We start from the raw sequence: 57,671 nt of genomic DNA on the forward strand, positions 1-57,671 counted from the left end.
CACCTGGGGCATTGTAGGTATAAGCGTTTCGCCCGTTAACTCCAACCGCGTTTACGCCATTATTGAAAATGAAAATGGTGGTGTTTACCGCAGCGATGATGCCGGCAAAACCTGGCGCAAAATGAACGACTCACGCGATCTGCGCCAGCGTGCCTGGTATTATACCCGCATTTATGCCGATACCAAAGATGAAGACATGGTGTACGTGGTGAATGTGTCCTACCACCGATCCAAAGATGGCGGCCGCACTTTTCAATCATTTAATGCTCCTCATGGCGACCACCACGATTTGTGGATTGCACCCGAAGACAACCAACGCATGATCATTGCCGATGATGGCGGTGCACAGGTAAGCTTTGACGGTGGCGAAAACTGGACCACCTACATGAACCAGCCTACGGCCCAGGTCTATCGGGTAACTACCGATAATGCATTTCCTTATCGTATTTACGGGGCCCAGCAGGATAACACCACCGTTCGGATTTATCACCGCACCGATGGGTTTGCCATTACCGAAAGCGATTGGGAAATAACAGCCGGCAGCGAAAGCGGCCACCTGGCACCCGACCCGACCGATCTTGACGTTGTTTATGGCGGAAACTATGGTGGGCTGCTTGAAATGGAAAACCACCGAACCAAAGAAAACCGTGCCGTTAACGTGTGGCCGAACAACCCCATGGGTCACGGAGCCGAAGACATGAAGTACCGCTTCCAGTGGAACTTCCCGATCTTCTTCTCACCCCACAACCCTAAAAAACTATACACCACCTCCAACCACGTACACGTAACCTACAATGGCGGGCAATCGTGGGAAACCATCAGCCCCGACCTGACCCGGAACGACAAGTCAAAACTTGGCCCTTCGGGCGGACCCATTACCAAAGACAATACCAGCGTAGAATATTATTGCACCATCTTCGCTGCCGGTGAGTCGCCTTATGAAAAAGATTTTATCGTTACCGGTTCGGATGACGGCCTCATTCATGTTACTACCGATGGCGGCAAAGAGTGGAAAAATGTTACTCCCAAAGACATGCCCGAATGGATGATGATTAACAGCGTAGAATTTGATGCTCACCAGAAAGGCGGCATTTACATTGCCGGCACCCGCTACAAACTGGGCGACTACCAACCCTACCTGTATAAATCGAAAGACTACGGCAAAACCTGGACGAAGATTACAGCCGGCATTGACCCCGGCCACTTTACCCGCGTGCTGCGCGCTGACCCGAAACGCAAAGGGTTACTCTATGCCGGCACCGAATCGGGGATGTATATATCATTTGATGATGGCACAAGTTGGAAACCCTTCCAACTCAACCTGCCCATCGTGCCGATTACTGATCTGACCATCAAAAATGATAATTTGATTGCCGCTACGCAGGGAAGAAGTTTCTGGCTGATTGATGATTTAACCCCGCTGCACCAGTTAACCGACCAGGTAGCTGCTTCCGATTCATATTTGTTTAAACCGATGCCCAGCTACCGCATGGGCCCGGCCTTCAGTTTCGGTCGTGCCCCCAGAACTGCAGGCCAGAACCATCCCGGAGGTGTTATGGTGCATTACTACCTGAAGGATACCACGAAGGCGCAGGTTAGCCTGGAATTTTTAGAATCAAGTGGAAAGCTGATCAAGAAATTTTCCACAAAGCCCGACCTGAAAGCCAAAGAAGAAAAACTAACACTGAAACAACCGGGCATGAACCGGTTTAACTGGAACATGCGCTACCCCAATGCCGAATCGTTTGACGGCATGATTCTGTGGGCCGCTTCCCTCAACGGCCCCCGTGCACTGCCGGGTACCTATAAAGTAAGGCTAACGGTAAATGGAAAATCGATGGAAACGGATTTTGAAATTCTTAAAGATCCGCGTTCAACCGCTACCGATGCCGACCTGAAAGCCCAGTTTGACTTTGTGCAGGAGGTACTGGCCAAGGTAAGCGAAACCCACGGGGCCATAAAAAAGATACGCCAGGCCCGCGAGCAGATTAACCGTGCCATCGACCCGATTAAAGATCAGAAAGAAGCCATGAAGGATGTGCTCGATAAAGCCAAGGCTATTCAGGACAACATGAAAGCCATTGAGGAAACGTTGTATCAAACCAAAAACCGCAGCGGACAGGACCCGCTCAACTTTCCGATACGGCTGAATAACAAACTGGCACATTTAAACTCTCTGGCCGGTAACGGCAACAGCCGCCCTACCGACCAAATGGTGGAGTTTAAAAAGGAAATTACAGCCGAGATTGATAAGCACCTGAATGCCCTTAACAAAATCTTCAAAGAAGACATACCGGCATTCAATGCACTGGTTAAACAGAAAAATATCGATGCAGTAGTACTAAAAGATTAACTACCTGGTTTTTAGAATAAAGGCCCGGACAAGTCCGGGTCTTTATTTTTATAGCTTGATGATCTTGCGGCTCACCAGGTACCACGCCAATGGACCCAGCAGGGGGAAGACAAGGATAATTACAATCCAAAGCACCCGCTTTTCCATTGATGATTCCTGTTTCCACACATCCAGTATGGCCAGTACATCAATAACAATGATGAGTATATAAAATAATCTGCTCATAAAAATTTAGTTGGTTTCGAGTATCCGGAATAATTCGTCTAGGTTGGGAGTTATGATAATTTCCGTTCGCCTGTTTTTCTGCTTGTTCTGTGGAGTATCATTAACCGCCAGCGGAGTAAATTCTCCCTTGCCTGCGGCTGTAATTTGTTTTGGCGATACACCCGCTTTGGTCAGGATCTTGGTGATTGCCGTAGCGCGCATCACGCTTAAATCCCAGTTATCCTGCATGTACTGCGATTTTTTGGAAATCGGAACATTATCGGTGTGCCCTTCAACCATAATGTTTATGTCGCGCTGATCTTTAATAGCTTTGGCCAGTTGTTGCAAAGCAGTAACTCCTTTGGCATCCACCTCGGTACTTCCGGAAGCAAACAGCAGTTGCTCGGCAAGAGAAACATATACCTTTCCGTTTTTAACATTAACAGTCAAATCGTTTTCTTTAAAATTCAGCAGCGCATTCGAAATTTTATTCTTTAGGTCATTAACGGCTTTATCCTTTGCGGCCAGCACTGCCTCAAGTTCGCGTACTTTCTTCTCGCGTTCCGAAAGACTGGTACTCAGCGAGTCGTTCATTCTGCGGGTTCGTTCCAGGCTGTTTTGTATAGCCAGCAATTGCTCCTGCTGCTGGGCCATATCGCGGTTCAGTTTGCCGCTGCTGGTAAGCAGGTTTTTGTAATAGGCGTTCAGTTTATCGTACTCCTGGTTTAACTCGGCCAGCCTGGCAGTTTTTGCCTTCAGATCTGCGCCAAGGCTTGAGGTATCAGCGGCCAGGCTTTTCACTTTTTCATCCAGGGCGGCTAATTCCTGGTTAGCTTTTTCCAGTTGCTGGTTACGTTCAGCCAAATCGGCCTCCAGTTTAACTTTTTGTGCCAGCATGTCGTCATACTTCTTCTTGGTAACTACACATGATGAAAACAAAAAAGGTAAGGCAAGTACCAGTGTGATTGTACGCTTCATAAGTTTAAAAAATGGTTTGGTAAATATCGAAAGAATCATTGGAAATAAAAGCTCAAACCACGGAACAACCAGAAACGGATTCTACTAACTTAAAGCAAAACTTTAATTACTATGGAAGGAATGCTCAAACCCGGCTCGCTTAAAAACAAAACCATTATCATTACCGGTGGGGGCACCGGCCTTGGCCGCTCCATGGGCAAATACATGCTTGAGCTTGGCGCTAACCTGGTTATCACCAGCCGTAAAACTGAAGTACTCACTAAAGCGGCCGATGAGTTAATGAAAGAAACAGGTGGTAACGTACTGGCTGTGACTTGTGATGTTAGGAAGTACGATGAAATTGAAAATGTACTCAAGCAAACGGAGGCGTCCTTCGGGCAGATTCATGGTGTGCTGAACAACGCAGCCGGAAATTTCATCAGTCCAACTGAACGGTTATCGCACCGGGCATTTGATATTGTGGTCGACATTGTTTTGAAAGGAACCTACTACACTACCCTGGCCGCTGGTAAAAACTGGATTACCAAAAAGCAACCGGGAGTATTTCTGAACATTGTTACAACGTATGCCTGGACCGGCTCCGGTTATGTTGTTCCTTCGGCCTGCGGCAAGGCCGGTGTGCTTGCGCTAACCCGTTCATTGGCTGTAGAGTGGGCCAAATACAACATTCGCAGCAATGCCATTGCGCCAGGTCCTTTTCCTACGGAAGGGGCCTGGAGCCGGTTGCTCCCCGGTGATTTGGTGAAGAAATTTGACCCGGCTGAACGCATTCCGTTAAAGCGCGTTGGCCACCACCAGGAACTGGCCAACCTGGCGGCCTACCTCATGTCGGATTACTCGGCCTACATTAATGGCGAAGTGATAACTATTGATGGTGGCGAGTGGCTGCGCAACGGTGGGGAATTCAGCCACCTGGAGGCCATTCCGGAAGCCTTGTGGAATGAGTTGGAAAAAATGCGGGGTAAATAAATCTGCTATAACAAATCAATAACGAGTATTCTCTCATCCGCATAGTACAATTTTGCAGTACCATCCCAACTCATAGTGCTAACTCCGGCATTAACCGGTGCAGAAAGGAGGGCATTGCCGCTGCCATCATACACGTATGTGAGGTTTTGCTCTGCATCGGTAAGAGCAATAAAAACCCTGCCAGAACCAAAATCGTAATAGTGTAGCTCCACCGGGTTCATTCCAACATAATCGTTGGCAACAAGTTCACGGCCGTCATCATCAAATACCGTTAAGCGTTTTGCGCTCTGGCGAACGATGATGTATCCATTGCCGGATTTTTCTTCAACCAGTGAAAACTGATCGGTTACCGTTGACTTCACCAGAGGCTCGCGGGTAAGAATTTTTCCTTCGGCTGTGAATCGGGTTTTTATTCCATCTTTCGAAATACAGGTAAATACCGAACCTGCAAGATTACGCCCGGCCTCAAAACCAAAAGCACCTGATGGCCTGAAATCCAATGACAGAGGAAAACCTTTAATTGGTTCGCCTTTTCGGTTCATCACCAGCACCTGCCCGTCTTCGCGAAACACTACGATATAATCTTTGCCTTGTATGCGGTAATGACGGGGTGGTGCGGTCGTCCTCCCTTCAATGGATTTCGGCTTCCATCCATCCAGTAGCTGCCCCTGCTTATCAACCATCCATAACTTTCCGGTCCGATCGGAAATTATAAACCGGTAACGCTTGCTGTTGTCGTAGTCGATAACATTAATAAACTCAGGTTGCTGTATGGGAATCGACACGGGAAACGGGCTTACGTAATTCCCCAGTCGGTCAACAACATGAAGTTTTCCCGGTGTAACAAAAAGAAGCTGGAGTTTTCCGTTGTTGAAATAGTCAATCTGCTTTATTTCTCCGGCAATCATGCCGCCAGGCGAAAGGCTCCATTGAGTTTTACCTTCCGGTGATAAGTAATGCAACACACCCAGTGAATCCTGAAATACCAAATCATTTTGTTTTGTTGTGTGGTTGCGCACGCTGTACAAGGATGACTTAACCGGAGCATTTAAAACAACCTGGATGCGTTTATTAATTGCTTGATCCGGCAAGGCTGCCGAACCGGAAGGCATTACAATGGCATGGGTATAAACCATTCCGCTCAGGTTGCTGAACTGAATAGCCCCCATGCCCAGTCGGTTAAGTACAGGTAGATTTCCGGTAAAAAATGCCTTCCAGGAAGGCGCCAACCGCTGTACCAATGCACTTTTAAGCAGCGGCATATTAAAATAAAAACTCACATTGGATTCTAGCAGGGTTGACTCAAGGAATTGATTGGTAGCTACGGATTTACCCCAAACTTCTTCCTGATCAATGTCGTCCAGAAAACGTTTCAGATCACTCAGATTGTCGGAAAGAATTAAGGTTTTGCCTGAAACGGTATAATAGGTCAGGTCGGAGCCTGCTACCAACGGATGAAAAAGTTTTTGAGCTAAGTTCTTAATTTCAATTTTGCGAAGCTGGTACGAACCATACTGCTCTGCGTATAAGGAATCACCGCTCTCGGTTGCTTTCGATAGCTGATTGAATATGGTTATCCAACTCTCTTTATCCAATAAATCAACCAACACAACCCGCGTCTGTTCGCTCTTTCTCCGTTCGAATAGGCATACTGAAAGTTCTTTACCCAATCCGGAAAACAGGTTTTCAAAATTAATAGGTGCCAGCGAGCGCAATGAATCCTGAAGTTTACTGTTGCCGGCCAAAGGTAAATTTTTATAGAAACCTGTTCCATCGGTAATACCGTAGTTGGTAACGGCCAGTGCCCTGTTTGAAATAAGTTGCTTATGTGAAAAGGCAACGGGGTTCTGACCGGCAAAGTAGGATAACAACGAACCGGTTGCCGACTGATCGGTAAGTGAAAAACCACTCAGGGTTAGCGAAGTATTTTCCTTAATGTCAAGCACCGCAGTTTGACCAATCACGGGCTTTAACACGGCACCCTCCGGCAGGAAACTGCTAATAAATGCGTTTAAGCCTTCGTAACGGATAAACAGGTTGCCCACATCATTTTTCACAACCGGTAGTTTTTTAACCTGTTGAAGCTGGTTTTCAAATCCACGGGTTCCGTTTGCTTTGTGGGTTCGTATAACATCTTCTACCAAAAAGGGAGTGAAACTGCCAATCCAGAAATTTTCGATAACCACCCACGATAAAACCTGTTCATTTTGCTTTAATTCATAAATGGTGAAGCCTGCATACTCTCTTCTGGCTGGTTGTGTTACTGGCTTTATCCACCGATCAGTTGCCTTGCCCAAATCATCGGTTGTATAGAAAACAAAGTCAAAATTGTTTCGCTGGGTTACATGAAGCGAAGCCAGCCAGGCTGAGGCCCCTGTGATATCGTTTAGAAAGTTGGTAAATAAATCACCGGTTTTATTATTTACTGCAACCTGGCTAACCGACAGCCAAAGGGGATTATTCTGCAGTTGTGCAAAGCACGCTTTACAGTTGCCCGATTCATACACCAGCACGGCCTGTTCAGGAATAAGGCTCCAAACGGATAATGCTTTCTTTTGCGAAAAATTGAAGTACCCTACAATGCCCGCGATTACAAGCAGAATAAACACAACTGATAAAAAAAGGGCATTTCTTTTCACGCCACCGTCATTCAATTTTATTGAAATATAGAACCTCTTTTGTAAGGTAAAAAACAGGGTACGAAGGCCGGTTAAAATTAAGCCGCTACCTGCTTCCGGAAAATAGTTTGCAGCCGATCGGGGCCGGTTGACACCAGCGTTATAGGCACATTTAATTCCTGTTCAATAAACTGAATATACTTTTCAAGTTCAACGGGTAGTGAATCTCCGGTTTTATGAGTTAAGGGTACGTTCCATCCTTTAAACTCCTCGTACACGGGAAGGATTTTCTCATTAACCAGCTCATAAGGCAACATGTCGGTAGTGGTGCCGTTTTTAAGCTGGTATTTTACACATACTTTTATGGTGGGGAATATGCTCAACACATCCGCCTTCATCAGCAGCAGCCGGGTTACTCCGTTTATCATAATGGAGTATTTTAATGCCGGTATGTCAATCCAGCCGCATCGCCTGGGCCGGCCGGTGGTTGAACCGTATTCATTGCCCTCCTTTCTCATCCGTTCACCTTCTTCATCAAAAAGTTCAGTAGGAAAAGGCCCGCTGCCAACACGGGTGCTGTAAGCCTTAAAGATACCATATACTTCACCAATATGTTTTGGCGCCACACCCAGGCCGGTACACGCACCGGCTGCAATGGTGTTGGAACTGGTTACGAACGGATAACTCCCGAAGTCAATATCCAGCAGCGAACCCTGCGCCCCTTCGGCAAGTATACTGGCCCCGTCTTTCAGTTCATGATTAATCATGTATTCGCTTTCAACCAGATTAAACTGGCGAAGGAATTTTACCGCATCAAAAAACTGGTCGCACAATTCGCTCCAGTTAAAGGTTACCGGGTAGTTTTTAAGGATGGCCAGGTGACTTTCGGCCAGTTTATTGAACTTGGCATTAAAGTTATCAGAAAGTATATCACCTACGCGCAGGCCCTGTCTGCCTATTTTATCCTGGTACGATGGGCCGATGCCTTTAAGGGTTGAGCCTATCTTGTCCTCGCCTTTGGCTGTTTCGAAGGCCTGATCGAGCAGGCGGTGCGAAGGAATGATCAGGGTTGCCTTCTTGGAGATAAACAAATTAGCCTTAAGGTTAAGGTTGAATTTGATGAGCGATTCAATTTCTTTTTTGAAGATAATGGGATCAAGTACAACTCCGTTGCCGATAATGTTTTTTGTCCTTTCGCGGAAGATGCCGGACGGAATCTGGTGTAAAACGTGCTTTATACCTTCAAACTCCAGGGTATGGCCGGCATTGGGGCCTCCCTGAAAGCGTGCAACCACATCATATTTTGGAGCCAGCACATCAACAATTTTTCCTTTTCCTTCATCACCCCACTGAAGGCCTAACAATACATCAACTTTAGCCATAGCCGGTTACATATAAAGGATTTGGTTAAACTGCTTCGGTTTCGGATTGAACTACCTGAAAAATAGAGTTCAACTTAGTGATAACCAGTAATTTCTTCACGCTCTCAGAAGGCTTTAACAGAAACACTTCTCCGCCCTTGTTTCTGAACTTGGTTAAAATGGTAATCAGCACACCAATGCCGCTGCTGTTAATGTAACGCAGGTTGGAGATATCAATAATGCATTTACTTACCTGGCTGTTCAGCGCATCCGTTACAACCCCGATGATTCCGGCCCCGTCATGCTCACCAATTAAGTCGCCCGATAAACGAAGCACCAGGCTTCCGTTTTTATGTTCACTCAAAAAAGTCATTTTTTTAAATCGTTACGTTTTTTATTCTGACAAGTGGGTTGTGTACATGATCCGTACAGGATGAGGGAATGGTGAACAACATCAAAATGCAATACTTCACCTACGGTTTTCTGAATAGTGTGGATGCGGGGATCGCAGAATTCAACCACCTTATGGCAGTCGGTGCAGATTAAATGATCATGCTGCCTGTACCCATACGATTTTTCGTACTGCGCCAGGTTCTTACCAAACTGGTGTTTACTTACCAGGTCGCACTCCACAAGTAAATCCAGGGTGTTATAAACTGTGGCCCGGCTAACCTGGTATTCTTTGCGCTTCATGCTTTGGTAGAGTGATTCTACATCAAAGTGACCGTTGTGGGAGTAGATCTCTTCCAGGATAGCATACCGTTCGGGGGTTTTCCGCAACTCCCGGCTTTCCAGGTAGGCAGTAAAAATCTTCTTTACTTCTTCAAAAACCGTCAGATTAGCCACCATGGCACAAAGATACAGGAGAATGGCAGAATTAACAGTTATTCTTTTGAATCGAACCGGCTCACTTTAACTACCCCCTCAACCTTTTCTAATTTCTGTATGAGTTGTTCCAGGTGGCGGGTATCGTTTACATACAGCATAATTTCGCCTTCAAAGATGCCGGAATCAGTATGGAACGACATCGAACTCATATTCACTTTCAGTTCCTCCGAAATGATTTTGGATACGTCATTAATAAGCCCTACCCTATCCGTTCCTCTGACTTTCAGACCCGTAAGGAAAGCCACTTCATGCTGCGATGTCCATTTTGCTTTAACTACACGGTTGCCGTGGCTGGCCAGCAATTCGGTGGCATTGGGGCAGGTAGTGCGGTGTATTTTTATTCCTTCATTAACGGTAACAAAACCGAAAACATCATCACCCGGTATGGGCGTACAACATTTGGCCAGCTTGTAATCAACCACATCCATATCTTCGCCAATCAGCAGGATGTCTTCGTAACGCCCCTTTATGCGGGTAATTTCCTGCTCAATTACCTTGGCATCGGCCACGCGTACATTAGGTTTCGTTTTGAGGGGTGAGGCCGGTTTATACTCTTTAAACCGCTTGATGTCGGCCGTATTGATAATACCTTTACCCACCCGGTAGTACAACTCGAAATGACTGGCCAGGCCAAAGTATTCGCGCATCTGCTCCAGTATAATGTGGGTGGGTTCAACTTTTAGCTGCTTTAGCTTACGCTGAATGATCTCCTTCCCTTCTTCGGCAATCCGCTTCTTATCTTCTTTAAGGTTGTCTTTAATTTTTGAGCGGGCCTTAGAGGTTACCACAAACCGCAGCCAGTCTTCATGCGGTTTTTGCTTTTGCGAAGTGAGTATTTCAATCTGGTCGCCATTTTTGAGTACATAATTAATGGGTACCAGTTTGTTGTTAACCTTTGCACCAATGCATTTTGAGCCCACCTGGGTGTGAATTTCAAACGCAAAGTCTAAGGCAGTGGCCCCGTAGGGCAAGGTTTTTAATTCACCACGAGGTGTAAACACAAATACTTCATCGCTAAACAGGTTACCACGAAAGTCATTTACAAAGTCGAGTGCAGAGTGATCGTTCTGTTCCAATGTATCGCGCACTTTGGCAAGCCATTTCTCAAGGTTCGATTCGTGCGCAGCCGATGATTCTTTGTACTTCCAGTGGGCAGCATATCCCTTCTCCGCAATTTCATCCATGCGCTGCGTGCGTATTTGCACCTCCACCCACTGGCCGTTCTTGGCCATTACGGTGGTGTGCAGCGATTCGTACCCGTTGGCTTTGGGGGTGCTTATCCAATCGCGCAGCCTGTCGGGATTGGGGGTGTAAAAATCAGTTACAATAGAATATACCTGCCAGCACAACGCTTTTTCCTGCTCAAGGGGTGCATCCAGTATAATGCGTATTGCAAACAGATCATACACTTCTTCGAAGGGTATGTTTTGCTTACGCATTTTGTTGCATATGGAATAAATTGATTTTGGCCGGCCTTTGATTTCGTATTTGATTTTAAGCCTGTCCAACTCTTCCTTAATCGGCTGCATAAACTGCTTAATAAATTTATTACGTGCAGCCCTTGTATCGTCAATGTTACGCGCAATGGAGTCGTACATCGGGCGGTCGGTAAACCTGAGGTACAAATCTTCCAATTCACTTTTTATGGCATTCAGGCCAAGCCGGTGAGCCAGTGGCGCATATAAATAAATAGTCTCGGAGGCGATTTTGAGTTGTTTGTTGCGCGGCATGCTGTCGAGTGTGCGCATGTTGTGCAGCCGATCAGCCAGCTTTATGAGGATTACCCGCACATCCTCCGAAAGGGTAAACAGCATTTTCCGGAAGTTTTCAGCTTGCTGCGATGTGCCATACTCAAATACGCCCGATACTTTTGTTAACCCGTCAATAATACGGGCTACCTTTTTGCCGAACATCCGTTCAATGTCGGTCAGTTCAAGGTCGGTATCTTCAACCACATCGTGAAGCAAAGCAGAAATTATGGAGGTGGTTCCCAGGCCGATTTCCTCAACGCAAATCTGGGCTACCGCCAGGGGATGAAAAATATAGGGCTCACCGGATTTCCTGCGCATTTCCTTATGCGCCTCAAGCGCCATTGTAAAGGCTTTCTTTATTAACCGGGCATCACCTTCCTTTAAAACAGGTTTGGCTTTCCGCAGCAGTTTCCGATACCTGCTGATAATTTCCCTTTTCTCCTGCTCTACATCAATAACCATCCGGAAAGTGGTTTACTTATGGTTTACCGAACCTACCCAAGATAACAAATTATTGGTGTTCCTAATTTCTTAATTATCTATAAATTTGCGCTCCTTTTACCGAAGCCGGTTCACTAAATATACCAGCGGATGTGGCGTAATTGGCAGCCGCGCCAGACTTAGGATCTGGTGCCGAAAGGCGTGGGGGTTCGAGTCCCTCCATCCGCACCATGTTGTAAACCTCACCAACAGCCGATGAGGGTACATATTGCTAATTCAAAACTGAGAAACCTTTGGAAATAACTCTTGACAAACAAAGTAAAACGGAAGGCCTGATTAAGATCCGGTTAGGACAATCTGATTACCAACCCGGTGTGGAAGAAAAAGTACGCACTTACGCCCGTAAAGCCAATCTAAAGGGTTTCAGGCAAGGCAAAGTACCAACAGGTGTCATTAAACAAATGTTTGGCAAGTCCATCCTTGTTGAAGAAGTAAACCAACTGCTTTCCAATAAACTCTCCGATTACATCAAAGAAAACAAGCTGCGTATTATAGGCGAACCCCTGCCCAACCTTGAAAAGGCCAATGCATTAGACTGGGAAAGTGCCAACGACCTGGAGTTTGAATACCAGGTTGGTTTGGTAGAGGACTTCACCTACGACCTGTCGCCCAAAGTAAAAGTAAAAGTGTACCCGATTGAAGTGACCAATCAGGTAGTGGAAGAAACCCTGACCGACATTCGCCAACGATTCGGTAAGATAACCCATCCGGAAATCAGTGAACCCGGTGACAGCCTGATTGGCGACCTGCGTTCGGCCGATGGCTCCTTCCAGCGCGAAAACGTGATCATCAAAACCGAAACCCTCTCAAAAAAATACCAGGATTTTTTCCTTAACCGGAAACCGGAGGAGGAAATTACACTGGCTATTGAGGAGGTGTTTGATGCCGGCACCCTTTCAAAAATGCTGGGCGTTTCCGAAGAAGAAGCAAAACAACTGAACGGAGAGTTCACCTTCAAGGTAATCTCCCTCGGGCGCCTTGAACCCGCTGAATTAAACACAGCCCTGTTTGACCGGGTATTTGGAAAAGACAGCGTTACTACCGAAGAAGAATTTTTAAACAAGATAAAAGAAACTATTCAGCAGAATTATCAGCGCGAAACAGATCATTTTCTTGACCACGAAATTGAAGATTACTTCATTACCAATACAAAAATAAACCTGCCCGAAACTTTTCTTAAAACCTGGCTGATGCAAACCAGCAAAGGAGAACTAACCCGGGAAACAATTGAAAAGGAGTTTGATGCCTACCTCCGTTCGTTGAAATGGGATCTGATAAAAAACCGCATAGCCGAAGACAATAACATTACCGTTGAATCCGATGAGGTACGAGCCCGCGCCAAAGAACTGATCATCTCCCAATTCGGTGGCCCCTCGGTAGCCGGACAGCTAATGGATAAACTGGATGCCATTGCCGACAACTACCTGGCTCACGAAAACGGCCAGCATTTTATGCGCCTGTACAACCAACTGCGTCATGAGAAAATACTAAAACTCATTAAAGAAAAAATTACGCTCACCGAAAAAAAGGTGAGCCTGGATGAATTCCGGAAAATGGCAGAGGAACATAAACATTAAAACATAGTATAACCCACAAAAAAATGGTTTTGCACAACAGCAAAGCCATTTTTATTTTTTATCCACCGGAATTCGCTGTTTTATTCTAATTTACTGCACATTTAAAAAACAATTTTGCTATGAACGAATTCAGAAAATATGCCGTACACCACCTGGGCATGAGCGGCAATACCGTTGACAGCTACGCCCAGAAAATTGAAAACATGACTCAGTATGTTATTGAAGAACGGCCGGGCAACTTCAGGGCTATTGATGTATTTACCCGCCTTATTTCCGACCGCATCATCTTTTTAGGCATGGGCGTTGACGACCAGATTGCCAACCTGATTATCGCCCAACTGCTTTTTCTGGAATCGGCTGACCCGAAAAAGGACATTATCATGTACATAAACAGCCCGGGCGGCTCGGTATATGCCGGCCTCGGCATTTACGACACCATGCAGTACATTAATCCTGATGTAGCCACCATATGTATTGGCCTGGCCGCTTCGATGGGAGCTGTATTGCTGGCGGCCGGGGCACCCAAAAAGCGATCGGGGCTTACTCACAGCCGCATTATGATCCACCAGCCGTCATCGGGCATGCAGGGCACCTCAAAGGATATGGAAATCTCTCTGAAGCAAACCCTCGAAATCCGCGAAGACCTGTATAAAATCCTGGCTAAACATACCGGCAAGGATTTCAATACCATTGAAAAAGATTCCGACCGCGACTATTGGATGCGGGCAACCGAAGCAAAGGATTATGGCATGATTGACGAGGTGCTGGAGCGCAAAAAACAGCGTAATTAATCGGCTTTAAAAACTACCAAATTTTAGTGGTACCTTTGCACCAGAACTGATTTCGGTTATGGCTGAAGTTACCTGCTCATTTTGCGGACGCAATAAAAAAGACGTTGATCTGATGATATCGGGCATTCATGCCCACATTTGCGATAAATGCGTTACGCAAGCCAGTCAGATTTTACAGGAGGAAAAGAAAAGCAAAACCGATGGCGGCCTGGCTCCCAATTTTAAGCTGATTAAACCGCGCGACATCAAGAAATTTCTTGACGAATATGTTATCGGCCAGGATGAAGCAAAAAAAGTGATGGCGGTAGCCGTTTACAATCACTACAAACGGTTGATGCAGCGTAAAGCCGAATCGGATATTACTATAGAGAAGTCGAACATCATTATGGTAGGCGAAACCGGAACCGGAAAAACCTACCTGGCCCGTACGCTGGCCCGCCTGCTGCAGGTGCCGTTTTGCATTGCCGATGCCACCGTACTGACCGAAGCCGGTTATGTTGGCGAGGATGTGGAGAGTATTTTAACCCGCCTGCTGCAAGCTGCCGATTACAATGTGGAGGCAGCCGAACGCGGCATTGTGTACATTGACGAAATTGATAAAATCGCCCGCAAATCGGATAACCCCTCCATTACCCGCGATGTGAGCGGTGAAGGTGTGCAACAGGCGTTGTTAAAATTATTGGAAGGTACTGCAGTTAACGTGCCACCACAAGGCGGCCGTAAGCACCCCGACCAAAAGATGATAACGGTTAATACCGAGAACATCCTTTTTATCTGCGGAGGAGCATTTGAGGGCATCAGCCGGTTTATTGCTAACCGCTTGAATACAAGGCCTTTGGGCTTTACTTCGGCCAGCGGGTTACACCCTGCTGATATCGATAAAGACAACCTGATTCAGTTTGTATCCGCCCAGGATTTGAAAAGTTTCGGCCTCATTCCGGAGTTGATCGGTCGCTTGCCGGTTATATCCTTCCTTCATCCGTTGGATAAAGCAGCCCTTCGAAAGATATTAACCGAGCCGAAAAATGCCCTGGTTAAGCAATACAAAAAACTGTTCGAGATGGAGGGCATTCAACTGGAATTTAAAGACGGTGCCCTTGACTTTATCGTTGAGAAGGCCGTTGAATTTAAACTGGGCGCCCGCGGCCTGCGCAGCATTTGCGAGGCCATCATCAACGATGCCATGTTCGATTTGCCTTCGGAGAAAAACACCGAACGGCTAACCATTACCCGGGCCTATGCCGAAGACAAGTTCAGCCGGTCGCAATACAGTAAACTAAAAGTAGCCTGATTTATTTCTTCAGGTAATTGAGCATTAAACGGGCTGTTTGCTCCGATGCCGAACCGGTATCGAGCAAGTTTATTACCTGCTGATAGCCTTCAATTATTTGATTGCGATAAATCGTATCCTGAAGAATCCGGCTCAGTTCCAGAATAATTTCTTCGGCATTCGCATGGGTTTGAATCAGTTCTTTTACTACTTCACGTCCTGCAATAAGATTAACCAGCGAGATAAAGGGCACCCGGATAAGCCGTTTACCGATTTGGTAACTAACCGGACTCGTCTTATACACCACCACCTGGGGAACTCTAAACAAACACGTCTCCAAGGTAGCCGTACCCGAAGTTACCACTGCCGCTTTTGCATAGGCGAGCAAATCGTACGTTGACCCGGTAAGCAACTTTACGTTTGGTAATTGCCTGAGCGGGCTGTACAGAACTTCATCCAGGTTATCGACACGGGCAGTAATAAATTGATAATCAGGAAATTTAATAGCTACTTCGGCCAAAACCGGCACCAACCGGCTTACCTCCTGCTTTCGGCTGCCTGGCAATAACGCAATAACATTGGAGGATGACCGGTTGTAGTTACGTAAAAAATCAGGATCAGTCCGATGTGCTTTTACAGCATCAAGCACCGGGTTTCCCACATAATCAACGTCCCAATGGAATTTTTTAAAAAAATCTTTTTCAAAAGGCAGGATAACAAACATCTTATCGACTACTGCTTTTAATTTCGTGGCCCTACTTTGGTTCCATGCCCATACTTTTGGTGAAATATACCAGAACACCCGAAAGCCCTTTGCCCTGGCAAAGCGGGCAATGCGCAGGTTAAACCCGGCATAGTCAATTAACACAACAGCATCGGGGTTAAATGTAAGTATGTCCCGTTTACACTGCTTCAGTTTATCATAAATGGTTTTCAGGTTTGCAAGTACCTCGGCAAAACCCATAAATGCCAGTTGACGGTAATGAACGGTTAACGCCATGCCGGCCTGTTCCATGGCGTCACCGCCAAAGCCCCGGCATTTCAGGTTGGGATTAAGTTTTCGTAAAGAAAAAATCAGGTTGCTGCCGTGTAAATCGCCCGACCGTTCACCTGCAACAAAATAGAATTTCACAATGCCAAGGTAAGGCTATTCGCCAAAGTACTCAACATAATTGCGGGGCGTTTCATAAAGCCGTATGGCGTGCAGAGTTCCATACGATGTAATTTTAGGAATCTCCAGGTTTAGTATATCCCAAATACCTTTTACCAGGTTTTCGCAACTGGCAAGTTTGCCCTGCATAAAATCAACATCAAGATTTAGATTCTTATGATCCAGTTTCTCAATGACTTTCCCGCGGATTAGCGTGCTTAGCTTTTTCAAATCAACTACAAAACCGGTTTCAGGGTCAGGCAGGCCTTTTACGGTAACAATCAATTCAAAGTTATGGCCGTGCCAGTTTTCATTAGCACAAGGGCCGAAAACGGCCAGGTTCGTTTCTTTAGACCAGGCCGGGTTGTAAAGCTTATGGGCAGCGTTAAAATGTTCTTTGCGTGAAACGTAAAACATGCCCAAATATAGACACAAAAAAAGAGGCTGCCTGCGGGCAGCCTCTTCAAAGATAAAGTCGAATTAGATTAAGGAAGTTTCTCCAGTCTTAAGTAAACCCTGCGGAACCAGGTACAATATCCGTTGCGTCTGCCGTATTCATCGGCATCGTCATCCACGGCTATGGTAAACACCTGGCCAGGGGTTAAACCATCCTGGTCAATGCGGTAGTAACCGCGGTTCGGAATGGTATAGCGCGGAAGACCAAAACGCAAGGTGTTATTTCCGGCAAATGTACCGGCCAACGGAGTAACCATATAGAACTCGCGTTGCGAAGTACAATCCACACCGCTGTTAATCAACGGTACGAAAACTGTCCCAAGGTTAGCGTTCGTAGCACCAGCCATGCCCATACCATTACCCGGGCCCGGAGGGCCAAAGGCACTGGTCAGGGTTGTTAAGGCGGCAGCCGGCAAACCCGGGTTCGGACCACCTTCCAGGTTAATACGCATGGTTATAGTCTGCCCCCTGTAGGTACAGGTAAACTGACGCTCAGTGGGCAACCCACCGGGAACAGTAGCCAGGGTAACCGTTTGGGTAGAATCAGTGGCTGATGAACCAAATATAAACGGCTTAACCATGTAATTAGGAATGCTCTGGTGGAGTTCCAGGTTATGGTTAGGCGACCACACCGCCATTTGGGTCATCCGGTATGTACCCGTATAAGCTGTTGCGCTGAACGGGTTAGTAGCCTGACGAACCGTAATGGTGTAAAAGTAAGGCGCATTGTAAAACTGCCCTGCCGTTACGTTAGGTGTCATGTTGGCTTCCTCAGGATTCCCCAGGCTGGGAGAGGTAACTGTTTGCGCATTGGCCACAGTAAAGGTACGGCCATCCGTTAAGCGAGCCTTCCAGCGAAGCAAAATCTGGTCACCAAGAGCCAAGCTGCCCGGGTAAGCAACACACGGACAAACATCCGGATAGATGTTTGAACAATCCACTCCCGGTATTCCATCAGGATCAGTTGTAAGGGTGGCCAGTGCAGTCTGAATCTGAGCGGCCGTAATGCGAACAGCTCCTGAACGGAGGTATTCCGAATAGGTAGGCTGGGGAACAGCAGCCAGGTTCATAGCGGATGCCGGAATTGTGGTTACCAGCACTTCATCCGTAATTAAACCGGTACCTCCGTTACGATGCGTGGCATAAAATTCCACTTCTTCCAACAAGGCGCCTTTTTCCTCATCAACGGATTCGAAAACAAACTCAACAGCCGAATTGGCCAGATCATTAAATTCCAATACGTTCGATGTGACCTTGTAAATCCGCAAATAATGACCACTTGTACGATCATCATACGGTAGCGGGTACAGGCTCTCGTCACGGCAGGCTATTGTAACCATGCCGGCCACCAGCACCACACCTAAAATATATTTCTTCAAGTTCATAGTCATGTCTATTAAAGGTTAAAAATCAAGGTTGGTGGTATTCGTATCCCAGAAAATTTTACCCTCCAAATCAGTCTTTTGCTGAATCTGGTTATTCAGGTTAGCTGCATTGGCAGGATACCAGAACGAACGCGGAAACGCACCCGGTACCGGATTTTGCGTGGGCTGCATACCAGTCGGACGGCCAGTTCTGCGGTAGAGGTTATAGGCCTCAACACCGTTACCGTATAGTGCAATCCAGTACTCACGGGCCAGGTAGTTCAACGCATTGGCTGCTGAAGAATTAAATGCAAATACGGCAGCGGTTACATAATTGTTTACATCCGTAGTATAGGTTGCAGCAGGGTAAAATCCATTAATGGTACCTGCTTCAGTAGGAGCCGCTGCAACGGGGGTTGTACCATACGTACCGTTTACAGCCCAGTCGCGCACATCAGCCATCGAAGCACGAATACCTTCCTCAAAATGCTGTACAGCCGTTAAAGGCGTAGTAGCACCTAAACGAAGGTTCGCCTCAGAAAGCATAAACTGTACGAAGGAGCGCATCATAATGGGCTGGAAGCCCGCACCGCGCATACCTACACCCGCGCTAACACCTGTATTCACGTTAGCATCAAAACGTCCTCCTGAAGGATACGCCCCCCAGGCTGTACGCAATAAGCCGTCCGGAGGGATCCCCTGGTTATCCTGATGATCACGACCCCAATAGCCGCGGTCAGTCGGGTAACAAAAGGTTCGTCCCCAGGCCGGATCAGTCGGATCAACGGAAGGCTGACCTGCCTGTTCACCCATGGGAGGGATACCCGCTACATCGTTGGGTACAATGGCAGAACCCGTAGATATCGGATAATGCGAAGGAACATTTTCAGTTAAACAACGAATCTGGTTAGCATCCGTACTGTTAGCGTTGGTCTGGCGATAGAAATAGAAACGAATTCTTGGATCTCCCGGATCACCACCGCGGTGGGTTGCATCGTACCCGTGAAACATGTGCCAGATGAGCCAGTTCGACATATAGTTTCCACCACCGGCAGGGTAGTTGGCTACAAACCTGGGGTGCCGGGAATCTGGTGCAGAGGCGTTGGTTCCATAACGGAAAACAAAATTCTGATTTGCAGCGGCAATCAAACCGCCCGGATCGGCAATCACAGCATTTAACTCAGTTACATCTCCTGTGTTCAGGTAAATCTTAAGCAAAAGCGTATTGGCTAACCGAACCCAGCTACCGTAGCTGTTATTGTAGTACATATCGGTAATTGCCGGGGCAACCGGGTTTTGTAAACCACCGGCTGTTGTAAGCGGGGTGGTCAAATCCAGTTTGGCTTGCTCTAACAGCGCAATGGCCTGATCATACACATCCTGCTCATCATCCGGTACCGGATTAAAGTTACCGGAACCCTGAAACGCCTGGGAGAACGGCACATCGCCAAAGAAATCAACCAGCAGAGTCAGGGTATAGGCTGAAATCACGCGGGCAATTCCGGCATGGCGCATATAACCCGCAGCTTCAACCGAAGGAATAAGCGCATTAGCCTCTACAAGAATACCGGCATACGCTGTTGACCAAATACCATTAAAGTCTTCCGGGCGAACAGAGTTTTGATACTCTGTACCAGCTCCGTTTTGCAACCGGGTTTGCTGCATCCCATTGGAACTCGCAGCCTGGAACATGCCCGCCAGGTTTATTTGCAATGTATTTAAAACTAAACTTGGTAATTCCTGTCCTGGCTGTAAGGCGTTCGGGTTTTCACGCAGGTCAAGCGTACATGACGCGCCCATAACCAAGGCCAGCGAAAGCAATACTATTTTAATGTATTTCATTTTCATTTAGGGTTAAAAGGTTAGAACGATACCCGCAATACAACACCATAACGCCTCATGCTGGGGCCTGTCAGGTAGTCAAAACCGATACCTCCGTTAACACCCAGGCTGGATACTTCCGGATCAAAGTTCACGTACTTAGGCACGTTAACCGCATTAAACCAGAGGTTATTGCCGGTAAATATGATGGAGGCACTCTTAATCGGGGTTTTGCTTAACAGCGATTTAGGCAAGGTGTAACCAAGGTTCACTTCGCGAAGGCGGATGGTGGTTACATCAAACACGCTGTTGTCGTTACGACCAAAGAACTGTGAGTTAAAGCCGTAGTCAGCTGCCGTAATCTGGATGTCGTTTGGAGCATAAATAGGGTCGCCATCGGTATCCACACCAATCTGCTTCACGCCAGGCAGGATAAAGATCTGGTCGCGGTCAAAGTTATCACGACCAGCCAATACACCCCGTGCCAGCAAGCCGGCAGGTGTCCAAGCCACCATTTGTCCACCATGACGGTAATCAAACTGGAAACTCAGCGATATCCCTTTAAAGGAGAAGTTATTGATCAACGTGGTCAGGTGCTTAGGGTTCGGATCGCCCAGTTCGCCAATCTGCGGAGCGATTACGTGAAGGCCGTCTGAACCTACAACGCGATTACCATCCGGATCTTTCAAAATGGTAGTTCCTTTAATGATGTTCATCGGTCTGCCCGGAACGGCAAAGTTACCCAGGTCAGTAAAGCCTGAAAGCGCGATTTCATCCAATCCTACACCCAGCGAAACAACCTCTGTTCTGATGAGGGTAAAGTTAAGGGTTACATCCCACTGGAATCCCGAAGAAAGTTTAATGGGCGTTCCGGTGATGATGGCTTCAATTCCCTTGTTATCAATTTTACCTTGATTCAACAGGGTGCTGGTAAAGCCGGTTGATGGATCAATCGGTGCATTAACAATACCTTCGAGGGTTCTCCTGTTAAACGCTGTAAGGTCTACAGCTATCCTTTCATTAAGCAGTTTCGCTTCAATACCTGCTTCAATCTCCTGATATAACTCGGGTTTCAGGTTAAGGTTACCCAGGAAATTGCTAATCTGGTGTGTTGAAATTACGTTGTTACCGGCATCAACAAAGGAACGGGCATTGGATGCAATCACAGTGCGGGTTCCGTAGGGAGCCGGGTAGTTTGCCGATGTTCCTACACCAACGCGCGCTTTGAGGAAATTAAGCGTATTCGATTTCAGGTTGCTAAAGGCATCGGTAGCAATGAACGAAGCGCTTACGGAAGGATAAAACTGTGAATTATTTCCTTTTTCCAAAGCCGATGACCAGTCATTCCGGCCGGTCAGGTTCAGGTATGCAAAGTCCTTATAACCGAGAACAACTTCAGCATACGTTCCATACAACTGACTTTCGGATGTTGATTCGAAGAATCTGCCGTCAAAAGCCGCACTATTTGGTGCTGATGTATTGAAGTTACTGTGCCGGAAGAAACCGAATACAATCTGGTTTTCAGAATAGATACCGTTTCGATCAAACCGGTCATTACGGGCATTCAACCCAACCAGACCTTTCAAAGAAATATCACTGGATATTTCGCGCTGCAACGAGAAAATTAGGTCGTGGTTCCAGATGGTATTCTGAATAGACTGTGTTTGGTAAACACCGTTATTAATTACCTGATAGGTAGGGCCAATACCTTTGTTATACTGCCGGCTTTGGTTTTGCGTATAAGTGTCAAGACCTACCCGGTATTGCAACGACATGTTTTCGTTGAAATCATAGGTGAAACTTGAGCTACTGAAAAACCTGTCCGTCACATCAGTTTCCAATGTGTATTTGGCAATCCAACGCGCACTGGGAATGTCATTTGGACCCCGGTACCATACAGATTTGTGCTCTTCCGGGGTTTCAAAAGGAAACAGGTCCGTATCATTTATATCCAGGTTTCTCGGGGTATAGAGAAAGTTGGCATATAATGAAGGAACACCACCAAAAGAAGCACCACCACCGGTAGCACCGTTAAGCGGAGGCGTCTGGAAATCGCTGTTGGAGTACATGAACGATGAGCGAACTGTAAACTTATCCGTTACAGAACCATTAAAACCTATGGAGGCGTTTACACGGGTAAGGTCGTTACCGGGGGCATAGCCCTCCTCTGTAGTATAGCCCAACGATGCGGTAATGTTCATTTTCTGGCCCCCTCCTGTAACTGTTAGGGCAGTGTTTGAAATCATGCCTTTTCTAAAGAACCGGCCCACGCTGGGTGCCGCTTCCCACGGAATGCGCTTCCAATAGGTTTGGCTGGCAAATGGCAACCTTAACGCAGGATCGGATAAGAACTGATACGGATGCCCGATGGAGTCGAACTCATCAAAGTGCGCACCCCAGTTGCTAAAGAAGTTACCATATAGCTGCTGAAAACCATTGCCGTAGTCATTCTGAAATTCAGGCAGGGAGGCAATCTCATTTTGAGCAAGTGTTTGCTGGAATGTTACTTCCGGGGTTTTCTTCTTTCCTGAACCTGCTTTGGTGGTTACGAGAATAACACCGTTACGACCCTGTGTTCCATAAAGCGCTGTGGCAGCAAGCCCCTTCAACACACTAATGCTCTCAATGGTGTTGGGATCCAAATCCTGAAAGCGGCTTGTAGCAGTTGCTGCACCCCCGGTAGTAAATCCGGATTGGTCGTTTGTACTGGAGTTAAAAGGTACTCCATCAACCACCCACAAGGGTTGGGTATTACCCGTAATGGTTGAATAGCCCCGGATGTTAATCTGGGCACCGGTACCGGTTGTACCGCCCACGGGATTAATTACAACCCCCGGAATTTTCCCCTGCAACACGCGGGAAATGTCACCAATCGGTCGGGCGGCTATCTGCTCTGAACCCACCGAGGTAACAGCATAACCCAACGCTTTCTTATCGCGGGCAATACCTTGCGAGGTAACAACCACTTCAGACAACTGAGTTACGTCAAGCGCCAGGGAAACATCAACCACTGACCGCTCACCGATTGGCACCTCCTGTGTTTGGAGACCAATGAAAGAGAAAACCAGCGACCCTCCGGAGGAAGGAACACTGATTGTGTAACGGCCGTCTGCATCCGTTACCGTACCCGTTGCCGTGCCTTTCACAACAACGTTCACGCCAGGTAAGGCCGATCCATCTTCCGTGGACGTTACCCTACCCGATACCGTTCGCTCCTGTGCCCACACCGTGAACACAAACGCTAACGAGAAGCATAGTAGTAAAAACTTCTTCATAGGTTAGTTTTAGGTTAAACAATCGTTTTAAAGTTCCAAATTAAATGATGTTGGGTAAAAATTAAAATAACAGGCAAAGGATTTTCAACCAAATAATATTTGGTAATCCCTACCTGATAAGAAATTCAATTCTTCTGTTTAGTTGTTTACCCTCCTCGGTAGTGTTAGGCGCTACCGGGCGCGTATGGCCATAGCCCTTGGATACAATCCGTACTTCGGGTATTCCTCTGTTAACCAGGTAGTTGTAAACAGCCTGTGCTCTTCGCTCAGATAACTGCTGGTTGTAGGCCGGGCTACCCGTGTTATCCGTATGGCCACTTATTTCAATAGAAATAGATGGGTTTTCCTGTAAAAACCTCACAGTCTTCTCCAACTCGGTGATTGACTTTTCTTTTAAATCGTATTTATCTGTATCAAAAAACAGGTTTTTTAATATGGCATGAGCCCCACTGACGGCTCTGTCCAAAAGAATATTCTGTGTGATGGGCTCAAAATCGCTGATTTCGGAATAGTTGAAATTAAGACTCTGAAATAAGTACCCTGTTTTGGTAACATAAAGTGCATAATCGGCACCCTGGGTTAGCACCATCAGGTATTCGCCAGTCAGCGAGTCGGATTCAACCACCGATACCCGTTGGTTTTTCTCAATATTATAGAGTTCAATTTTTGCCTTCAGCCGTTGTTCTGTTTTCCTGTCGGCCACAACCCCCCGCACATAATTGCTTTTTTGTTTAATCTGTTGCGATTCGGGAATATCAATTTCGTAAATCCTACTACTGGCACCCGCCAGCGTGCTCTCTTCATGGGAATAATAGCCCTTCAGGCCATCAGCGGTGATAAATAAGGAGAACTGATCTTCATGATCGTTGAGCGGCCGGCCTAAATTGACCGGGGCAGCCCATGTGTCACCGCTCCGTTCTGAAAAAAAAATATCGTAACCGCCAAAACCGGTGTGCCCGGTAGAAGCAAAATACAATACCTGGTCGTTAACATGAATAAAGGGCGATATCTCATCACCAGGAGTATTTACCGGTGAGCCCAGGTTACGCGCCCGGGTCCACTGCCCGTTGTCGTCAGAAACCGAAACCCAGATGTCTCTCCGGCCCTGTCCACCCCTGCGATCAGAAACAAAGTACAAGGTTCGTCCATCGGCTGAAAGTGCCGGCTGGGATTCCCATTCAGTTGAATTGACATTGGGTCCCAGGTTTTTTGGTACAGTCCATTCGTTGCCGATTTTCACCGTTTCATATAAATCGCAACTGCCGAAACTTTGGCGACCCACACAAGATGTAAAGATCAGCTTCCGGCCATCGGCCGAAATGGTACACGTGCCTTCATTCAAGGCTGAGTTTACATTTTTTGACAGCGACTGCGGCTTGCCCCACCGCCCGTTGCTTTCCTTGCGGGAAATAACCAGGTCCTCATCGTGTTCAGGCGCATTACCGAGCCTGCGGGTAAATATCAACTCCTGCTGGTCGGCTGTAAGCACCGGAAAATATTGTAGAGGGAAACAATTTACTGTATCGCTTAGCGGGTGTTGATTATAGTGTGCTTTAAGTGCCAGGTTTTGCTTTGCAAATTCTGCGTTGCGCAGCCATTGCGAAGCGCGTTCAATTTTCTGCCGATTTTGATTTTCAGCACGTAAAAAATTCTGTAGTGTAACAACCGCGTTATCGTACTGCCCTGTGTTAAGATAGGCCTCACCCAAATCAAACCAGATTATGCGTTGCTTTTTAATGTCGGTGGTAAGCGAAGCGGCCGTTTCAAAATGTTGTACCGCCATTGGGTAACGCTTGGTTGACATATACACCAGGCCCAGCCGATAGTACGCCTCCACAAATTTTTTATCGCGGTTTATCGCCTCGTTCAACAAATCGATGGCCTGCTGATACTGCCCCCTTACCCGGTAATTATCAGCCTGATTGTACAACTCAATGGCTTTTTTGGATTTGGTGCTTAACCCGGATTGAGCGGGCAGCACAACAGGAACCAAGCAAACCAACCATAAAACAAACGCACGATTCATGACTAAAACTAAAAAAGTATATGCGTTACCGGAAATTCCGGTCCATTAAATCCGACCAAGGCATTAATCAGTTTTATTTTTTTAAAACGATTTAAATGGCTTAGCATTAGTTCCTCTTCCTGTATTTCTCCGGCATCGAGTAGTACAGCGCGCATAACTCCGGGAAGCAACGGCATAGCGGGGGTTATCCACCGGAGTCCGTCATAAAAAACCACATTATTGTATGAGGTATCGGTAACCAACCCGTTTTTTACAATCAGGATATCGTTAGCCCGGCCTCGTTTATTAAATAGCATATCCAGTTTGCTTCGATCCGCATATTTATAATCATACTTGATCGCATTATCATACATTACTTTTAACGAGTGAATTGGCATCGCCTTATACGGAATTAATTCATGCTGCCATTCACCATCGGTTGTGTATACCACACGGTATTTATAAATTCCGTTTTGGGGAACGACTAACTTCTTTATTACTGTTTTAAGGATAACCTGATTTTGGCTTCCTGCAAGTTTCTGCACGGTGTTGTCCATGCGGTGCTGGTGGTACGGCAGGTGATGAAACACACCGTTCTCTAACCGGATAGACTCAATTAACCGGTACATATATTTTATCAAGCAGTTCCTGATACTCCTTTGCTGCTTCACTCTGCGTGGTAATGCCCCCTCCGCTGCGATAGTAATATCGACCATCCTGGTGTTCGATAAACCGGATCATAACACCGCTGTCCAGGTTAATACCATCAAAATAACCCAGAACGCCCGAATAAAATCCCCGATCGCAGCCCTCAGCAGCACGAATAACAGAGCATGTTTTTAATTTCGGGGCGCCACTAACGGAGCCGGCTGGTAAAAGCTTTACCAACAGGGTGCCCAACTGGCAGTGGAAATCATCCGGCAGCCGGCCGGTTATCTCCGAACTCACCTGCAATAACCTGGCGCGATTTGTTTTGATTTCTTCCACATAGCGGAAACGCGTTACCTCTACTGCTGTCGCCACCTGGCTCAGATCGTTGCGTATCAGATCAACAATGGTAACGTGCTCAGCTTTTTCTTTTGGATCATTTAGAATCTGGTCGGTCGCATAAGGAACCGAGGCATCAATCGTGCCCTTCATGGGGTATGCATAAATTTTATTGCCCCGAATCTGCACAAACGTTTCTGGCGAAAAAACAATAAACTCATTTTGGTACCAGCACTTGTATCGGGCCTGAGCCCTGTTAAAAATTTCCTGCAGGGAGCAATTCAATCCAACCGGAGTTTTTACGGTAAGATTCAGCAAAAAGGAATCGCCATAACCGAGGTGATGCTGTACCCGCTTAAAACGGGTTTCGTATTCCTGAAAAGAAATTGGAAACAGTTGTAAATCAACCGAACCTGACGGCCTCGTCAATATCGGGCTATTTGAGAAACCATTAATGGAATATTGCAATACGTTAGGATCAACCTCATCCAGCCGGAAAGCCAGGGGTTGGTTCAATTCAAAATCGGTAAGAAAGAAAAAGGGTGTTCGCGAAGCGCCCCAGGTATTTAATGCCGAAACAAATTGCTCCAGGTTCAACGTTAAGGTATATTCATGTACTTATGCACCTGCAATGAAATACGCCAATGCGGATTGGTCTTGCAGTAATCAATGATTAGCGGCAGCATTTCTTTTTCTTTTGACCATTCCGGCTGCAGAAAAAGTTTGCAATCTTTACTTACCCGTTCGGCATGCTCGGCAGCCCATGCAAAATCACTCTTATTATATATAATGATTTTCAACTCATCAGCCCGGTTATAAATTGAATCAACCGGGGGTTTGAATTTTTTAGGTGAAAGCGTAATCCAATCCCAAACCCCGGTTAACGGGTAAGCACCCGAGGTTTCGATGTGCGTGCGCATCCCGGTAGTACGCAAGCCCTCAGTTAATGGCTTCAGATCATACAGGGCAGGTTCACCTCCGGTAATTACGGCCATCGGGGCCGATGACGATTTTGCACGAGCCACGATGGTATCAACATGTACCAGCGGATGAGCCGAAGCATCCCACGATTCTTTAACATCGCACCAAACACAACCCACATCACAACCACCCAGCCGGATAAAATATGCCGCACATCCCTGATAAAAACCCTCACCCTGAATAGTGTAGAAGTCTTCCATGAGGGGCAGCACAACGGTTGAGGCAGGAGTAACCATAATCAGGATTAGTTCAAAGCACCTGAACCAACTTATGAATTGCGAAGTTCAGTGGCCCGCAGCGTATTTAACAACAGCGATGCGATAGTCATTGGGCCAACACCGCCCGGTACGGGCGTAATCATGGAACATTTCGGGGCAACGTTTTTAAAATCCACATCGCCTTTTATGGCATATCCGTTTTTATATTGAGGTCCTTCTACCCGGGTTGTTCCAACATCAATTACGATAGCTCCTTCTTTCACCATATCAGCCGTAATCAAACCGGGTTTGCCCACCGCCACAATTAAAATATCGGCACGCCTTGTAAAATCGGCTAACCCCTTTGTGTATTTGTGGCATACCGTTACCGTAGCCCGGCCGTGTTCTACCAACATCATACTAAGAGGTGCCCCCACTAACCTGCTGGCCCCAACCACAACACAGTGCCTGCCTTCAGTTTCAACACGATAGCGTTTAAGCAACTCCATCACCCCAAACGGAGTAGCCGGCAGCAGCAACGGATTTTTTGATACAATACTCCCGAAATTGCGGTTGGTAAAACCATCCACATCCTTATCGGGCTTAATGTGTTCGGTAATTTTTTCTACCGAAATGTGAGGAGGCAACGGCAGTTGAACAATAAAGCCATCCACATCCGGATCTTTATTAACCTGATCGATATGCTTGAGTAATTTGTCTTCGCTGATGGTATCCGCAAAGCGCATCATGGTGTAGTGAAAGCCCACTTCTTTGCAGGCTTTTACTTTATGATCGACATACGTTTGGCTGGCCCCATCATCGCCTACCAAAATGATAGCCAGGTGCGGAATTTTGCCGCCTGCTTTTTTAATTTCGTTTACGCGTTGAATGATTTCTTCCTTAATCTCAGAAGCGACCTTTCGTCCGTCAATCAGCGTGTAAGTTGATGTTTCTGTCATTTTATGCTTTTCGTTTAAGCCTCCTGGTTTCTACCCACAGTTCGATAAACTCACCTGCAATTTTTCTATGGAGGGCTTTGATTTTGAGTAATTCGATTTTCTTTTTTGAAAGTTTGGCTTCCAAACGATTTACCTGTTCACTCCATTTGTTTTGAGTTCCTGACCTCCCCTGCCTTGATTTAGTTTTTGCCATTCTTGATTTGACTAAGGAAATAACGGATCAGTTGAGCTTGCATCCGGATAAACTCACGTTGGTTTTTAATGGACTGCTCTAATTTTCTGTTGAATGATTCCAGGTTTTTATCAAGTCTTTCCACCCTGCGAAGTTAATCAATCTTCAGCACTGCCATAAAGGCCTCCTGGGGTATTTCCACATTGCCCACCTGGCGCATGCGCTTCTTTCCTTTCTTTTGTTTTTCCAGCAGTTTACGCTTACGCGTGATGTCTCCACCATAGCATTTTGCCAACACGTTTTTGCGAAGCGCCTTAACGGTTTCACGGGCAACGATCTTCTGACCGATAGCCGCCTGGATGGCTATTTCAAACATCTGGCGAGGCAGTAATTCGCGCAGTTTTTCACAAAGTTTTTTACCCCACTCGTACGCTTTGCTGCGGTGCACAATAGCCGAAAGGGCATCTACCTTCTCTCCGTTTAACTGGATATCCAGCTTTACCATATCGGATTCACGGAAACCAATCAGGTGGTAATCGAGCGAGGCATATCCTTTCGAAATCGTTTTTAGCTTATCAAAGAAGTCGAACACAATTTCTGCCAGCGGCATTTCAAACGTCATCTCTACCCGGTCGGTGGTGAGGTATGACTGGTTTTTGATCACTCCGCGTTTGTCCATACACAGTTTAATGATGGGTCCGATAAACTCGGCTTTCGTAATAATCTGTGCTTTGATGTAGGGTTCTTCAATGTGATCAACCGTATTGGGCTCCGGCATTTCGGAGGGTGCGTTGATTTCATACATGGAGCCATCGGTTTTAATGGCGCGGAACTGCACAGATGGAACCGTGGTAATAACCGTCATGCCAAACTCACGTTCCAGGCGTTCCTGGATAATCTCCATGTGAAGCATGCCGAGAAAACCACAGCGAAAACCAAAACCCAGGGCAGCGGAAGTTTCAGGTTCCCAAACCAGCGAAGCATCATTCAACTGAAGTTTTTCCATGGAAGCCCGCAGTTCTTCAAACTCGGTGGTATCAACCGGATAAATTCCGGCAAACACCATGGGCTTTACATTTTCAAAACCTTTTACGGCTTCGCCCGGGCGGTCGGCATGGGTAATCGTATCGCCCACATGCACTTCGCTGGCCACTTTAATTCCGGAGATGAGGTATCCTACATTGCCGGCATGGATGTGATGAAGCGGATGCTTCTCCAGTTTCAGTACACCTATCTCGTCTGCCGTGTACTCCTTTCCTGTACTAACAAACTTTACTTTGTCTCCCTTTTTTATCGATCCGTTAAATACGCGGAAATAAACTTCAATGCCGCGAAACGAGTTAAATACTGAATCGAAAATCATAGCCTGAAGTGGGGCGTTCGGATCGCCCTTCGGAGGTTTTATGCGCTCAACAACGGCTCGCAGAATATCGTCAATACCAATACCCTCCTTGGCGCTGGCGCGAATCACATCCTCAGGTTTACAGCCAATCAGGTCAACGATTTCATCGGTAACCTCTTCGGGCATGGCGTGCGGAAGATCAATTTTATTAAGCACGGGTATTATTTCCAGATCGTGCTCCAATGCCAGGTAAAGATTGGAAATGGTTTGGGCTTCAATACCCTGGCTGGCATCAACAATCAGTAACGCCCCTTCGCAGGCTGCAATGGAGCGCGATACCTCGTATGAAAAGTCAACATGGCCCGGGGTGTCAATCAGGTTCAGGATGTAATCCTTTCCATCCATCTTGTAATTCATCTGGATGGCGTGGGCTTTTATGGTAATGCCCTTTTCACGTTCCAGGTCCATATTATCAAGCACCTGGTCCTGCATCTGCCGGTCCGTTAATGTTCCGGTTGCCTCTAACAGCCTGTCGGCCAGCGTACTTTTACCGTGGTCAATGTGGGCAATAATGCAAAAATTGCGGATGTTCTCCATACCCGTCAGTTCCTCGAAAAATTTTGAGCCACAAAAGTACGATAAATGGCCAAAACCAACCCATTATCGTACAATGCGTTGATCAAGCTTTAGCGGATAAACCTTCCAAACAATCTTCCGAAAGTCAGCAGCAAGCGGATTGATTACATAATTAACCGATGTGCGATCGACCACCGAAGGAACGGCAAAGCTAACAACACCTTTTGCCAGTAATGCATCGCCATAGCGTTGCGAGGCTTTGCCTGCAGGCAGGCTATCCCAGCCAGCAGGCAAGTGGCTGAGTTCCGGGTAGAAAATCAGGATATCAGGAATAGTAAACTCCTGAACAGAATACAACACGTACCGTTCAGCCGCAAAAAGTTCCGGATCAACGGTGAGTCGCTCCAGTAAACCCGATGCAACCGAACTGCTTGCATAGAGAGCCGGGCAGCCGGCAGAATTCCAGCGGCCGCCATACCGTTTGGCCCCTTCACCGCTACCATCGCAAAACACGGTTCGCGCAATGCGGTACGCCTTCATACGGCAACACCATGTTGCAACCGCATGATTTCAGTTTTCAACATGGTAATACCTTCCGATACATCAATTAAGTCAAGCGGACGGATATTACCCAGGCTGAATAACGGGCGGTCCATCCACCTGCGAAAACCTTCCAAACCAAAATAGCCGATACCCGCAGCATAGAGTTCGGCCAGCGCATACATTTTTTCTGACTGAACCGAATCAAAAACATCGGTTCGCTGAATAGTTTTTGATGAAACTGCCAGCGCAGAGGCCAGTGTTTCGTTGTCCAGGCCCGTTACTTCTTTTAGGCGATCGAATACACTTTTTTTAAAGCCAGACCGGAAAGTGCTGATACGATTGAGCGGTTCCGTTATACTGCCCGGTTCAACGCCCAAAACTGAGAAAACCGAAACCGGTTCACTTAAATTATAGGCGAAAGCCGGTTCACTAACCGATGAAAACTGCCTCCTTTTGGAGTATTTTTTAGGTTTCACTGAAGTTTAGTGGATAATTGTCCACTAATATAACGCAATTTGTCCTCCAACGATTCACTAAATGAAAACTATTTTCTACTCATTACCGGGTTGCTTAATGGTAAAGCCCGTTTTAGCCTTTTCGTCAGCCACGATTTTACGCACATCAGCCAACAGCTTTTTGGCATCATAAACAATTCCATCCTTAATGGTGTATTTCACTCCGCCCACACGTACAGGTTTGTTCTCGTCTGACAGTTTAATGGCACCCGTACCGTAAAGCACCTGTAAATTTTCAAGCGGGTTTTGGTCAACAATAACAAAATCAGCAAGCTTGCCTACTTCAACTGAACCTAAATCTTTTTCCACACCCAATGCCTGCGCACCGTACAACGTAGCCGAACGGATTACTTCAAGCGGATGAAACCCTGCCTCGCGGAGCAATTCCAGTTCGCGGATGTAGGCAAAGCCGTACAGTTGAAAAATGAATCCCGAATCTGATCCGGTAGTTACCCTGCCTCCGCGGTTTTTGTATTCGTTTACAAACGTCATCCACAGCCGGTAATTCTCGCGCCAGGCCACTTCCTGCTCGGTACCCCAGGCAAACCAATACGAACCATGCGCCCTTCGGTTAGGTTGATAGAAAGACCACAACTGCGGCAGGGTATACTCCTCGTGCCACTCGGCCCTGCGTGCGCGGTGTAAATCACGGCTGGCTTCATAAATATTAAAGGTAGGATCGAGCGTGAAATCCAGTTTCAGCAACTCATTCATTACGTTATTCCAATGCTCCGAGTAAGGGGCCGCGGCCTGCTTCCAGAGTTTACCGGCATTTTCAAACCGATGCTGTTCGTTCTGATAATTATAATCAAGCGGATAATCCTGAATGGTGCGATCGGTAAACAAGGCTTCGGGTAAGCCATACCAGTGTTCCATGCTGGTTAGCCCGGCTCGGGCCGACTTGACCACATTCCAGCGGGCCACATCCATTTGCGCATGGTGGCAGCATGACCGCAAACCGAGCTTCTTATTCTCTTCAATGGCCGCCTGCATTATTTCAGGCGCGGCACCGAAAAATTTAATTCCATCAGCGCCTCTGGCCTTGTTATTGCGCACCCACTCGCGGGCCATTTCCGCAGTGCTGATTGGTTTATCACTTCCCTGCCCAAAGGAGGTATAAGCAAAAAGCCGGGGGGCAGTTATCAGATTTTTTGCGCTCTTCTGTTTCTGGTCGAGTACCCAGTCCAATCCGTTACCGGCCGAAGGATCGCGAACGGTGGTAATTCCATGGCTCATCCACAATTTAAAAACATACTCGGCATTGGGCGCCTGAAAGCCGCCAATGTGGCCGTGCATATCAATGAAACCGGGCATCAGGTACATGCCTTCGGCATTTAATTCTTTACCGCCTGCATCGAGTTTTGGGCGCCTATCTTGGTTAACGGGCACACCCGGGTAACCAACATTAACAATACGTTCAATGCGGTTTTGCTTTACAACAATATCAACCGGGCCAATGGGTGGCGCACCGGTACCATCAATAAGGGTTACACCCCGGATGATTAATTGCGGATAAGGGCCCTCGCCTTCTTTAACTTCAGGAGCCTTTGATACATTGCCCTGAGCAAACAATGCGGTTGAAAACAACACAACGAGGTAGAGTATGCGCTTCATAAAATTTTGTTTATCACGCAAAAGCTAAACAACTTCTTGTGAAAAGAAAACCAATCCGTGATAACCGCTATAAGAAATTATGCAGTTGTTGATTTGTTGGTCTGAGGTGCAGTTGGGTCGCTCAGTCGGTAGGCAAACCGGCTGATTTCCTGTTGAACCTGATCGGGGTTATTCCACCAATTCCGGCTGTGCAGGCGTAACCAGGGCCACCCTTTAGCCTCCAGGAGAAGCGGTATATAAATATGTCCCTCTTTTGCAGTTATCATTTGCTCGTAGGCTTCATCATCGCACACCAGTATTCCAACATTACCTGTGGATTCACTAATAAGGATATCGCCTATAGGCCAGGGACACGGTTTTAATTTGATGGGCACATTCGCGGGGCCACCCATTTTCAGCACGGATGCCGACAAGTACCACGAGGCAGCATGTTTTGGTGCTTGCAATGCGGGTGCAAACTTGCCTTCCGAAACCAATCGGGCAAATTCGAGGTACGCCCGAAGCAGTTTAGGGCCATCGTTTTTAATTCCCTGTAGCTTCAGTTCCTCCGGCCATATACTGGTTATAACAATTACCTTTTGCCTGGCGCGTGTTATGGCTACGTTAAGCCTGTTTTCGCCACCCAAAACATTAAGGCTGCCAAAGTGCATATTGAGTTTACCCGATGAGTCGGGTGCATAGGCTGTTGAAAAGATGATTACATCCCGCTCATCGCCCTGCACATTCTCGATATTCTTAACAAATAATGACTCGGGTACGGCATTGCCCTGCAGCCGTGCTACTTCCAGTAAGTCCTGAATAAGTTCCTGCTGCGATGCATTAAAGGTTACAACACCTATTGTCCATTCCGGATTGGTATGCCCTAAGTCTATGACTTTGATTATCACAGCTTCGGCTTCTTTCTGATTGGTTTGATCCTTCCATTGACCTTTTACATTCAAATATTCAATAGCCCTGATATGCGGGTTTGACATTTTTCGGTGCGGAAGGTTACGCAATTTGCCTTTGTAAAAATGGCGATTTGAAAAATCTATCAGTTCTGCAGACTGGCTGCGGTAGTGGTGCTGCAGTAACACCGTGGGCAAATACCGGGAGGTCAAATCCAATAGTGATTCAAGTTCAAGATCGGGTATTTCATCTTCCTCGTGAAACCGCACCTGGTACAAATCAAAAGGCTTTAACTGATTACTGTCGCCCGCCACCACCACTTGCCGGGCGCGGTAAATAGCCGGCAGCCCCCGCTCAGCAAAACACTGGCTGGCTTCATCAAAAATGACGAGGTCAAAAATTTCGCTGAAAGGAAACAGGGCCGAAACGGTTTCGGGCGAAGCCATCCAGCAGGGGATCAGGTTAAACAACTCGTGGTGAAATTCGCTGATGAGCTTGCGCAACGGCCACAGCTTTTTCTTTTTGTTTACCTGGTGAAATAAATCGCGGTATGTTATCCGGTTATTCAGGCGGTTATATTCAACCCGCTCATACGTTCGTTCGCGTGCGCGGATCAATACCAGCTCTGCACTGAGTTTTTGCTTTTCAGCAACCGCCCTGGCTAACTCTTGTTCCAGTTGTTCTAACTTTGTGGTTGCCACCAGGCGCAGCACCGGAAACTTAGCTTCCAGGTGTTCAATCCATGCCAGGCGCAAACTGTTTTGAAATACAACTTCAAAGCGGGTTTCATCCCAGGTTTTTAATTCATCGTAAAGCCGGTAAACAATTTCCAATTCATGCGATGACAAACTTTCTTTTAACAAATCGGCTTCGCGCAATACATCAAAGTCCAGGCGCAGTTGCTGAATCAGGTTAAACCAAAGCCCCGGCTGTTTAGCCAACTCACTAATCTGGTAAGGAGTAAGGTGGGTTAACCACCCGGATTTCCGTTCGGCCATCTGCTTCAACAAATCGAAGATGTCCCATAATCTTCGCAGAAACTCCTCTCGTGAAAACAACTGAACCGGCAGGGCTTTACTGATGGTGCGTAAAGAACCGAACAACAACCTTGCCCGAACACCCAACAACTGCTTTTCGAACCATTTTTTAAATTTTCGCTTGTCGTACTGATCCGGTATATCCAACAGCCACTTTTTTTCTTTTAGCGCGGTGAGGTGATGCTCCAGATTAAGGCGGTTGTCAAGGCGTTCCTCCAGTGTTTGTAACCCGTGCTTATTGTACGGAAGGTTGTTGGCAATGAGAATGCGTTTCAGAAAAAACTTGTGCTCCGAGAAAAGCTCCCACCGGATTAACCGAACGAGGTTTCTGCGGGCCGTAAGGCGCTGCTGCAAGGCCACCTGGCACTTCCCTATCTGATCATCCGTTAACGTTGCCTCAACACCGGCACCGTCAAAACAATTCATACACACCCGTTCCATATTTTGAAGCCACAACAGGTTGGTGGTTTCCTCCTTTTCTTCCGTCATGGCTTTAAAGAATCCAAACACCAGTTCATCGGTTAGCAGGCCTGCCAGTTCATCGGCATCCGCTTTTCTGGTTAGCAGGTTTTCAGCCTCCTCAAATGATATCGGATAGTGCAGCAGGTCGGCCAGCCGGAGGCTGCAGTCCTCCTGAAATTCCTTCACGTCTTTAATTGTCCGCTCAATTTCATCCCGATCGGAAAGCTGATAGCGGGCAAACGATTTTCTGTTTTTCCACAGGTAGTCATCCGCTTCCGTGCTTTTTGCATGACGTACAAATGCCTTTATTTTCCGCAAAACCGGGGGCAATGTTTGAAAATCAAACAGTTGATACTCCTGCCGGAGGTTGATGCGTTGGGTGGTCGGATCGGTGGTGAGGTAAAGTTCTTTGGCTGAAAGTCCGCATTCTTTGTCAGTAAAGAGCGCCTTTCTATATTCCTCGAGTTCTTCGGTAAGCTGATCAATTATGCGGGCAAGTTGTACAAAATTACGTTCGGCTTGAATAACGTCTATCGTCCGGTTTTGTGCACGGTAGTCGTCAACCCGTTCAACCTGGTTGGCAATTTTTCCGAAGAGGCGTTTGCGGTCATCGCGAAAATCATGCACAAGGGCGGTAAATGCCGACAAGCCTACGGTACGCAATCGCTCATACACAATATCTAACGCTACCCGTTTTTGACAGACCAGTAAAACCCGTTTGCCTGAAGCCATGCCATCCGCAATCAGATTGGCAATAAGTTGTGATTTTCCGGTACCTGGAGGCCCTTGTACCACCACCGAATGACCCAACTTGATGCTTTTCAGCGCATGCTCCTGCCAGGCATCCTGTTTAAACGGGGCAAAAACGCGCTCTTCTTTAACTGCCAGGTTAACTGCTATGGTATCCTGCAAGCGCACAGCATGTGTTGCCGTTGATTTTGAAGCAAAAAAATCTTCGAGGCAGGGAAATGAATTTGTTTCAATAAGTTGGAGATAATCCGGCACCAGTTGTGAATCGGCCTGAGGAAAAATTCCCAACACGGCTTCCTGAAACAATTTCAGCTCACCGTTACGATGCAGTTTATCAAATTGATCGCGCGTAAACTCATCAAGTGTCCGTATCGTGCTGGTAAAAGTGTCGGGATTAAAATTGATTTCTATCTTTTCTTTTAAAAGCTGGTAGAGCTGCGTGCGGAAAACTGTACTATCCGAATCAAACTCCTCAAAAGAAGTATCGAGCAATTCTTCTTTTACGGCAACCTGGTTAAAATGAAAATAGGCCAGCAGCAACGATTTGTTGAAGGTTATCTCTCCATCGGCCCGCCTGCGTATAACCCATGAACCATTTTCTGCCTGCAGTTCAACCGGAAAAAAAAGTAAAGGCGCACGCACGGGTGTTCCATCGGCAAATTTTCCACGAAGCATTGGCCAGCCAACATGCAAATCGCGCGTGCCTTTTTCATCAAACAGAAATTTTTCCAGTCGGTGTAGCCGCTTAAGCCTGGTGCTTACCAGATTTACCGCTTCTACACGGCTGTCGGTCACCGGGCAAACCGCAAGGGGTCGCTGGGCAATTAATGCCTCAATTATTTCAAATGCATTTTTAACTGCCAGGCGATTAAGTTGAGCCAAATCGAGTACCTGGTGCCCTGTTTGGCGCAGCAAGAACAACAACCGGTTATTGCCCGCAAGGCGTGTAAGTCTGCGTAAGTAAACTTTAAAAATATGTTCCACCTGGTTATTCAACAGTAAGGTAAGGTTTAGTTTTCAGGTACACCTCTGGCGGTACCAACTGCACATGGGCAAGGTCAGCGATGGTACGAAACCGGCCATGCTGAAATCGGTAGGTTACAATAGCACGGGCTACCGCCCTCGAAAGATAGGGATGAGCCGCCAGCTGCGCTTCGCTTGCTTCATTAATGTTAAGAAGTACCGGTTCAAAATTGGCATTAACCGTTAATTGCCTGTTAACCTGCTGAACTACTGCCGAATCCAGACCGTACACTTCATAAAGTTGATTGGTATTGACAAATCCACCGAGGGCATCGCGGTACTTAACAATGCGCCTGGCCAGCACCGGTCCGATACCCTTAAGTAACTGAAGTTGCAGCGTATCCGCCTGGTTGAGATCGAAAACAGGTATTACCGTTTCGGTAAGCGACCTGCTTGCATTACCAGGCAGGTACCCCTCTGGCGCTTCGGTTATAAAAACGTAAGGCCGCAACTGTGTGTAAAGGCCGGTATCCATTGCATATAGCTTCAGCAAATCATCCGGCTTTCGGAAGCGGCCGCCTTTGTCACGGTAATGGATTAGCTGATTGGCAAGCCGGGCAGAAAACCCCAGCATCACCAATTCGGATTGAGTTGCCAGGTTGGGGTCAAAACGAAATAAGGAATCAGGTATCGGTAAATTTTTTTTCTCTTTACCTGCTGCACCATTGCGAAAACGGGCAACAAGGGTGTCAAGTTTTGACGTTTCCGTGCTGCCAATCATAGCAAAGCGGGTTATCCTCCGGTAAAGCGGTTCAGAAAAAATAAAGAGCACAATCAGCGGCAGCAATAGCAAAAATGCATTTACCTGAGCACGGGTAAACCCAAAAAAATTACCTATTTGCTTCCGGAAGCCCATGCCAATAAGCTGGATGCGTTAAGCCAAATTAAACTAAAAACCAATCTATTCAAGAATATCAATTAACCTCCAAGTAATAATCTTTCATACCTTTCGACTGATTCAATACGAAACGTGCAGCCGGAGAACGGACAAGAAGCCTACTTCATTAATCTGATCAGTGAACATCAGGGCCTTATCCACAAGGTTTGTATGATGTACGAAAATGATCGGGAGGCACGCAATGATTTATTTCAGGAAATCGTACTCCAGTTATGGAAGTCATTCCACACCTTCCGGGGTGATGCCAAAATTACAACCTGGATGTATCGCATTGCCCTGAATACGGCCATATCGGGTTTGCGAAAACAAACCCGCAAGATTCAGACACAGGATTTGAATGATTACCACCTGAATATTGCCGAACGCGAACCCGACAACCCGGAAGAAGATTTTGACAAGTTGCAGTGGGCCATCCGCAAACTTTCAGAAATCGACCGGGCCATGATTATGATGGCACTTGACGAAGTGCCTTATGATGAAATTGCCGAAACGATGGGTATTACGCAAAACAATGTACGGGTACGGATGAACCGCATCCGTGAAAAGCTGAGAAAACTAATGAACGGATAAGTTATGGAAGAGTTCAATGATTTGAAATCCATCTGGAAGCAGCAACCTGCGGGCATTGATGCCAAAAACACCGATGAGATTGCCCGTATGTTACAGGGCCGAAGTACCTCCATTGTTACGAAACTTAAACGGAGCGTGTGGTTTGAACTTTCCTTCACCATCGCCAGCGGCATCGGGCTGGCCGTTTACGGTTTGTATGCAAAAAGCGGCCAGTTGAAATGGATGGTGCTTACCCTGGCCATAACCCTGGCAGCCTACATTTTTTACTATGCAAAAAAACTTAAACTGCTCAGCCGGTATGAACTTAGCAGGGGCAACCTGAAAACCAACCTCGAAAACCTTGTTGAAGGCCTGACCGCATACTTATCGTTTTATAAACGCAGCTACACCATTCTTTACCCGGTATTTTTCTGCATCGGATTGCTTTTTGGTGCACTTGATGCCGGGTGGGATAATTTTCTCCACCGGTTTACACAAACCGGGTTTCTGATTTGGTTTGTACTGGTTGCTACCCTTTTTATGGTAGGTGTTTTCAAAATTACCGACTGGTATCTTAAAAAGCTTTATGGCAACCATCTGGCAAAGTTGAAAGAACTACTCAACGAATTATCGGCATCCGGCTGAGGCGTTCACCCCAAAAATGGGCATTTCGCCCCGCAAAACACCAACAGGCCTGATTCTTATGAAAAGTTTGCTTCAATCGTTTCTTCTTTACCCGGTACTTCAAAACCATAAGTTATGGATTTCGTAATGGCCACAGGAAGAGCATATGAATCTGAAAACCAGGCTGCGTGAGCCATTCCCCTACTATTTGCAGGATGACCGCAGAAACCTTGCACTCATTGCGGTTATCAGCTTGTTTGTGGTGGTGTTTATGTTTGCCTTTAAAACCCCTGGCGATCACGACCTTACCTTACCGCAGCACTTTCTCTTCGGAGGGATTACCTTTCTGTGTCTGGTTATAACTATTATTGTCCTTCCAAAACTATTCCCTGCCTGGTTTGACCAGTGGACACTTGGTAAATACATCCTCATCAACATAGGGCATTTGTTCCTGATCGGGATGGCCAGTTCAGTGGTTGATATCGTTTACATTTGTCCCCACCTGTCGGTTGCCGAGAATCTCATCCAGGCTAACAGCCGTGTACTGATAAAAGGAGTAATACCCATTGCGCTTACAACGCTTATCATTCGTAATACCCAACTGCGGCAAAACCTGAGCAGCGCTTTACAGGCCAATCGGGAATTGCAAAAAATTCAACATCTAAAAACAGACTCCGGCAAGGAAACAAACCGTATTACCCTGCAAAGCGAAACCAGCGAAACACTGGAAGTTAACCTGCCCGATTTGTTATTTGTTGAGGCCGATGACAATTATTCAACTGTATTCTGGCGAAACGGGCCTGGTATTCAACATAAATTGTTACGGGCTAATCTCAAAAACATAGAAAACCAACTCAATAATTCATTTACGCTGCGGTGTCATCGATCGTTTCTGGTTAATATAAACGCCATCGATTCTGTTTCAGGCAATGCCAACGGATACAAACTAAAAATTCGAGATACCGATATCATCATCCCGGTGTCTCGGCAGAAGGGCAAAGAAGTAATGGAAAAAATTCACCAGCTTCGAAGCATGATGGAACTCGCCTGACCAACCACCCCATTTAAATTGCCAATAGCCCCAGAACTTTTTTCTTACCCCATTTGCTTTACTACTTACCCCAAACCAACGGATTTTACTTACCGCCAGTTTTGATTGGCGTTTATTTCAAAAAAAAATAACCGCTTATGAAAAAACTACTTGCCCTTACCATGCTGGTTGCTGGTGTTGCCGTCATCAGCCCGGCCCAAACACCACCACCCACAGAATACACAATTCAACTAAGCCAATCGAAACTGACCGTTAAACCCGGAGAAACCAAATCGGTAGTGCTGGCTCTTAATCGTTCAAAACGTTTCTCTGGCTATAAAGCTCAACTGGCCATTACATCCGTTTTGCCAACCGGCTTAAACGCCCGATTTGATCCTGCTGAAGGCCGGATTAACTCCAGCACGATCTACCTCGAGGCCTCCAATGAATTAAAGCCCGGACAATACCAGCTTACGGTACGGTGCGATTTGGGCCGTAAACTTAAAGCCACAGTGTTAACGGTAGTGGTAGCCGAAAATACATCTGAAGTGGCAACAAACTAATGGGTAATGCAGGTTTCGGTCTATTGCGACCGAACCTGCTTTAAGGTATAAATAACTTATTTTGTGAAAGGCAGTCGGCCAGGTGCCGGTAAACCGCCAGCCAGGCACCCGTGGTAGTAACTGATTTTGTGATTCGGGTTGCCAGCGACCCTTCACTAAAGATAATTTCCAGTTCGGGCTTCCATTTTTCAAGCGCATCGTTACCCCGGTAAATTAACCGGTCGAAAATATGCCTCCATAAGCTTCCGGCAGTTGTTTCCTTGCTGTTGAATCCAACCAGTTGCAGGTAAAGCTGATCGTGGATGATGGCCTGCTCGGCACGTTCAATGGTCAAATCGAGTATTGGCACAAGCGTTTCGGTGCGGCATTTCATCTGCGCCTCAAAGTCGCAAAACACCTCAGCTACCAGGGCCTTCACCGTTTCAATAAGTAAAGTAAGGATGGCCATTTCTGCTGCAGGGCATTCCTGCGAGTCCATGAGCCGCAGTTCGATGGAACCCCGATCGAAGCGGGGTACTGCACCACGGGCATTTACCCAAATGGGGTTAAGTATACCATTCGGATCATATGGCGCCAAATCGGACTTTATCTTTTCGTAAATGGTATTGAGGTAATTGCGTTTTGAAAAAACGGCTTCGGGTATAAGCCGGCCGGTAATGGATGGAATTTTCGACTGGTTGGTTTTATAGTATTTCAGTCGGGTATCGGCCGAGCCGGTTATCTTACCTTCAATCAAAGGTGAACTCGCGCACACTGCCGGTAAAATGGGCAGCACCAGCCGTACAGCAGCATGAAGCCGCGCAAATTCTTCATCGTCATAAAACGGCAGATTCAGATGCGTACTCTGCAGGTTTGACCAACCATGACCCCGGCAATCAAAAATTTTATTGTACATCTCATACACTTCGCTGCTTTCGTGAGGCCATAATTTTGTTTCGGTTAATGGATTAAACGATGGATGACAACCACCGGGCAACAGCCGGGCCTGCCAGGTTGAAAGAATGGCATTGATGCGTTTCACTTCATCGGCAAATGCATTTTCCAAGGCATTAAAATTTGATTCCGGTCGGGTGGACTTCAGTTCGATAACATGCAGCACCATTTCGTTTGACCAGGTAATTGCCTCACGGGTAAAATCGCTGCCGTAGTAACCCAGTTCATGCTTCAGTAACTCATCGGCTATAGGCTTAATGGTAAGCGTTTCGCTATCCACAATCATGTATTCCAACTCTACGCCATAACCCTGGAAAAGATGAATGCGTGAAGGTTGCGTCATGAGAGAGAGGTAATTGGTGTAAACTCGTTTTGGTTAATCACAGCAATTTAGAAATAATCAGGTCGAAAACTTCAACCAGTATAAGGATGATAATAATTAATTCCAGCAAACTGCTCTCACGCTGGTTGCTAATCTCCCGAAATACGGTAAGGTTTTCTTCAATGATGCGCATCATATACTCCAGCTCACTGAAGCGGACACGCAGGTCGAAGTGTTTAATCAACCCCTGGTGGAGCTTATCCAGGTACTCATCATCCCACACCAGTTCGGGCGCATCGAAAATGTAAATATTCTCGGCCACCTCGTTTTGGGTATTGAGCGCTTTGCCTATAAACCGCAGCATGTTCTTCCGGCTTATTTTCAGCTGGCCACTGGTTTCGAGGTGGTAAGTAAAGCCTTTTACTTCGGCCAGCAGTTGTTCGGTAACCGCATGGTAATGGTCCATGGCTACCGACTGGGCCAGGTTAAACATGGCGATGCGGATTACCTTTTCATCGCAGGTACTTAACACCACCTGGCCAAACTGAAATTGCATGTCACTTCCGGACTCAACCTGAAGAATGTGTTCATCGCGAAGCCATGGCGTAACCGGATTTTTATGAAAGGCCTGAACGGCTTTTACTGCCCATTTAATTTCGTCATCGGTGTATCCTGTAAAAACAATTACACCATAATTAAAATAGTATTGATACTTACCCCCTTCAAAACCATAAAACAATTCCGATGACAGATCGGCAATGGGTTTAATATCAAGGAAGTTTTTGATTCCCTTAATATCCAACTGGTTAGCCACCAGCAAGGCCGTAAGTTTAACGGTTTGTGCCATAACCTGCCCGCTGCCTTAAATTTAAAATAATGCATGCAACAAAAATGCATTAGCCTATTTTAAAGATATTTGCCGCTTAAATGAGCATGTTATGAATAAATTAATCAGTGTCATTCTGCTTACCGTTACATCATTCGTGGCGTATGGTTGGGGCCCAACCGGCCACCGCGTTACCGGATACATTGCCAATAAGTACCTGAACAAAAAAGCACGAAAAGCACTTGAACGCATTTTAGAAGGCCAGTCGCTGGCGATGGCCAGCACCTGGATGGACGAAGTGCGGTCTGATTCAACCTACAATTATATGACCGACTGGCACTGGGTAACTATACCGGATGGAATAACGTATGAAAACGCGGAAAAGAATCCCAATGGCGATGTGATTCAGGCCCTCGAACGAATTATTGCCGAACTGAAGTCGAAAAAATTAACTCCGCAGCAAGAACGGGAGCATATAAAAGTACTGATCCACCTGGTAGGCGATATCCACCAGCCGCTGCATGTGGGCCGCGGTAATGACCGCGGAGGTAATGACATTAAAGTAATGTGGTTCCGCACCGACAGCAACCTGCACCGGGTGTGGGACAGCGACATGATTGACGACACCAAACTGAGTTATACCGAACTGGCCGAATCACTCATTCTTCCTTCAGCTACCGATATTCAGGCTTTACAAAAAGCTTCCGTACGCGAGTGGGCTGCTGAAAGCATGACGTACAGAAAAAAGGTATACAACATCGGCAACAGCCGGTTAGGCTATACCTATTCTTACTTATACTTTGATGATGTTCGCCACCGCTTGCTGCAGGCCGGCATCCGGCTGGCCGGAGTGCTGAATGAGATTTATGGGAAATAGTGGCCAGCGCAGGTCACAAAGCCGATACTTAAAAATAATTTGTTCTTACTCCTTTTTTCTGTGCGGCAATTGCCCTACATTTTCTGATTAATCAGATAAAAAAGAACCTTCTTATGCAAAATCCAATTCAATTTTATTACAACCAATTTGAAGAAGTGCTGGTGGAATACAAAATTGATCCGGCCACCGCACGCGGCCAGCAGCCCGGCCAGTGGAACCTGAAACTCGGCTCCGCCAGTGTTTGGGTTGATATATTTCAATCTAAGGATGCGCAGGGCAACCTGACCAACTACGGGTACTTCCAGGTTATGGCTCCGGTTTGTGATGTACCCGTAAACAACCAACACTTGTTCACCAAGGAACTGCTGGAGATTAACCACTCGCTGTACGGTGTTGCTTTTACCATCTTTCAGGAAAAAGCCTATATCAAAGCCATCCGTGAGCTACAAGGGCTTGATAAATCGGAAATAAAAACCACACTCGACAGGGTGGGTATTTATGCCGATGACTACGATGACAAACTGAAAGCAAAATACTTTGCTTTTTCAGGCGGAGGCAGGGGATAATCCCGCGTTGCATTATTTTTTACCAACACTAAAGCCGATAGGCTTTTTGCCGGAATCGTATTCCCTGATTTCAAATTCTTTCACATCATCAAAAATGATGGTGCGCATCAAGTCAGCGGTGCGATCTTCCTTTTTCATAGCTGCCAGGCGCAGGTGCTGATTTTTAACCGCTTCGCCAACCACCTGCCGTACAGTGCGGGCGTTGCCAAAATGCTTATCGCGATTGGCGTGCAGGAAAGTAAAATAGTTCTTCAGGTGTGCAGTTGCCGGGTCATCAGGCTGTACTTCTTCACGCTTGAAAATAGATAAGGCAATGGTGAGCATATCCTCCGGTGAGTAATCCTCAAACACGAAATACTTATCGAAGCGCGAACGCAACCCCGGATTGGAATTGATGAACTCGTGCATGTTATCGGTATAGCCGGCCACAATCACCCCAAACTTTCCGCGAAAATCTTCCATCCGTTTTAGAATGACCTGAATAGACTCCGCACCAAAATCGTGTTGCGACCCGCGTTCGTTAGCCAATGCGTAAGCTTCGTCAATAAAAAGAATGCCGCCCATGGCTTCCTCAATCTTTTCGGCCGTTTTAATAGCCGTCTGACCAACATAGCCGGCAACTAACCCCTGCCGGTCAACCTCTACTAAATGTCCCTTTTCCAGGATACCCAGTCCTTTATAAATCTTGGAAAGAATTCGTGCAACGGTGGTCTTTCCTGTTCCCGGATTGCCTGTAAATACCGAATGGAGTGAAAATTTGTTTAAGAAATCCTTTCCGGTTTCCTGGTAAAACTTTACAAGTTTTACCATTTCGTTAACATCTTCCTTAACTGTTTTAAGGCCGGTTAACGCATCCAGTTCAGCCAAACTTTCATTCAATATTTCATCCAGGCTTTTATCGGTTAACGGATTAGCCAAGGTGGTTGATTTGGCAAACTGGTTCGGATCGGTGATTAGCGCTACAGTTCCTTCCTGGGCACTATCGCCCACCTGAAACACCACCGAGGCGATAAGGGTGTCCATAAATACAACCTCCATGGTATAGGTATCGGTTTTCCAGGAACCGGGTACATCGTTACCCCAGGAGGGGTAAAGGTTATACACCTGGCCGGCCGTATTTGCCGGTATGTAAACAAGCCGTGTACTGCGCCCTTTTAACTGGCCGGCATCATCGCAGAAGTTGAAGAATAACTCGGCATAGTAATCGGTTTGTGTTTTATTCTTAAAGCAAAATTCTCCCCAGATGTACCGGGTGTCTTTCTGGTTAAAGCGGCTCAGGTATTTTTTTTCGGGCTGGGTTGATGCCTGGGCATCGCCTTCAAACAGCTTAATGTGTTGGATATCGAAAAAACGGTTTTCGCCTGGGGCCGAAGGCCCCAGGTCTTCAACAAAAAATTTGGCTTCACCAACCAGTACGCCATTCAGGTAGGCTTCCCAGGCATAGTTACCGCGCAGCCAGTAGGCACCCGGTGCAGCGTTACCCCAGGAATCGCGGATGTAAACAATGTTTTCGTCTTTCAATACCTTGCGTTGTTGCTCCAGGCTGCACAGTTCCTGCTTGCCGCTTTGTGCAAAATGGAAGCATTTCAGGGTAACAGTTACATCCCATTCGGCTTCGTCAAATAGTTTATTATAAAATGAGAGTTCAGCACGCATAAACGTGGTCTCGTACCGGTCGTACACCTGGCGGTACTTTTTGGTGCCATCAGCCATCCATTCATCGGAGGCATGGACTTTTAAATCGCGGAATTTGTAATTGGTGGTTACAGGCGCAGAGCCGGTATTTTCCGGACGATTCTGATTATTTTCAAGCGACATGCGAAGAGTTTTGCCGCATAAGTTAGAAACGCGGTAAGCATTTTCAAAGCATGCAACCAGCTTTAACTAATATGTGGTTTGGCGGCCTGGAGGGAAGAGGGAATGGTGGTCTCACCGGGAGTCGAACCCAGATCAAGAGTTTAGGAAACTCCTATTCTATCCATTGAACTATGAGACCAGGCAAATGGCAGAACCAAAACTATTAAGCTCGCTTTAGCGAGGTGCAAAGGTAAAAAAAACGATCGGATAGCAATTATCCGGATTTAACAAATCAAAATTATCATGCTTGAACTATTTTTTAACAAGACGTTTTGTGGATGGTGTCTTTTTGTTTTGCAACAGCAAAAAAGTATATAAACCTGACTTTAGATTGTTACCATCAAGTTCAAGGCTATTTTCTCCGAAAGATTCCTCAAACTGCGCCCGGTAAACCACACGACCGGTTATATCCATAACAAGAACCGATGCATTTCCTGGATTGTGTGTTGTGTACCGAACGGTAAATTTTTCATCGAATGGATTGGGATAAACTTCCAAGGGTGTAGTCTGGTTGTCTGTCTCAATGCCGGTAACACGATCAACAATGGCATCGAACTGAATAACCGTTGAAGCATTATAATTATCGGTTGCCGTAATTGTAATTTTTGTTGTGCCTGAAAGGCGCGGGTTAATTGTTAAAGTAGAACCCGTCATAGAAACCGTGGCAAATTGCGGCAAGCTTGATGAAACACTGAACGTCAGGGGGTCTCCGTCCGGATCGTAGAATACATCATCAAGCAAAATCTGCAAAGGATCGACAGTTAATAGCTGGGGCCCGGGCGCTGCAGTAACCTGCGGATGTTTGTTTGGCAGTGTAAATAAGAGCCTGACGGGTACCTGGGGGTTTTCAGCATCATTTGAATTAATTACTAAAGTATAATCGAGGAATGGATCACCGAAAAAGGCAGGATTAAATGTAATGTCAATAACTTCTTCCTCCAACCGGTGCAAAGCTCCAGATGATTTACTTGCACTAAGGTTGAATGGAAGCACACCAGCAATGTTCCAAGTAAGTGTTTCTTTTCCTTTATTTTTAATTCGCAGAGCAAACGTTTGAGGTATTACCCTGTCCACGGTGTCCTTAATTTCACCGGGCACTACAATCGAAGGCGCAGGATTCATAACCTTCATATTTACTGTTACCGGGATTAAATTATTTACCGGATCGTTTGAGGCAATATTCAGTAAGCCCTGATATTGGCCCACTGATAAACTATACGAACTGACATTTACCCCCAACTGTGTATTTTGTACAGCTTCCAATTTTCCGGCCAACGGCACCGGTCGTAACCAATTGAGGATATTCTTTGGTTTAAATCGGGCAAATCCTGGCCCACTCCGGCCCTGAATAAAATAAACGCCTTGATAGTCTGGCTGATTACTGACTATTATTCCGCCATCGTTAACTTCAAACTCCTCGAATAAATACGTGCTCCACACATTATATCCTATATCATATTCATACACATACGTTAACTGTTCTTTACCATAAGCATAGTACCTGTTTCGTACCGGGTCAATTGCGCTGCCTAATACGGCAGAGCCGGGCATCGCAGGTAAATTTTCCCATGCTTCGGTGAAGATGTTAAAACGTGCAAAACCATTTCCTGAACCTCCATGGGCATAAACAAATCCATTATGATATTGAAGTCCGCCCTTACCATCCAGAAACACGAGCGAAGGAAGGGGTAAATTTTTCCATGTTTTAGTTGCCAAATCATATCGCATAAAGTTGCCCCCTCCTGCAAGGTAAAGGGCAGTTCCATCGGTTGTTATGGTTCCGGTGCCTGCGCCAAGTTGATTGGGTATTACCGACCAGTTACGAAGGATCATATGAAAAATATAGAGATTCAGCGAGTCGTCTGAATAAACACAATACATTCGGTTATTTAGTATAACGGCCCCTCCTGATTTATTGTTGCCTACTCCAATATGGGTATTGAAAGACTGAACCCAGGTATCACTTGACGGTTGATACCGGTAAACACGGTTATAGTAAAGGTGTTGCGCATACAGGGTCTTAGTTGCAGGGTCTACTACCAAACTCGTCAATTCGGCAGGCGATGGCTTTAGCAACGTAAAATCATTTACGGGAATAGGAAATTCAGTATTCGAGTAAACTTTCCAGGCAAGTTCACTGCCTCCTGTATTCTGAAGAATGACAGATTCGGCCAGAATTTCATCCTGAAATAACTCTACTTGCAACTCAGCAACATCAGTTGATGCCACCGGTGGATTAACACCGGTGCCCGTTACCGGAATAGCATACGTACTTTCATTGGGATCGTTGGATTGAAAAACAAGGTTACCTGCATATGAATCAGTACCTTCCGGTTGGAAGGTAACCCCAATCGCCAAACTTTGCATAGGCATCAATTCAACGGGGCCTGTTTCAGAAATGCCGAAGGCAGGATTTGTTGATTCGATAGAGGTGATTTGCAACGGCAGCACTCCTTTGTTCACCAGGTTGACTTGCGTTGAATGCGTATAACTTACAAAGCGGTCACCGAAATCAACTACTTGCGGATTGGTATAAATACCGGGTGCACTTATCACCGTAAGTATTACCTGCACTTCCGCCCTTATTTCACCCTGGTGCCATAAAACAAATTTTCCGTTATAGGTTCCACCTGTCAGCCCAGTGGCATCAATTGTTACCGGAATCAATAATGATTCCCCTGCCGGCAGGTAACCAAATGAACGACTAGGCAGCCACGACTCATCGGAATCAATAAAATAATCCATTAATCCGCCTCCCGTATTACTTAAAGTAAGGTATTGAACAAGTGTATCTCCGGACATCAGATTGACAATTAATGAGGACGGTATTAATTGAGGAACAGGTGAAGTAGTTACATTCATTGAAAAGGACCACGCAACTGCCGACTCGTCAGGGTCATTATTGGTAAACGTGATTTGACCCTGCAACAAACCTTCGTGTGAAGGAAGAAAATAAGCAGTTACCGATTTTTCTTCACCCGGTGGCACAATAAGGTTGGAAGAAGAAACAGAAACATCAGGGTGGTTAGGTGCAATGTCAGTGACGTATAGAAATGCCGTTCCGGTATTCTTTACGCGAACAGGCAAACCAAATTCCTTACCTAACCAGACTACACCAGGTACCAAACCATTACCGGTAACCGAGATATCAGGTGCACCAACAACAGTTAATGTCAAAGGAACTTCTTTGCTTAAAAACGGGTGATTCCCCTTAACCAGAATATTACCCGTATAAGTACCATCAATCAATACAGAGGCATCCAAAATTATATTTATGACCTGGCTTTGTCCGGGCGAGAGAGTGCCTCCGTGTGTTCCAAAGGAAATCCATTCGGGGGCTGGCGGAGTTTCATAGTAACCGAACGATGTTCCGTTCATTTCAACAAAATAAAATCCGCTGTACCCAGCCTTACTTACATAGATAGGATTTGATGCCGAGTTTAATGGAGATAGAAGAGTTGTCCATTCACCCTCTAATATGTCCAAAACAGAAATCTGATTTACAGCAGGATTAGATGGGGCCCTTCCTGATACAAAATAGGTTTTACCTGCAGGGTTAACAGCCGAACCAAAATATGCTTTACCTGTAATTGATTTGGTACTGATCCATGAATTACTGTCTTTAAAATATTTGAAGAGAGGTGTGTTGCCATCCCCCTCGATTCCGGATAATCCATCATCATGCGCAAAAATAGTTCCGCTGAAATGACTAAGACCCGCAACATGACCGGAAAATCCAGGTGGTACATCCGCGAGTTGCACCCAAACCGTTGCAACAGGATCATACCTGTAAAAGCTCCGTAAAAATGTTACAAAGATGTATTGGCCATCTGTAACCAGATTCATGGTTGATTGTGCGACCGGAAATGAAACCGAAGACCAGGTACCTGATTGCAGATCGAATACATGAAGACGGTCTCCGGCAAAATACAACTTGCCATTCAGAAAGGCCGCCTGGCCAACCACATTTTCCGGTGTAAACCCTATTAATGTCCAGGTATCCGTTACCAGATTATACCGGTAAAAGTTGTTACCAAAGAATGATTTTGCATAAATAAAATCCGATTGAGGCGGGTGCACCAGGCCTGTGATTGGCTCAGGAGAATTGGCCTTTACACTAAATCCTTCTTCCTCGAACATCATTGCTGGCTCCGTTCCATTTGTTAGCGTGTCACTCCAGGCAGTCATTGATGTTATCCAGGGAGCGTTTGAACCTACAAACCTGACAACATAATGAAGATCAGACTCTCCTGTGTTTGTTACCGTAAAGCTCACTGTTTTTTGTTCGCCAACCTGCATTGTGGTACTTAATGAAGACGGGCTGACCTGAAGCGCAGGGGCAAGCAGCACCTGGGCCCGAACCGGTATTACCAACTCACTTTCATCGGGATCATTACTGCTTATGGTAAAGTGCGATTCAAATACTCCGGTTTCATCAGAAAGAAATGTTACGATAACCGGCAGTTTTTGTCCTGGCGATAATGTTGCAGAACCAACCGATAATGAAACCCGCGAATCCCCTGAGGTAAAAGCGGTTATTTCCAAATCAGAAAATCCTCTGTTCTCAAGCATTACTACCGTTTCGGTTTCAACATTTTTGTATTGAATACCAAAATCAACCGCTTCAATTCCTTCAATATCCGGAGCTGCGGTTACCTGCATGGTCACCGGAACCTCCAGTGGCTGATGTTGGATGTTCATTGGCAAGACCCTCAAAACCCCGTGCCACTGGCCATCACTTAACGAAGTAGCAACAAAAGTTAGTGGGAGGCTCCGGGTACTTCCCGAGGGGATCTCAACTGCTTGTTCCGTTACCTGCACCCATCCGGGTTTGTATTCATCGGCAGCTAATGCTGTTGTAAACGGATAAAGAAATGAATATTCAACTTCGCCTGTATTTGGATTTAATGCCTGAATGAAATTATTTTTTGAAATAAACAGCAAATCCTCGGTGGCCGAGTATCCAAGCCCTTTGGCATTGCCACCATTATTAAATTCTTTAATGCCATTGCCTGTCTGAGCGTTCCGCTCCGTAAGAAAATTTCCATTCACTGCAAATAAAGTACCCCGATTACCTCCAAAAGTTAATCCCTGATAAAACCCGGAGGTTATCGTACGTAAAATCAATCCTGAATCAACATCTACTTCATACAAATAGCTAAGGTTACTACTAATCACTGAAACGTAGAGGAAGCGACCTGACCACGCAAGGCCAGTTATGCCATACGGGTTATCGAGGGTGAATGAGCGAATTACCTGCCCGGTGCTTACCCGGATTTTGTAAACTGTATTCGCATTACCGTAATAAAGGTACTCTCCATCAAAGGCCAGTCCTTCATTATTCTGTGTAGATGGCACCGGCAATGAAATCGAGCGGATAAGAATACCGGTTCGGCAATCAAGTTCATCAACTCGATTAGCTAGAGTATTAATGGCAAAAAGTCTGCCCTTGGCACCGGTTGCAAATCCAACCGGAGCCGGCTGTAATTCTGGTACTGCCAACCTGACAACAAGATTATCCTCTCCAACATTCTTTACCAGAATTTCCGAGGGCACTACTGCACCGGTATGAAGATTAACCGATAACCCCGTTGTGACCAGTTCGGGAATTGGTGGATTGAGGGTAGTGACCGCAATAACATTAGAAATATCCGATACATTGTAAAAGACATCTTCACTTTTTAATGCAAAAAAGTATTCAGTTGCCGGAAGAAGATTCCTTACTTCAAAAACTATCTCTTGCCCTGACGGAGGCGGATTGGGGAGCCCGGAAACTTTGGTTGCGGAGCCAAAGTTGGATGGAGTAATGGGTGTAGTAGAATATCGTAAATCATAAGCCAGGGCTTGTCCTTCGAAATCGTCCTCACCTGTTGCGGTCCACTTCAAAACCACGGATGACGTTGTGACCCGTTCTGTCCGGAGGTCGGTAATTGGGGCAGGCGGAATATTATCTGGATCACGTAATGCCAGACTGGCATCCAATCTGCCGGCACCAAGCAACCCCTGAAAGCCGGGGTTTTGTTCATTTATCGTTCGGGCCGAAAGTCGTAACCTGTTCCAAACATCTGCCGGAACCAATCCAGGTCCTTGCAATTTCGAAATAACCAATGCCGCCACACCCGATACATGTGGGCACGCCATTGAGGTACCGCTTAAATAGGCATAGTTATTACCGGTGTAGGTACTGAACACATTACTACCTGGCGCAGAAATGTCAACCCACGTTCCGTAATTTGAAAATGAAGACTTCTTATCATCACGGTCAGTAGACGCTACGGCAAGAACTTTTGGGTAAGAAGCCGGGTAACCCATGTTTGGATCAGACGTGTTGGAATTGCCTGCGGCAAAGATGACCAACCCGCCTGCCATGGGGCCGGTCTGAATGTTCTGATGGAACTGAGAAGCTCTGTTATCCATCCCGGCACGATTAACAAAATAATTAATAGCTGTTTCAATTGCTCTTGAGCCACCCCCCCAACTGTTTTGCGAAATTACTGCGCCATTGTCAGCGGCATAAACCATGGCTGCTTCGAAACCCCCGGTAAAAATGGTACCAAAACCCACACATGACATCAACCTGGCTCCGTTATAGCTGCCGCTGCCTCCTGCTATACCTGAAACACCCAGGCCATTATTCGTAACCGCCCCGATGGTTCCTGCAACATGGGTTCCATGAAAATGACCCTCAATAAAAGAACTATTGTCAGCAAAATTGTATCCATGTACATCATCCACATAACCATTTCCATCATCGTCAATTCTGTTACCCGGGATCTCCCCTGGATTTACCCATAGCGCTCCCGTAAGATCAGGATGGGTTAGCTGAATACCGGCATCTATAATGGCCACAATAACATTGGAGGACCCTGTTTCCTTTTTCCAGGCATCCAGTAACTTAATATCAGCGCCCGGGGTGCCTCCGCCTTGCCCGGTGTTGTTAAAATGCCATTGATTGGCAAAGAGGGGGTCATTGCTTCCGGATTCCAGAATTGGTTGCTCGCTGATTTCAGACCAAACCGATGTATAGGGTTTGCATTCATCTACGTACTCAAAATGTTGGAACTTCCTGTAATCTGAAAGAGCCTTAGCAAGTTTAAGATCTTTCCTGAACCGGATTTCATACCACAAGTGCAAGCCGTAGGCCCTATGCGCTTCTTCAAAAATTCCGGCTTCAGGAAATATCCGGTTTAAGCTAACTGCCTTGTATTTTTCGCCAAGTTTATCGATTGCCGATATACCAAACCTTCCGCCAATACCCAACATTGCCTTTGTTGGATTGTTGCCTTCCCTAAATTTTACATGAATAACGGTGTACTCATTTTTTACAACACGTTGAGCAGGCCCCTCGGTTGGTAAAAATACATATGAGCAAAGTGGAAAGATCGACCATATCCATAACCGGATTTTTGTCCTGCTTTGCATCGATATCGGCATACATTATAAAATTATTAAATAATAGTTTATGCTTTTACTACCAATTTAAATTGTTTAAAAAAAAAATAAAAACACTTCTACATTAGCTTGCCTTATCAGGAGATTTTTAAATTAATAAACTCATACCCATCCTTCAGGTAATTCGGGTAGATCGTAAGAAAAATTTTTTTCACCTCGTCAAATAACAATTGCTTCAATGCGGGGATGCCTTCGCCTGTTATGGCCGAAACGAAAATTACCCGGTCAAACCCCTTGCCGCGGTAGTAGCCAGTCATCTCGGTAAGGTCGGCTTCGGGATGTTGCTTTTTCATAGTGTCAACCTTATTTAATACCAGGATAGTCGGCTTGTTACCCGCTTCAATGTCGGCCAGCGTATGGTTAACCACTTCAATCTGGTTATCATGAAACGGGTGCGACACATCAACCACATGCAGCAGCAAGTCGGCCTCGCGCACTTCATCTAAAGTTGATTTAAACGACTCAACCAGGTGGTGCGGAAGTTTACGGATGAAGCCCACCGTATCGCTAAGTAAAAATGGGATGTTTCCAAAAGTTACTTTTCGCACCGTTGAATCAACCGTGGCAAACAGGCGATTCTCAGCAAGCACATCGGAACCGGAAAGCAAATTCATTAATGTGGATTTACCCGCGTTGGTGTACCCCACCAGCGCAACACGCACTTCATGTTGCCTCGACTTGCGTTGAGTTGCCCGCTGCTTCTCGATTTTCTCAAGCCGGTCCTTCAGCACGCTAATCTGGTTGCGGATGTTCCTGCGGTCGGTTTCTATTTCCTTTTCACCGGCACCGCCCCGCGTACCGGTACCGCCCCGTTGCCGTTCGAGGTGTGTCCACATGCGGGTTAACCGGGGTAACAGGTATTGGTTACGGGCCAGTTCAACCTGCGTTCGGGCTTGTGCGGTTTTTGCACGTAAAAGAAATATATCCAATATCAACAAGCTACGGTCATAAATTCGCACAGTAGCCTCTGTTTCTTTTGGGTTAAATTCCTTTTCCAGATTCCGAAGTTGTGAAGGTGAAAGATCATCATCAAAGATGATGGTATTCGCCTTTTTAGCGCTAACCATTGCTTTCAGTTCGGCCAGTTTTCCTTTACCAATAAACGTTCGGCCATCGGGCCGGTGCAGGTTTTGAACCAACCTGCCAACCGCGGTTATACCAGCTGTTTCGGCCAGAAAGGCGAGTTCATTTAAATGCTCCTCCGTAACCTCCGGATGACGGGTATTGCCCAGGGCAACCAATATGGCAAGTTTGCTTTGCATACTTATCAAAGCAAGTTTACAAGAATGTTGGGTTGCCGTTTCCGTGCCGGTTACTTTTTTTTACTTTTGTCCATTCAACGCTTGGCTGAACCACTGGACCCCCCGTTTTTTACCTTTGGCGAAGCAGGTTGCTTTAATCTTAACCTATGCGAGTTGCTGTTGTACTGAACACCTCCTGGAATATCTACAATTTCAGGATGAACCTCATAAAATCCCTGCAGGCGCGGGGACATGAAGTACACACGGTTGCCCCGAATGATGATTACACTCAACGACTTATCGAAGCCGGGTGCACCCACCACGAAGTAAGAATGGACAGCCGGGGTGCAAACCCTGTTAAAGATATAGCCCTTGTTTTCGAGTTGCGTTCCATTTATAGGCGGATTAAACCCGATGTCATTTTACATTATACCATCAAACCCAACGTATATGGCACGTTAGCCGCAGCCGGACTGCGTATTCCTGTAATAAATAATGTTTGCGGTCTGGGTACGGCTTTTCTGAAAAACGACCTGATTTCAAGAGTGGCTGTTTTTCTTTACAGGCTTAGTTTTCGCTTCGCCAGGAAGGTATTCTTCCAAAACCCGGACGATCTGAATTTGTTCCTCGCCAAAAAACTGGTCCGGCCTGGCACAGTTGATTTACTGCCCGGTTCAGGGATAGACCTGACGAGGTTTTCGCCAGTTGCCTTAAAGAACAATGTTCCTTTTACCTTCTTGCTGATCTCCCGCCTGATTACCGACAAGGGAATACTTGAATACGTTGATGCCGTTAAAAAACTGAAAGCCGAGGGTATCGAAGCAAAATTTCAAATCCTTGGCGCCATTGATGAAGAACATAAGCGGGGCATCAGCAAAACCCTTGTTAACGAGTGGATACAATCAGGTACGATTGAATACTTAGGCACTACCGAAGACGTACGTGCTTTCATTGAACAGGCACATTGCATCGTACTTCCTTCTTACCGTGAAGGAACACCAAGAACATTGCTGGAAGCAGCCAGTTCAGCAAGGCCCATTATCGCGACCGATGTACCCGGCTGCAACCAGGTGGTTGATGACCACGTAAACGGATTTTTATGTAAGAGAAAAGATGCTGCCGACCTGGCCGATAAAATGCGCAAGATGGCAAGTCTTGACCCACAGTCACTCAACCGGCTCGGTCAAAACGGAAGAAAGAAAATGGAAGCCCAGTATGACGAATCTATCGTCATAAATAAATACCTTGAAGCGCTGACAGAGATTAAGTGCGGTTCCTGAGGCTACCATGCAGATTATTGAAACAGAAATTGGTGGTTTACTTGAAATCATCCCGGTAGTTTATACCGACAACCGGGGTTGGTTCTATGAATTCTTCAAAAAAAATGAATTTGCAAAAGCCGGTATTACATACGCATTTACACAAGAAAATATTTCGTTCTCAAAGAAAGGAGTTGTGCGGGGTCTTCATTTTCAGGTTGCACCTTATCAGCAGGTAAAACTGGTTAGTGTTCTGCAGGGAAAAGTTTTGGACGTGGCGGTTGATTTGCGAAAAGGATCCTCCACATTCGGTAAATGGCATACCTGCGTATTGGATTCCGACAAACACAACATGGTGTTGGTACCCGAAGGCTTTGCCCATGGCTTTGCGGCATTAGAGGACTCACTCTTTATATATAAGAGTACCTCTGTTTACCAACCATCCGCAGAGGCCGGAATCATCTGGAACGACCCGCAACTTGGCATACCCTGGCCATTTGCCGATCCTACACTTTCTGCAAAAGACAGCAACCTGCCAACGTTGGATGAGTTGTTAAGAAAATCTGTAATTTCACGGGATTAATAGTGTGTTTACGTGAAAATGATTCTCCGAAGCTTCCGGTTATTAATTATCTCAACTTTGCTGCTGGTATCGTGTACATCCTATAAGCAAAACATTATGTTTAAGTACGATGGTACAACCCAACTTCAGCAGCAGGCTGCCCAGGTGGAGCGCAACTATGTTATTCAACCCAACGATTTATTGAAACTGCGCGTTTATACCAATAAAGGCGAATTGATTATCGATCCTAACTATAACTTGTTACGCGAAATTCCCACCCAGTCATCACAACTGAGGCCGGACCCCACCTACCTGGTTGATATTAATGGCGTGGTAAAATTTCCAATGGTGGGCGAAGTGCGAATGGCTGGTCTAACCCTTCGGCAAGCAGAAGAATTGCTTGAGAAAGTCTACGCTGAATTTTATACAAAACCTTTTGTTAACCTTACGTTTACCAATAAACGCGTTGTTGTTCTTGGATTACAGGTTAGCAAGGTAATACCCCTTGAAAATGAAAACACCACGTTAGTTGAGGCAATTGGTCTGGCCGGTGGATTGGATCGCGACTCCAAAGCACAGAATATCCGGGTTTTACGTGGCACTGAACTTTATATTGCCGACCTCAGTACACTGGAGGGCTACACACGATCTAATATGATATTGTACCCCGGAGATATAATTTATATTGAACCTATCCGAAGACCGGTTAGTGAGGCGCTTCGCGATTATGTTAG

At 46.3% G+C, this 57,671-nt stretch carries 43 protein-coding genes and 2 tRNA genes (2 of these 45 cut by a window edge); 15 read left to right on the plus strand and 30 right to left on the minus strand.

Features of this window, described 5'->3' with window-relative positions:
• On the plus strand, positions 1-2,353 hold the 3' portion of the coding sequence (locus HRU69_00285) for a glycosyl hydrolase (protein ID QOI96006.1). 782 nt of this gene lie to the left of the window's left edge; only the last 2,353 of its 3,135 coding nucleotides appear in the window; its start codon lies off the left edge, out of view; the stop codon is at positions 2,351-2,353.
• Between the two features lie 48 nt (positions 2,354-2,401).
• On the opposite strand, the gene HRU69_00290 is transcribed toward HRU69_00285, so the two are convergent.
• Both HRU69_00290 and HRU69_00295 read right to left on the minus strand, forming a co-directional pair.
• On the minus strand, positions 2,402-2,578 hold the full coding sequence (locus HRU69_00290; GenBank protein ID QOI96007.1) for a PLDc_N domain-containing protein: 177 nt from the start codon (positions 2,576-2,578) through the stop codon (positions 2,402-2,404).
• 6 nt (positions 2,579-2,584) lie between these two features.
• A complete protein-coding gene (locus tag HRU69_00295; protein ID QOI96008.1) occupies positions 2,585-3,535 on the minus strand; it encodes an OmpA family protein in 951 nt (316 codons plus the stop codon).
• A 120-nt stretch (positions 3,536-3,655) separates the two neighbouring features.
• On the opposite strand from HRU69_00295, the gene HRU69_00300 reads away from it, so the two are divergent.
• Positions 3,656-4,504 (plus strand): SDR family oxidoreductase, encoded by an 849-nt coding sequence (locus HRU69_00300; protein QOI98783.1) that lies wholly within the window; start codon positions 3,656-3,658, stop codon positions 4,502-4,504.
• A gap of 5 nt (positions 4,505-4,509) precedes the next feature.
• On the opposite strand, the gene HRU69_00305 is transcribed toward HRU69_00300, so the two are convergent.
• The 5 genes from HRU69_00305 to HRU69_00325 form a co-directional block, all read right to left on the minus strand.
• Positions 4,510-7,143, minus strand: coding sequence for a hypothetical protein (locus HRU69_00305; protein QOI96009.1), 2,634 nt, complete (start codon positions 7,141-7,143; stop codon positions 4,510-4,512).
• Between the two features lie 77 nt (positions 7,144-7,220).
• Complete coding sequence (locus HRU69_00310) at positions 7,221-8,504, minus strand: adenylosuccinate synthase (GenBank protein ID QOI96010.1); 1,284 nt, start codon at positions 8,502-8,504, stop codon at positions 7,221-7,223.
• Between the two features lie 25 nt (positions 8,505-8,529).
• Entirely contained in the window at positions 8,530-8,856 is a 327-nt protein-coding gene (locus tag HRU69_00315) for an STAS domain-containing protein (protein ID QOI96011.1), read from the minus strand.
• Positions 8,853-9,332 (minus strand): transcriptional repressor, encoded by a 480-nt coding sequence (locus tag HRU69_00320; GenBank protein ID QOI96012.1) that lies wholly within the window; start codon positions 9,330-9,332, stop codon positions 8,853-8,855. Before HRU69_00320 ends, HRU69_00315 begins: the two co-directional genes overlap by 4 nt.
• Before the next feature lie 35 nt (positions 9,333-9,367).
• Positions 9,368-11,584, minus strand: coding sequence for a bifunctional (p)ppGpp synthetase/guanosine-3',5'-bis(diphosphate) 3'-pyrophosphohydrolase (locus HRU69_00325; GenBank protein ID QOI96013.1), 2,217 nt, complete (start codon positions 11,582-11,584; stop codon positions 9,368-9,370).
• A gap of 125 nt (positions 11,585-11,709) precedes the next feature.
• Here HRU69_00325 and HRU69_00330 point away from each other — a divergent pair.
• The 4 genes from HRU69_00330 (at position 11,710) to clpX (ending at position 15,282) form a co-directional block, all read left to right on the plus strand.
• A tRNA-Leu gene (locus HRU69_00330) sits at positions 11,710-11,794 on the plus strand.
• 62 nt (positions 11,795-11,856) lie between these two features.
• On the plus strand, positions 11,857-13,200 hold the full coding sequence (tig, locus tag HRU69_00335) for a trigger factor (protein ID QOI96014.1): 1,344 nt from the start codon (positions 11,857-11,859) through the stop codon (positions 13,198-13,200).
• A 119-nt stretch (positions 13,201-13,319) separates the two neighbouring features.
• On the plus strand, positions 13,320-13,991 hold the full coding sequence (locus HRU69_00340; protein ID QOI96015.1) for an ATP-dependent Clp protease proteolytic subunit: 672 nt from the start codon (positions 13,320-13,322) through the stop codon (positions 13,989-13,991).
• A gap of 58 nt (positions 13,992-14,049) precedes the next feature.
• Entirely contained in the window at positions 14,050-15,282 is a 1,233-nt protein-coding gene (clpX, locus tag HRU69_00345; protein QOI96016.1) for an ATP-dependent Clp protease ATP-binding subunit ClpX, read from the plus strand.
• A gap of 1 nt (position 15,283) precedes the next feature.
• On the opposite strand, the gene lpxB is transcribed toward clpX, so the two are convergent.
• The 17 genes from lpxB to HRU69_00430 all read right to left on the minus strand — a co-directional run bounded on the left by lpxB (position 15,284) and on the right by HRU69_00430 (position 38,234).
• Complete coding sequence (lpxB, locus tag HRU69_00350; protein QOI96017.1) at positions 15,284-16,393, minus strand: lipid-A-disaccharide synthase; 1,110 nt, start codon at positions 16,391-16,393, stop codon at positions 15,284-15,286.
• 15 nt (positions 16,394-16,408) lie between these two features.
• Positions 16,409-16,828, minus strand: coding sequence for a 6-carboxytetrahydropterin synthase (locus HRU69_00355; protein ID QOI96018.1), 420 nt, complete (start codon positions 16,826-16,828; stop codon positions 16,409-16,411).
• 68 nt (positions 16,829-16,896) lie between these two features.
• Entirely contained in the window at positions 16,897-18,252 is a 1,356-nt protein-coding gene (locus tag HRU69_00360; GenBank protein QOI96019.1) for a hypothetical protein, read from the minus strand.
• A gap of 18 nt (positions 18,253-18,270) precedes the next feature.
• A complete protein-coding gene (locus tag HRU69_00365) occupies positions 18,271-20,073 on the minus strand; it encodes a SusD/RagB family nutrient-binding outer membrane lipoprotein (GenBank protein ID QOI96020.1) in 1,803 nt (600 codons plus the stop codon).
• Between the two features lie 20 nt (positions 20,074-20,093).
• Positions 20,094-23,327, minus strand: coding sequence for a SusC/RagA family TonB-linked outer membrane protein (locus HRU69_00370; GenBank protein QOI96021.1), 3,234 nt, complete (start codon positions 23,325-23,327; stop codon positions 20,094-20,096).
• A 109-nt stretch (positions 23,328-23,436) separates the two neighbouring features.
• Positions 23,437-25,353: an OmpA family protein gene (locus HRU69_00375; GenBank protein QOI96022.1), complete on the minus strand. Its 1,917-nt coding sequence runs from the start codon at positions 25,351-25,353 to the stop codon at positions 23,437-23,439.
• An 8-nt stretch (positions 25,354-25,361) separates the two neighbouring features.
• Positions 25,362-25,961 carry an aminotransferase class IV gene (locus tag HRU69_00380; protein ID QOI96023.1) on the minus strand — a complete coding sequence of 200 codons (600 nt, stop codon included), beginning with the start codon at positions 25,959-25,961 and terminating at the stop codon, positions 25,362-25,364.
• Positions 25,945-26,916 (minus strand): aminodeoxychorismate synthase component I, encoded by a 972-nt coding sequence (locus tag HRU69_00385; GenBank protein QOI96024.1) that lies wholly within the window; start codon positions 26,914-26,916, stop codon positions 25,945-25,947. Before HRU69_00385 ends, HRU69_00380 begins: the two co-directional genes overlap by 17 nt.
• A gap of 2 nt (positions 26,917-26,918) precedes the next feature.
• The gene (locus HRU69_00390; protein ID QOI98784.1) at positions 26,919-27,500 is read right to left on the minus strand and encodes a 4Fe-4S cluster-binding domain-containing protein; all 582 of its coding nucleotides are present in this window, start codon (positions 27,498-27,500) and stop codon (positions 26,919-26,921) included.
• A 68-nt stretch (positions 27,501-27,568) separates the two neighbouring features.
• Complete coding sequence (locus HRU69_00395) at positions 27,569-28,456, minus strand: bifunctional 5,10-methylenetetrahydrofolate dehydrogenase/5,10-methenyltetrahydrofolate cyclohydrolase (protein ID QOI96025.1); 888 nt, start codon at positions 28,454-28,456, stop codon at positions 27,569-27,571.
• A gap of 1 nt (position 28,457) precedes the next feature.
• On the minus strand, positions 28,458-28,649 hold the full coding sequence (locus tag HRU69_00400) for a hypothetical protein (protein QOI96026.1): 192 nt from the start codon (positions 28,647-28,649) through the stop codon (positions 28,458-28,460).
• A gap of 133 nt (positions 28,650-28,782) precedes the next feature.
• Complete coding sequence (gene lepA / locus HRU69_00405) at positions 28,783-30,567, minus strand: elongation factor 4 (GenBank protein ID QOI96027.1); 1,785 nt, start codon at positions 30,565-30,567, stop codon at positions 28,783-28,785.
• 63 nt (positions 30,568-30,630) lie between these two features.
• Complete coding sequence (locus tag HRU69_00410; GenBank protein ID QOI96028.1) at positions 30,631-31,086, minus strand: RES family NAD+ phosphorylase; 456 nt, start codon at positions 31,084-31,086, stop codon at positions 30,631-30,633.
• Positions 31,083-31,565, minus strand: a complete 483-nt coding sequence (locus HRU69_00415; protein QOI96029.1) for a DUF2384 domain-containing protein — start codon at positions 31,563-31,565, stop codon at positions 31,083-31,085. The genes HRU69_00410 and HRU69_00415 overlap by 4 nt, the downstream gene beginning before the upstream one ends.
• Positions 31,566-31,640: 75 nt before the next feature.
• Positions 31,641-33,218 carry an amidohydrolase family protein gene (locus tag HRU69_00420; GenBank protein QOI96030.1) on the minus strand — a complete coding sequence of 526 codons (1,578 nt, stop codon included), beginning with the start codon at positions 33,216-33,218 and terminating at the stop codon, positions 31,641-31,643.
• 77 nt (positions 33,219-33,295) lie between these two features.
• On the minus strand, positions 33,296-37,351 hold the full coding sequence (locus HRU69_00425) for a DUF4011 domain-containing protein (GenBank protein ID QOI96031.1): 4,056 nt from the start codon (positions 37,349-37,351) through the stop codon (positions 33,296-33,298).
• Positions 37,344-38,234 (minus strand): helix-hairpin-helix domain-containing protein, encoded by an 891-nt coding sequence (locus HRU69_00430; protein QOI96032.1) that lies wholly within the window; start codon positions 38,232-38,234, stop codon positions 37,344-37,346. Before HRU69_00430 ends, HRU69_00425 begins: the two co-directional genes overlap by 8 nt.
• 192 nt (positions 38,235-38,426) lie before the next feature.
• On the opposite strand from HRU69_00430, the gene HRU69_00435 reads away from it, so the two are divergent.
• From HRU69_00435 to HRU69_00450, 4 genes are all read left to right on the plus strand, one after another.
• Entirely contained in the window at positions 38,427-38,846 is a 420-nt protein-coding gene (locus HRU69_00435; GenBank protein ID QOI98785.1) for an RNA polymerase sigma factor, read from the plus strand.
• A 3-nt stretch (positions 38,847-38,849) separates the two neighbouring features.
• On the plus strand, positions 38,850-39,470 hold the full coding sequence (locus HRU69_00440) for a hypothetical protein (GenBank protein QOI96033.1): 621 nt from the start codon (positions 38,850-38,852) through the stop codon (positions 39,468-39,470).
• A 145-nt stretch (positions 39,471-39,615) separates the two neighbouring features.
• Positions 39,616-40,500, plus strand: coding sequence for a LytTR family transcriptional regulator (locus HRU69_00445; protein ID QOI96034.1), 885 nt, complete (start codon positions 39,616-39,618; stop codon positions 40,498-40,500).
• Between the two features lie 137 nt (positions 40,501-40,637).
• A complete protein-coding gene (locus tag HRU69_00450) occupies positions 40,638-41,042 on the plus strand; it encodes a hypothetical protein (protein QOI96035.1) in 405 nt (134 codons plus the stop codon).
• Positions 41,043-41,082: 40 nt separating this feature from the next.
• Here HRU69_00450 and HRU69_00455 read toward each other — a convergent pair whose 3' ends face one another.
• Together HRU69_00455 and HRU69_00460 are read right to left on the minus strand one after the other, a co-directional pair.
• Positions 41,083-42,318 (minus strand): glutamate--cysteine ligase, encoded by a 1,236-nt coding sequence (locus tag HRU69_00455; protein ID QOI96036.1) that lies wholly within the window; start codon positions 42,316-42,318, stop codon positions 41,083-41,085.
• A gap of 37 nt (positions 42,319-42,355) precedes the next feature.
• Complete coding sequence (locus HRU69_00460) at positions 42,356-43,144, minus strand: RMD1 family protein (GenBank protein ID QOI96037.1); 789 nt, start codon at positions 43,142-43,144, stop codon at positions 42,356-42,358.
• A 91-nt stretch (positions 43,145-43,235) separates the two neighbouring features.
• Here HRU69_00460 and HRU69_00465 point away from each other — a divergent pair, with 91 nt between their 5' ends.
• Positions 43,236-44,000, plus strand: coding sequence for a S1/P1 nuclease (locus tag HRU69_00465; GenBank protein ID QOI96038.1), 765 nt, complete (start codon positions 43,236-43,238; stop codon positions 43,998-44,000).
• Positions 44,001-44,113: 113 nt separating this feature from the next.
• Positions 44,114-44,566 carry a YbjN domain-containing protein gene (locus HRU69_00470; GenBank protein ID QOI96039.1) on the plus strand — a complete coding sequence of 151 codons (453 nt, stop codon included), beginning with the start codon at positions 44,114-44,116 and terminating at the stop codon, positions 44,564-44,566.
• A 12-nt stretch (positions 44,567-44,578) separates the two neighbouring features.
• On the opposite strand, the gene HRU69_00475 is transcribed toward HRU69_00470, so the two are convergent.
• From HRU69_00475 to hflX, 4 genes are all read right to left on the minus strand, one after another.
• Entirely contained in the window at positions 44,579-46,384 is a 1,806-nt protein-coding gene (locus HRU69_00475; protein ID QOI96040.1) for an AAA family ATPase, read from the minus strand.
• 103 nt (positions 46,385-46,487) lie between these two features.
• Positions 46,488-46,562 (minus strand) — tRNA-Arg (locus tag HRU69_00480).
• A 113-nt stretch (positions 46,563-46,675) separates the two neighbouring features.
• Positions 46,676-53,845, minus strand: coding sequence for a S8 family serine peptidase (locus HRU69_00485; protein ID QOI96041.1), 7,170 nt, complete (start codon positions 53,843-53,845; stop codon positions 46,676-46,678).
• Positions 53,846-53,952: 107 nt separating this feature from the next.
• Positions 53,953-55,137 (minus strand): GTPase HflX, encoded by a 1,185-nt coding sequence (hflX, locus tag HRU69_00490; protein ID QOI96042.1) that lies wholly within the window; start codon positions 55,135-55,137, stop codon positions 53,953-53,955.
• 146 nt (positions 55,138-55,283) lie between these two features.
• On the opposite strand from hflX, the gene HRU69_00495 reads away from it, so the two are divergent.
• The 3 genes in view from HRU69_00495 to HRU69_00505 are tightly spaced (at most 18 nt apart) and all read left to right on the plus strand, a layout consistent with a single transcriptional unit that may run on beyond the window.
• Entirely contained in the window at positions 55,284-56,396 is a 1,113-nt protein-coding gene (locus HRU69_00495; GenBank protein QOI96043.1) for a glycosyltransferase family 4 protein, read from the plus strand.
• A 7-nt stretch (positions 56,397-56,403) separates the two neighbouring features.
• A complete protein-coding gene (rfbC, locus tag HRU69_00500; GenBank protein ID QOI96044.1) occupies positions 56,404-56,958 on the plus strand; it encodes a dTDP-4-dehydrorhamnose 3,5-epimerase in 555 nt (184 codons plus the stop codon).
• An 18-nt stretch (positions 56,959-56,976) separates the two neighbouring features.
• Positions 56,977-57,671, plus strand: partial view of a polysaccharide biosynthesis/export family protein gene (locus HRU69_00505; protein QOI96045.1) — the 5' portion only. The gene runs 58 nt beyond the window's last position; the window shows 695 of its 753 coding nt (coding positions 1-695); it begins with the start codon at positions 56,977-56,979; the stop codon falls past the right edge of the window.

The sequence above is a fragment of the Flammeovirgaceae bacterium genome, assembly GCA_015180985.1.
Lineage (GTDB): Bacteria > Bacteroidota > Bacteroidia > Cytophagales > Cyclobacteriaceae > UBA2336.

Coding starts and splice junctions, on each gene's coding strand:
- HRU69_00395 (QOI96025.1), bottom strand. CDS start 28,456: ATGACAGAAACATCAACTTACACGCTGATTGACGGACGAAAGGTCGCT.
- lepA (QOI96027.1), bottom strand. CDS start 30,567: ATGGAGAACATCCGCAATTTTTGCATTATTGCCCACATTGACCACGGT.
- HRU69_00420 (QOI96030.1), bottom strand. CDS start 33,218: ATGAAGCGCATACTCTACCTCGTTGTGTTGTTTTCAACCGCATTGTTT.
- HRU69_00380 (QOI96023.1), bottom strand. CDS start 25,961: ATGTACCGGTTAATTGAGTCTATCCGGTTAGAGAACGGTGTGTTTCAT.
- HRU69_00290 (QOI96007.1), bottom strand. CDS start 2,578: ATGAGCAGATTATTTTATATACTCATCATTGTTATTGATGTACTGGCC.
- HRU69_00400 (QOI96026.1), bottom strand. CDS start 28,649: ATGGCAAAAACTAAATCAAGGCAGGGGAGGTCAGGAACTCAAAACAAA.
- HRU69_00375 (QOI96022.1), bottom strand. CDS start 25,353: ATGAATCGTGCGTTTGTTTTATGGTTGGTTTGCTTGGTTCCTGTTGTG.
- HRU69_00460 (QOI96037.1), bottom strand. CDS start 43,144: ATGGCACAAACCGTTAAACTTACGGCCTTGCTGGTGGCTAACCAGTTG.
- HRU69_00475 (QOI96040.1), bottom strand. CDS start 46,384: ATGTCGCTTGAAAATAATCAGAATCGTCCGGAAAATACCGGCTCTGCG.
- rfbC (QOI96044.1), top strand. CDS start 56,404: ATGCAGATTATTGAAACAGAAATTGGTGGTTTACTTGAAATCATCCCG.
- HRU69_00450 (QOI96035.1), top strand. CDS start 40,638: ATGAAAAAACTACTTGCCCTTACCATGCTGGTTGCTGGTGTTGCCGTC.
- HRU69_00410 (QOI96028.1), bottom strand. CDS start 31,086: ATGAAGGCGTACCGCATTGCGCGAACCGTGTTTTGCGATGGTAGCGGT.
- HRU69_00455 (QOI96036.1), bottom strand. CDS start 42,318: ATGACGCAACCTTCACGCATTCATCTTTTCCAGGGTTATGGCGTAGAG.
- HRU69_00495 (QOI96043.1), top strand. CDS start 55,284: ATGCGAGTTGCTGTTGTACTGAACACCTCCTGGAATATCTACAATTTC.
- hflX (QOI96042.1), bottom strand. CDS start 55,137: ATGCAAAGCAAACTTGCCATATTGGTTGCCCTGGGCAATACCCGTCAT.
- HRU69_00390 (QOI98784.1), bottom strand. CDS start 27,500: ATGGAAGACTTCTACACTATTCAGGGTGAGGGTTTTTATCAGGGATGT.
- HRU69_00315 (QOI96011.1), bottom strand. CDS start 8,856: ATGACTTTTTTGAGTGAACATAAAAACGGAAGCCTGGTGCTTCGTTTA.
- HRU69_00300 (QOI98783.1), top strand. CDS start 3,656: ATGCTCAAACCCGGCTCGCTTAAAAACAAAACCATTATCATTACCGGT.
- HRU69_00430 (QOI96032.1), bottom strand. CDS start 38,234: ATGGGCTTCCGGAAGCAAATAGGTAATTTTTTTGGGTTTACCCGTGCT.
- HRU69_00365 (QOI96020.1), bottom strand. CDS start 20,073: ATGAAATACATTAAAATAGTATTGCTTTCGCTGGCCTTGGTTATGGGC.
- HRU69_00360 (QOI96019.1), bottom strand. CDS start 18,252: ATGAACTTGAAGAAATATATTTTAGGTGTGGTGCTGGTGGCCGGCATG.
- HRU69_00295 (QOI96008.1), bottom strand. CDS start 3,535: ATGAAGCGTACAATCACACTGGTACTTGCCTTACCTTTTTTGTTTTCA.
- HRU69_00485 (QOI96041.1), bottom strand. CDS start 53,845: ATGCAAAGCAGGACAAAAATCCGGTTATGGATATGGTCGATCTTTCCA.
- HRU69_00320 (QOI96012.1), bottom strand. CDS start 9,332: ATGGTGGCTAATCTGACGGTTTTTGAAGAAGTAAAGAAGATTTTTACT.
- HRU69_00355 (QOI96018.1), bottom strand. CDS start 16,828: ATGTTTTACGTTTCACGCAAAGAACATTTTAACGCTGCCCATAAGCTT.
- HRU69_00470 (QOI96039.1), top strand. CDS start 44,114: ATGCAAAATCCAATTCAATTTTATTACAACCAATTTGAAGAAGTGCTG.
- HRU69_00435 (QOI98785.1), top strand. CDS start 38,427: ATGATGTACGAAAATGATCGGGAGGCACGCAATGATTTATTTCAGGAA.
- HRU69_00340 (QOI96015.1), top strand. CDS start 13,320: ATGAACGAATTCAGAAAATATGCCGTACACCACCTGGGCATGAGCGGC.
- HRU69_00325 (QOI96013.1), bottom strand. CDS start 11,584: ATGGTTATTGATGTAGAGCAGGAGAAAAGGGAAATTATCAGCAGGTAT.
- HRU69_00370 (QOI96021.1), bottom strand. CDS start 23,327: ATGAAGAAGTTTTTACTACTATGCTTCTCGTTAGCGTTTGTGTTCACG.
- HRU69_00440 (QOI96033.1), top strand. CDS start 38,850: ATGGAAGAGTTCAATGATTTGAAATCCATCTGGAAGCAGCAACCTGCG.
- HRU69_00445 (QOI96034.1), top strand. CDS start 39,616: ATGAATCTGAAAACCAGGCTGCGTGAGCCATTCCCCTACTATTTGCAG.
- HRU69_00465 (QOI96038.1), top strand. CDS start 43,236: ATGAATAAATTAATCAGTGTCATTCTGCTTACCGTTACATCATTCGTG.
- clpX (QOI96016.1), top strand. CDS start 14,050: ATGGCTGAAGTTACCTGCTCATTTTGCGGACGCAATAAAAAAGACGTT.
- HRU69_00310 (QOI96010.1), bottom strand. CDS start 8,504: ATGGCTAAAGTTGATGTATTGTTAGGCCTTCAGTGGGGTGATGAAGGA.